Annotated in this window: 60 protein-coding genes; 33 read left to right on the top strand and 27 right to left on the bottom strand. The window is 40.6% G+C overall.

Going from position 1 to position 57,671, the window contains the following annotated elements; genetic code table 11:
• Nucleotides 1–14: 14 nt before the first annotated feature.
• Nucleotides 15–1,346 carry a hemolysin family protein gene (locus BA70_RS10195; protein WP_034321584.1) on the bottom strand — a complete coding sequence of 444 codons (1,332 nt, stop codon included), beginning with the start codon at nt 1,344–1,346 and terminating at the stop codon, nt 15–17.
• A gap of 59 nt (nt 1,347–1,405) precedes the next feature.
• The gene (locus tag BA70_RS19510) at nt 1,406–1,846 is read right to left on the bottom strand and encodes a MerR family transcriptional regulator (RefSeq protein ID WP_078061701.1); all 441 of its coding nucleotides are present in this window, start codon (nt 1,844–1,846) and stop codon (nt 1,406–1,408) included.
• Nucleotides 1,847–2,182: 336 nt separating this feature from the next.
• On the opposite strand from BA70_RS19510, the gene BA70_RS10185 reads away from it, so the two are divergent.
• Together BA70_RS10185 and BA70_RS10180 are read left to right on the top strand one after the other, a co-directional pair.
• On the top strand, nt 2,183–3,565 hold the full coding sequence (locus tag BA70_RS10185) for a hemolysin family protein (RefSeq protein ID WP_034321580.1): 1,383 nt from the start codon (nt 2,183–2,185) through the stop codon (nt 3,563–3,565).
• A gap of 88 nt (nt 3,566–3,653) precedes the next feature.
• On the top strand, nt 3,654–4,046 hold the full coding sequence (locus BA70_RS10180) for a hypothetical protein (protein ID WP_034321577.1): 393 nt from the start codon (nt 3,654–3,656) through the stop codon (nt 4,044–4,046).
• Here BA70_RS10180 and crcB (BA70_RS10175) read toward each other — a convergent pair.
• From crcB (BA70_RS10175) to BA70_RS10165, 3 genes are read right to left on the bottom strand one after another with little or no spacing between them, the layout of a single operon-like run.
• On the bottom strand, nt 4,043–4,408 hold the full coding sequence (gene crcB, locus BA70_RS10175; protein WP_034321574.1) for a fluoride efflux transporter CrcB: 366 nt from the start codon (nt 4,406–4,408) through the stop codon (nt 4,043–4,045). The two genes, BA70_RS10180 and crcB (BA70_RS10175), sit on opposite strands and share 4 nt — an antisense overlap.
• Nucleotides 4,409–4,804 carry a fluoride efflux transporter CrcB gene (gene crcB, locus BA70_RS10170; RefSeq protein ID WP_034321571.1) on the bottom strand — a complete coding sequence of 132 codons (396 nt, stop codon included), beginning with the start codon at nt 4,802–4,804 and terminating at the stop codon, nt 4,409–4,411.
• Nucleotides 4,805–4,808: 4 nt separating this feature from the next.
• Nucleotides 4,809–5,525, bottom strand: coding sequence for a glycerophosphodiester phosphodiesterase (locus BA70_RS10165; protein ID WP_034321568.1), 717 nt, complete (start codon nt 5,523–5,525; stop codon nt 4,809–4,811).
• Between the two features lie 307 nt (nt 5,526–5,832).
• On the opposite strand from BA70_RS10165, the gene BA70_RS19960 reads away from it, so the two are divergent.
• From BA70_RS19960 to BA70_RS10155, 3 genes are all read left to right on the top strand, one after another.
• Complete coding sequence (locus BA70_RS19960; protein ID WP_008359843.1) at nt 5,833–5,934, top strand: YhdX family protein; 102 nt, start codon at nt 5,833–5,835, stop codon at nt 5,932–5,934.
• Between the two features lie 166 nt (nt 5,935–6,100).
• A complete protein-coding gene (locus tag BA70_RS10160; RefSeq protein WP_034321565.1) occupies nt 6,101–7,189 on the top strand; it encodes a mechanosensitive ion channel family protein in 1,089 nt (362 codons plus the stop codon).
• A gap of 14 nt (nt 7,190–7,203) precedes the next feature.
• A complete protein-coding gene (locus BA70_RS10155; protein WP_034321563.1) occupies nt 7,204–7,950 on the top strand; it encodes an NAD-dependent protein deacylase in 747 nt (248 codons plus the stop codon).
• Between the two features lie 39 nt (nt 7,951–7,989).
• Here BA70_RS10155 and BA70_RS10150 read toward each other — a convergent pair whose 3' ends face one another.
• The gene (locus BA70_RS10150; protein WP_034321561.1) at nt 7,990–8,844 is read right to left on the bottom strand and encodes a polysaccharide deacetylase family protein; all 855 of its coding nucleotides are present in this window, start codon (nt 8,842–8,844) and stop codon (nt 7,990–7,992) included.
• Nucleotides 8,845–9,140: 296 nt separating this feature from the next.
• Here BA70_RS10150 and dat point away from each other — a divergent pair, with 296 nt between their 5' ends.
• The gene (dat, locus tag BA70_RS10145) at nt 9,141–9,998 is read left to right on the top strand and encodes a D-amino-acid transaminase (protein ID WP_034321558.1); all 858 of its coding nucleotides are present in this window, start codon (nt 9,141–9,143) and stop codon (nt 9,996–9,998) included.
• A 44-nt stretch (nt 9,999–10,042) separates the two neighbouring features.
• Here the strand turns inward: dat and BA70_RS10140 are convergent, their stop codons facing one another.
• A complete protein-coding gene (locus BA70_RS10140; protein ID WP_034321555.1) occupies nt 10,043–10,549 on the bottom strand; it encodes a universal stress protein in 507 nt (168 codons plus the stop codon).
• 557 nt (nt 10,550–11,106) lie between these two features.
• Here BA70_RS10140 and bmrC point away from each other — a divergent pair.
• Together bmrC and BA70_RS10130 are read left to right on the top strand one after the other, a co-directional pair.
• Complete coding sequence (gene bmrC / locus BA70_RS10135; protein ID WP_034321552.1) at nt 11,107–12,864, top strand: multidrug ABC transporter ATP-binding protein BmrC; 1,758 nt, start codon at nt 11,107–11,109, stop codon at nt 12,862–12,864.
• The gene (locus BA70_RS10130) at nt 12,861–14,876 is read left to right on the top strand and encodes an ABC transporter ATP-binding protein (protein ID WP_034321549.1); all 2,016 of its coding nucleotides are present in this window, start codon (nt 12,861–12,863) and stop codon (nt 14,874–14,876) included. Before bmrC ends, BA70_RS10130 begins: the two co-directional genes overlap by 4 nt.
• Nucleotides 14,877–15,012: 136 nt before the next feature.
• On the opposite strand, the gene BA70_RS10125 is transcribed toward BA70_RS10130, so the two are convergent.
• The 7 genes from BA70_RS10125 to BA70_RS10095 all read right to left on the bottom strand — a co-directional run bounded on the left by BA70_RS10125 (nt 15,013) and on the right by BA70_RS10095 (nt 21,277).
• A complete protein-coding gene (locus tag BA70_RS10125) occupies nt 15,013–15,630 on the bottom strand; it encodes an NAD(P)-dependent oxidoreductase (protein ID WP_034321545.1) in 618 nt (205 codons plus the stop codon).
• 284 nt (nt 15,631–15,914) lie between these two features.
• Nucleotides 15,915–16,118, bottom strand: coding sequence for an alpha/beta-type small acid-soluble spore protein (locus tag BA70_RS10120; RefSeq protein WP_008348940.1), 204 nt, complete (start codon nt 16,116–16,118; stop codon nt 15,915–15,917).
• Nucleotides 16,119–16,350: 232 nt separating this feature from the next.
• The gene (locus BA70_RS10115) at nt 16,351–17,457 is read right to left on the bottom strand and encodes an ABC transporter ATP-binding protein (protein WP_034321543.1); all 1,107 of its coding nucleotides are present in this window, start codon (nt 17,455–17,457) and stop codon (nt 16,351–16,353) included.
• Between the two features lie 138 nt (nt 17,458–17,595).
• A complete protein-coding gene (locus BA70_RS10110; RefSeq protein WP_034321540.1) occupies nt 17,596–18,471 on the bottom strand; it encodes a helix-turn-helix domain-containing protein in 876 nt (291 codons plus the stop codon).
• Nucleotides 18,472–18,491: 20 nt separating this feature from the next.
• Nucleotides 18,492–18,701, bottom strand: a complete 210-nt coding sequence (locus BA70_RS10105) for a YheE family protein (protein ID WP_003211787.1) — start codon at nt 18,699–18,701, stop codon at nt 18,492–18,494.
• Between the two features lie 154 nt (nt 18,702–18,855).
• Nucleotides 18,856–20,214 (bottom strand): YheC/YheD family endospore coat-associated protein, encoded by a 1,359-nt coding sequence (locus BA70_RS10100; protein WP_034321537.1) that lies wholly within the window; start codon nt 20,212–20,214, stop codon nt 18,856–18,858.
• The gene (locus BA70_RS10095) at nt 20,171–21,277 is read right to left on the bottom strand and encodes a YheC/YheD family protein (protein ID WP_034321535.1); all 1,107 of its coding nucleotides are present in this window, start codon (nt 21,275–21,277) and stop codon (nt 20,171–20,173) included. The genes BA70_RS10100 and BA70_RS10095 overlap by 44 nt, the downstream gene beginning before the upstream one ends.
• 214 nt (nt 21,278–21,491) lie before the next feature.
• Between BA70_RS10095 and BA70_RS10090 the strand changes: the two genes are divergently transcribed.
• The 5 genes from BA70_RS10090 (at nt 21,492) to BA70_RS10070 (ending at nt 27,380) form a co-directional block, all read left to right on the top strand.
• The gene (locus BA70_RS10090; RefSeq protein WP_034321533.1) at nt 21,492–22,625 is read left to right on the top strand and encodes a DUF445 domain-containing protein; all 1,134 of its coding nucleotides are present in this window, start codon (nt 21,492–21,494) and stop codon (nt 22,623–22,625) included.
• A 121-nt stretch (nt 22,626–22,746) separates the two neighbouring features.
• Complete coding sequence (locus tag BA70_RS10085; protein ID WP_034321530.1) at nt 22,747–23,103, top strand: YlbF/YmcA family competence regulator; 357 nt, start codon at nt 22,747–22,749, stop codon at nt 23,101–23,103.
• Between the two features lie 447 nt (nt 23,104–23,550).
• Nucleotides 23,551–24,417: a Cof-type HAD-IIB family hydrolase gene (locus BA70_RS10080; RefSeq protein ID WP_034321528.1), complete on the top strand. Its 867-nt coding sequence runs from the start codon at nt 23,551–23,553 to the stop codon at nt 24,415–24,417.
• Nucleotides 24,418–24,530: 113 nt separating this feature from the next.
• Nucleotides 24,531–26,030, top strand: a complete 1,500-nt coding sequence (locus tag BA70_RS10075; RefSeq protein WP_034321525.1) for a coproporphyrinogen III oxidase — start codon at nt 24,531–24,533, stop codon at nt 26,028–26,030.
• Between the two features lie 75 nt (nt 26,031–26,105).
• Nucleotides 26,106–27,380, top strand: coding sequence for a lysine N(6)-hydroxylase/L-ornithine N(5)-oxygenase family protein (locus BA70_RS10070; protein ID WP_034321524.1), 1,275 nt, complete (start codon nt 26,106–26,108; stop codon nt 27,378–27,380).
• 38 nt (nt 27,381–27,418) lie between these two features.
• On the opposite strand, the gene BA70_RS10065 is transcribed toward BA70_RS10070, so the two are convergent.
• Complete coding sequence (locus BA70_RS10065; RefSeq protein WP_034321521.1) at nt 27,419–28,642, bottom strand: cation:proton antiporter; 1,224 nt, start codon at nt 28,640–28,642, stop codon at nt 27,419–27,421.
• Nucleotides 28,643–28,645: 3 nt separating this feature from the next.
• A complete protein-coding gene (locus BA70_RS10060) occupies nt 28,646–29,143 on the bottom strand; it encodes a cation:proton antiporter regulatory subunit (protein WP_034321519.1) in 498 nt (165 codons plus the stop codon).
• A gap of 353 nt (nt 29,144–29,496) precedes the next feature.
• Here BA70_RS10060 and BA70_RS20180 point away from each other — a divergent pair, with 353 nt between their 5' ends.
• The gene (locus BA70_RS20180; RefSeq protein ID WP_078061699.1) at nt 29,497–29,691 is read left to right on the top strand and encodes a hypothetical protein; all 195 of its coding nucleotides are present in this window, start codon (nt 29,497–29,499) and stop codon (nt 29,689–29,691) included.
• Nucleotides 29,692–29,714: 23 nt separating this feature from the next.
• Nucleotides 29,715–30,488: an enoyl-CoA hydratase gene (locus BA70_RS10045; RefSeq protein ID WP_051691138.1), complete on the top strand. Its 774-nt coding sequence runs from the start codon at nt 29,715–29,717 to the stop codon at nt 30,486–30,488.
• Nucleotides 30,489–30,519: 31 nt separating this feature from the next.
• Here the strand turns inward: BA70_RS10045 and BA70_RS10040 are convergent, their stop codons facing one another.
• Nucleotides 30,520–30,708, bottom strand: coding sequence for a YhzD family protein (locus BA70_RS10040; RefSeq protein ID WP_034321511.1), 189 nt, complete (start codon nt 30,706–30,708; stop codon nt 30,520–30,522).
• A gap of 171 nt (nt 30,709–30,879) precedes the next feature.
• On the opposite strand from BA70_RS10040, the gene BA70_RS10035 reads away from it, so the two are divergent.
• The 4 genes from BA70_RS10035 to BA70_RS10020 all read left to right on the top strand — a co-directional run bounded on the left by BA70_RS10035 (nt 30,880) and on the right by BA70_RS10020 (nt 36,254).
• Nucleotides 30,880–32,094, top strand: coding sequence for a metallophosphoesterase family protein (locus BA70_RS10035; protein ID WP_034321508.1), 1,215 nt, complete (start codon nt 30,880–30,882; stop codon nt 32,092–32,094).
• Nucleotides 32,095–32,110: 16 nt separating this feature from the next.
• Nucleotides 32,111–34,897, top strand: coding sequence for an ATP-binding protein (locus tag BA70_RS10030; RefSeq protein WP_034321505.1), 2,787 nt, complete (start codon nt 32,111–32,113; stop codon nt 34,895–34,897).
• A 62-nt stretch (nt 34,898–34,959) separates the two neighbouring features.
• Complete coding sequence (yhaM, locus tag BA70_RS10025; RefSeq protein WP_034321502.1) at nt 34,960–35,907, top strand: 3'-5' exoribonuclease YhaM; 948 nt, start codon at nt 34,960–34,962, stop codon at nt 35,905–35,907.
• A gap of 116 nt (nt 35,908–36,023) precedes the next feature.
• A complete protein-coding gene (locus BA70_RS10020) occupies nt 36,024–36,254 on the top strand; it encodes a sporulation YhaL family protein (RefSeq protein WP_034321499.1) in 231 nt (76 codons plus the stop codon).
• A 58-nt stretch (nt 36,255–36,312) separates the two neighbouring features.
• Here BA70_RS10020 and BA70_RS10015 read toward each other — a convergent pair whose 3' ends face one another.
• Nucleotides 36,313–37,185, bottom strand: a complete 873-nt coding sequence (locus tag BA70_RS10015; RefSeq protein WP_034321496.1) for a peptidylprolyl isomerase — start codon at nt 37,183–37,185, stop codon at nt 36,313–36,315.
• Nucleotides 37,186–37,346: 161 nt separating this feature from the next.
• On the opposite strand from BA70_RS10015, the gene BA70_RS19500 reads away from it, so the two are divergent.
• Together BA70_RS19500 and BA70_RS10005 are read left to right on the top strand one after the other, a co-directional pair.
• Nucleotides 37,347–37,433 (top strand): YjcZ family sporulation protein, encoded by an 87-nt coding sequence (locus BA70_RS19500; protein ID WP_008361129.1) that lies wholly within the window; start codon nt 37,347–37,349, stop codon nt 37,431–37,433.
• Nucleotides 37,434–37,578: 145 nt separating this feature from the next.
• Nucleotides 37,579–37,668: a YjcZ family sporulation protein gene (locus BA70_RS10005; protein WP_017360317.1), complete on the top strand. Its 90-nt coding sequence runs from the start codon at nt 37,579–37,581 to the stop codon at nt 37,666–37,668.
• Nucleotides 37,669–37,721: 53 nt separating this feature from the next.
• On the opposite strand, the gene BA70_RS20565 is transcribed toward BA70_RS10005, so the two are convergent.
• Together BA70_RS20565 and BA70_RS10000 are read right to left on the bottom strand one after the other, a co-directional pair.
• Nucleotides 37,722–37,907: a hypothetical protein gene (locus tag BA70_RS20565; RefSeq protein WP_072368131.1), complete on the bottom strand. Its 186-nt coding sequence runs from the start codon at nt 37,905–37,907 to the stop codon at nt 37,722–37,724.
• 81 nt (nt 37,908–37,988) lie between these two features.
• Nucleotides 37,989–38,507: a DUF3267 domain-containing protein gene (locus tag BA70_RS10000; RefSeq protein ID WP_034321494.1), complete on the bottom strand. Its 519-nt coding sequence runs from the start codon at nt 38,505–38,507 to the stop codon at nt 37,989–37,991.
• A 230-nt stretch (nt 38,508–38,737) separates the two neighbouring features.
• Between BA70_RS10000 and BA70_RS09995 the strand changes: the two genes are divergently transcribed.
• Nucleotides 38,738–39,082, top strand: a complete 345-nt coding sequence (locus BA70_RS09995) for a YhaI family protein (protein WP_007497157.1) — start codon at nt 38,738–38,740, stop codon at nt 39,080–39,082.
• Here BA70_RS09995 and BA70_RS09990 read toward each other — a convergent pair.
• On the bottom strand, nt 39,060–39,680 hold the full coding sequence (locus BA70_RS09990; protein ID WP_034321487.1) for an HTH-type transcriptional regulator Hpr: 621 nt from the start codon (nt 39,678–39,680) through the stop codon (nt 39,060–39,062). The genes BA70_RS09995 and BA70_RS09990 overlap by 23 nt on opposite strands.
• A gap of 187 nt (nt 39,681–39,867) precedes the next feature.
• Complete coding sequence (locus BA70_RS09985; protein ID WP_034321484.1) at nt 39,868–40,224, bottom strand: YtxH domain-containing protein; 357 nt, start codon at nt 40,222–40,224, stop codon at nt 39,868–39,870.
• A gap of 128 nt (nt 40,225–40,352) precedes the next feature.
• On the opposite strand from BA70_RS09985, the gene yhzF reads away from it, so the two are divergent.
• Entirely contained in the window at nt 40,353–40,544 is a 192-nt protein-coding gene (gene yhzF / locus BA70_RS09980) for a membrane protein YhzF (RefSeq protein ID WP_034321482.1), read from the top strand.
• Between the two features lie 48 nt (nt 40,545–40,592).
• Here yhzF and BA70_RS09975 read toward each other — a convergent pair whose 3' ends face one another.
• The 3 genes from BA70_RS09975 to BA70_RS09965 form a co-directional block, all read right to left on the bottom strand.
• Nucleotides 40,593–41,111 (bottom strand): tryptophan transporter, encoded by a 519-nt coding sequence (locus tag BA70_RS09975; protein ID WP_034321480.1) that lies wholly within the window; start codon nt 41,109–41,111, stop codon nt 40,593–40,595.
• Between the two features lie 127 nt (nt 41,112–41,238).
• On the bottom strand, nt 41,239–42,318 hold the full coding sequence (gene serC, locus BA70_RS09970) for a 3-phosphoserine/phosphohydroxythreonine transaminase (protein WP_034321477.1): 1,080 nt from the start codon (nt 42,316–42,318) through the stop codon (nt 41,239–41,241).
• Between the two features lie 161 nt (nt 42,319–42,479).
• Nucleotides 42,480–42,908: an HIT family protein gene (locus tag BA70_RS09965; RefSeq protein WP_008348883.1), complete on the bottom strand. Its 429-nt coding sequence runs from the start codon at nt 42,906–42,908 to the stop codon at nt 42,480–42,482.
• A 467-nt stretch (nt 42,909–43,375) separates the two neighbouring features.
• On the opposite strand from BA70_RS09965, the gene BA70_RS09960 reads away from it, so the two are divergent.
• The 3 genes from BA70_RS09960 to BA70_RS09950 are packed head-to-tail and all read left to right on the top strand — an operon-like array spanning nt 43,376 to nt 46,090.
• Nucleotides 43,376–44,116: an ABC transporter ATP-binding protein gene (locus BA70_RS09960; protein ID WP_008361146.1), complete on the top strand. Its 741-nt coding sequence runs from the start codon at nt 43,376–43,378 to the stop codon at nt 44,114–44,116.
• Complete coding sequence (locus tag BA70_RS09955; RefSeq protein WP_034321476.1) at nt 44,109–45,329, top strand: ABC transporter permease; 1,221 nt, start codon at nt 44,109–44,111, stop codon at nt 45,327–45,329. The genes BA70_RS09960 and BA70_RS09955 overlap by 8 nt, the downstream gene beginning before the upstream one ends.
• 53 nt (nt 45,330–45,382) lie before the next feature.
• A complete protein-coding gene (locus BA70_RS09950; RefSeq protein WP_034321475.1) occupies nt 45,383–46,090 on the top strand; it encodes an EcsC family protein in 708 nt (235 codons plus the stop codon).
• Between the two features lie 28 nt (nt 46,091–46,118).
• Here the strand turns inward: BA70_RS09950 and BA70_RS09945 are convergent, their stop codons facing one another.
• Complete coding sequence (locus BA70_RS09945) at nt 46,119–47,306, bottom strand: M20 family metallopeptidase (protein ID WP_034321473.1); 1,188 nt, start codon at nt 47,304–47,306, stop codon at nt 46,119–46,121.
• A gap of 122 nt (nt 47,307–47,428) precedes the next feature.
• Between BA70_RS09945 and BA70_RS09940 the strand changes: the two genes are divergently transcribed.
• Nucleotides 47,429–47,779, top strand: coding sequence for a hypothetical protein (locus tag BA70_RS09940; protein ID WP_034321470.1), 351 nt, complete (start codon nt 47,429–47,431; stop codon nt 47,777–47,779).
• A 27-nt stretch (nt 47,780–47,806) separates the two neighbouring features.
• Here BA70_RS09940 and BA70_RS09935 read toward each other — a convergent pair whose 3' ends face one another.
• Nucleotides 47,807–48,292 carry an antibiotic biosynthesis monooxygenase family protein gene (locus BA70_RS09935; protein ID WP_034321467.1) on the bottom strand — a complete coding sequence of 162 codons (486 nt, stop codon included), beginning with the start codon at nt 48,290–48,292 and terminating at the stop codon, nt 47,807–47,809.
• A 127-nt stretch (nt 48,293–48,419) separates the two neighbouring features.
• On the opposite strand from BA70_RS09935, the gene BA70_RS09930 reads away from it, so the two are divergent.
• From BA70_RS09930 to BA70_RS09905, 6 genes are all read left to right on the top strand, one after another.
• Nucleotides 48,420–50,555, top strand: coding sequence for a transglycosylase domain-containing protein (locus BA70_RS09930; protein ID WP_034321463.1), 2,136 nt, complete (start codon nt 48,420–48,422; stop codon nt 50,553–50,555).
• Between the two features lie 124 nt (nt 50,556–50,679).
• Nucleotides 50,680–51,738: a uroporphyrinogen decarboxylase gene (gene hemE, locus BA70_RS09925; RefSeq protein ID WP_034321460.1), complete on the top strand. Its 1,059-nt coding sequence runs from the start codon at nt 50,680–50,682 to the stop codon at nt 51,736–51,738.
• Between the two features lie 32 nt (nt 51,739–51,770).
• A complete protein-coding gene (hemH, locus tag BA70_RS09920; protein ID WP_034321457.1) occupies nt 51,771–52,709 on the top strand; it encodes a ferrochelatase in 939 nt (312 codons plus the stop codon).
• Nucleotides 52,710–52,731: 22 nt separating this feature from the next.
• Complete coding sequence (gene hemY / locus BA70_RS09915; protein WP_034321454.1) at nt 52,732–54,144, top strand: protoporphyrinogen oxidase; 1,413 nt, start codon at nt 52,732–52,734, stop codon at nt 54,142–54,144.
• A 174-nt stretch (nt 54,145–54,318) separates the two neighbouring features.
• Entirely contained in the window at nt 54,319–54,897 is a 579-nt protein-coding gene (locus BA70_RS09910) for a TetR/AcrR family transcriptional regulator (RefSeq protein ID WP_034321451.1), read from the top strand.
• A 65-nt stretch (nt 54,898–54,962) separates the two neighbouring features.
• Nucleotides 54,963–57,272, top strand: a complete 2,310-nt coding sequence (locus tag BA70_RS09905) for a YhgE/Pip domain-containing protein (RefSeq protein WP_034321449.1) — start codon at nt 54,963–54,965, stop codon at nt 57,270–57,272.
• Nucleotides 57,273–57,671 lie beyond the last annotated feature (399 nt).

The following is a 57,671-nucleotide window of genomic DNA, read 5'->3' as shown; positions in this document are numbered from 1 at the left end:
AGGGTCGTTTTTTCTTACGAAGCGCCTTCTTCGGCTGCTTCTAATAGTTGTTCATTTACCTTTTTGACTTCGATGTATACCACGTGGTGTCCATCGACTTCATTAATAATAAATTCATAGCCTTGTTCACGAATGGAGTCATTTTTCTCTACTTCATACTTCTGCGTGAGGAACCAGCCGCCAATCGTGTCAACTTCTTCATTATCAAGTGTAATCCCTAACAGTAGGTTGACTTGATCCACAAGGACTTTCCCATCAAAGATGTAATGGTCTTCGCCTAGCTTACGCACTTCGTTGATTTCATCTATATCGAATTCATCACGAATTTCACCGACGATTTCTTCAAGGATGTCTTCAACAGTCACAAGACCTGCTGTACCACCATATTCATCTGATAAGATCGCCATGTGTACACGTTCACGCTGCATTTTTAGCAGTAAATCATGAACAGGAAGCGTTTCAATCACATGAATAATCGGATTCACAAATTTTTCGATCGTATCACTTGTAGAACATTCACCGCTAATGCACGCAGTGAGAACCTCTTTAATATTCACAACACCGATCATATTGTCTTTATCGCCATCTTCAATTGGATAACGTGTATATTTCTCTACCTTGGTGACTTTCAGCATTTCCTCAATGGTAATATCATGAGGGAAGCTGACAACTTCGGTACGAGGAATCATAATTTCTTTCGCCAGACGGTCATCAAATTCGAAAATTTTATTGACATATTTGAATTCAGACTGGTTAATCTCGCCGCTTTTATAGCTTTCTGATAAAATAATCCGCAATTCTTCTTCAGAGTGTGCCATGTCATGCTCAGATACTTGCTGAAGACCAAACGCTTTCGTTAGTAAACGAGCAGATCCATTTAATACCCAAATGAACGGGAACATCACTTTGTAAAAGATCATCAGTGGTCTAGCAAAAAGAAGGGATACTTGCTCAGCCTTTTGAATGGCGAGTGTTTTTGGTGCAAGCTCTCCAACCACAACGTGTAAGAACGTCATGATACTAAACGCAATAATAAAAGTGATGATGTGACTAGCTGATTGAGGAATTGACAGCTCTACAAAAAGTGGAGCAAGCATATGCGCAATCGTTTCTTCCCCTAACCAACCTATTCCAAGGGCGGTAATGGTAATACCAAGCTGACAGGCAGATAAGTACTCATCAAGGTGAGTCGTCACATGCTTGACAGCAACTGCTGTTTTATTACCTTCTGCGATTAATTGATCAATTCTTGAGCTTCTTAAGCGAATGATTGCAAACTCTGATGCAACGAAAAATGCGGTTAAAGCTATAAGCAAAGCAACTATAAGTAAATTAACTATGTCCAATTAAGGCCTTCGTTCTGACTGTTGAGAACGAAGGTAACACCTCCTGTTTAGTAAAAATTTTAACTTAACAGCAGTAAAAATGATTGGACAGCCGTCATTTTTTCAGGAGTAAGCTGCTCTTTTAGTTTTTCACGTTGTTCTGGTTGAAGCTGCTTACAACGTGTCAAAATGCGGTCCATATGCTCATTCATCTGATCGATATCAGAGGTTAAATGGACAAGTTCGTCATGATTCTCTTTTTGAGAAGGGAATTGTTCATCTAATCTGGATTTGATGTCAGAAAGAGCCAATCTCTGCTGTTTGCAAAGAACGATTAATTGTAATCGTTTTAAAGCACGTTCATCGTAATAACGATAATTTGAGCAAGATCTAACAGGCGCAAGCAATCCTAGATTTGTATAATAATCTACTGTTCGTTTCGTCACCTGTGCAATCTGTGCTAGCTCACCAATACGGTACTTTTTCTCAGCCCCATCTGAACATCTCCTCCTAACCGTCACGTTATAGTTTATGAAAATAGTTTAATATAATTCTAGGCTGAAATACAAGTTAATTGTTCATATTTCCTGCCAATATGAAGAAACAGAGGGGGCATTTCCTCAATCTAGGTTGTCATGTCAAAAATAACATGACGACACAGGAATTTTCAGATTATTTATGGTAAGATAAAATGAATACCGTTTCATATATATGTAGAGAGGCGGATTTTACGTGAACCGGAGGTGGTTAAGTGGGGCCCTCAAAGTCGTCTTATTTAATCAGTTAACCGTTTTGCAAAAGACAACATCATCAATCAGGAGGTGACTCCTTGTTCTTCTAAGAAAGAGCAAGGTTAAATGGACGATATTGTTAATCTGAGTATAGTCGGTGTTTTGATTGCTTTAACAGCTTTCTTTGTTGCATCTGAATTTGCCATTGTGAAGGTGAGAAGTTCCAGAATTAATCAACTTGTTGCCGAAGGGTCCAAAAAGGCCATCATGGCGAAAAAGGTGACATCAAGGCTAGATGAATATTTGTCAGCCTGTCAGCTTGGTATTACAGTGACATCACTCGGTTTAGGGTGGATCGGTAAACCGGCAGTGAAAGAACTTTTGGTTCGAGGTTTCGGTTTGACAAACATTCCTGATTCAGCAATCAGCCTGATCTCAGCAACACTTGCGTTCTCTATTATTACTTTTTTGCATGTAGTCGTAGGTGAGCTTGCTCCAAAAACGCTCGCCATTCAAAAGGCAGAAAAAATGACGCTTTGGCTGTCAGGCCCGCTGCATGCATTTTATATCCTCATGTACCCTTTCATTTATGTGTTAAACGGGTCAGCCCGAATGTTAACCAAAATGATGGGCATCGATATGGGTGCTGAAAAAGAACATTCCCATTCTGAAGAGGAATTGAAGATTTTATTATCTGAGAGCTTGAAAAATGGGGAAATCAACCCATCAGAATATAACTATATGAACAAAATTTTCGATTTCGATAATCGAATTGCCAGAGAGATCATGATACCCCGAAGAGAAATTTGCGCAATCCCAGAAGATATGCCATTAGACGATATACTGGCCGTTATGACAAAGGAAAAGTATACACGTTTTCCAGTGTTTTCAGGGGATAAAGACCATGTCATTGGCATGTTGAACAAAAAGCAGCTCTTTGCAGATATTGTGTATCAGGAAGAAAAAGATCAACTGAAGATTCAAGATTATATATATCCTGTGATAGAAGTGATTGACACAATTCCAATTCAGCAGCTTCTCGTTAAGATGCAGCGCGATAGAATGCATATGGCGATTTTAACTGATGAATATGGCGGAACGTCTGGACTTGTCACAACGGAAGATATTTTAGAGGAGATTGTCGGAGACATTCGAGATGAATTCGATGAAGATGAGCAGCCTGTCATTCAAAAAAGAGCCGATCATCATTATGTATTAGATGGCAAAGTGAGATTAGATGAAGTTCAAGATTTGATCGAGCTTCCCTATAATGATGAAGAAATTGATACAATAGGCGGGTTAATCTTAAAAGAAAATATCGATATCCAAGAAGGACAGTCTATTTATCTCGATGACATTCGGATAAAGGTGCTGGAAATGGATGGGCGCTATATTAAAAAGATCGACCTGAAGAAAGGCGTCATGTCATCGGATAAAGATAACACACGCACTGGGCTTGATATAAAAGAGCCACTGTTAGTAAATGAAATGACCTTGAGCGAAAAATAAGCTCAAGGTTTTTTTAGGTATTTAGTCTCTTTTTAACGAATATATGTTCGTATATAATGAGAACAAACGTTCGTTAAGGGGGATGGTCATGCTTTGGTATGAAACAGCAAGTATCACGGAGAAAAAAACCTCAATGAAACGAATTGAGTTTCATTTGAAGAATTTCAAAAATTATCAGGCAGCAATCTTAAATATTGAAAGGAAGCTTGAAAAAAGAAGTACGCATCATCAAGATCACATGACACGAAAAAAGCTAGAAGAGCAGAAAAGCCAGTATGAACTAATCGTTGCTTGTATTGAAACCGCACTAAAAGAATTGGATGACATAGAGCAGAAGCTGATCGATTACAAATATTTTCGAGATTGGCGGATGGCAAAATGTGCAATTGAAATTGGCTATAGTGAAAAAACACTTTTTTTAATGAAGCGTCAGTTAATGGATCAACTGCTCATTAGCTTAGCCGCCATCACGAATATTTAAAAAAGGTGTTGTCCTATTTGATAAAACGCAGTAAAGAGACATAAAGACCCGATGATCGTCACAAATAAATAGGCAGCAAGCTGCCGTATTTGACGCTGCATTAGCATAGTCGCAGACTCTACACTAAAAGTAGAGAATGTTGTAAAGCCACCGAAAAATCCGGTTCCAATAATCACAAGCAGCGGATGATTGGCAGTCACTGCACCTGTCAGTAAACCTAAACCGGCAGCACCTAATAAATTGATAAGAATGATACTGTATGGGAAACGAGCATGGGAATGAGTTTTCTGAATCGATTGGCTGATGAAAAAACGAAGAGCACTGCCAATCCCGCCGGCAACAGCTGTATAAAAAACAATCATTTATCTGCTCCCTTTCTGCTGCTCATTTTGATGAAAAAGCCGCTGAGCAATCATAAGCCCAGTTAAGGCAGCGGCCACTCCTGCAATCACTGAAAGCAGGATGTACATCAAACTTGAAGTGAACTGTCCAGCCTGTAATAGGAAAACAGTCTCTTTAGAAAAAGTGGACATTGTCGTAAAACCACCGCAAAATCCTGTTCCGATTAAAGCGGCAAGATATTTTTTTCCCTTCCGGAACATAAAGTATCCTGTCGAAATACCAAGAAGTAGACTGCCTACAACGTTTTCGATCAGTGTTGCATAGGGAAAGGTTTGGCTGACAAAGGACTGGCTTAGCTCATATCTGCAAAGTGTACCAATCAGTCCACCGATAAAAACGGCGAGATAAGCTTTCATTTAGTCATTTCTCCTTTTGAAAAAATGGTGGATGATCTGTCACCACTCCATCAATGGGGTATTTTTTTATCCGATTGGCTGTTTTTTGATCTTTCACGGTCCATATAAATACATCCATCCCGAATGAGTGGATGCGGTCTATCCACCACCTGTTGATCATCGTTTTCTTCATATTAAGACAATCCGCAAAGGAACTGTACACTGCCAACTTTCTTTTCGTCAGTTTTAAGGCGGAAGGTTTTATGATAAAAGCTGTTCGAAGAGAAGGGGCATAAGCTTTGACTCTTTGGAGTGCATTGTCATCAAAAGATTGGATCATGATATGACGGGAATAGGTAAACCGGTTGATGATGTCGACAACTGCCTTTTCAATCCCAATCTGTCGTTTTGGATGCTTGATCTCAATGAGTATCCCGATGCGTTGGCTGTATCTTTCAAGAATTTCTTGTAATGTGGGGATTCTTTCGTTGGCGAACCGTTCATCAAACCAGCTTCCTGCATCCAGCTTCTTCAGTTGATCAAGTGTATAACTTTTCACTAAGCCGCTTCCATCTGTCGTTCGATCAATGGTGTCATCGTGGATCACGGCTACGTGCTGATCCAATGTCAGCTGTACGTCTAACTCAATATAATCTGCACCCTGCTGAACTGCTAAATCAAATGCAGCGATTGTATTTTCTGGGGCAGCGCTTGATGACCCTCTATGCGCGATAATATACACATGCTCCAGCTCCCTGACATTCGTTCTGGTCTTATCATATCAAATGCTTTGCCGGTTTTCCTTCTTTACTATATGGAGAGGGGGAGAGCTGTATGTAATAATGAAATAGCTTGTGCCTAGAAATTATGTTGTATCAATATAAAAAGTTGTAGGTATATCCCAAGCTTTTATTGAGTAAATCTGAATAACATCAATTTTTCTTCGATCAATTTTGTCCAAATCGTCAGCGTTCGTCAAAATATTAGTGCTTTCGTCATGTTGACTGAAAATTCTGATGTTTTATAATGATGAAAAGGAGGCGAGATGATTGGGTAAAGGGAGAATTAGAGTGGAAGAACGTATTAAGGTCGAAACGGATGCTGAAATGTTTAAAGCGACTCTCCTTGATCAGGCTCAGAAGAAAAAGTAGTTTGCTGCCCGTCGAAATGTCTCAATGCCAAAATTTCATAATTGAACATCATGCCTCGGGATCAGTCCCGAGGCTTTTTTATATAGAGGTCAGACATTTAAGAGAGGACATGAGCGAAGATTATATTATAAACTAGAGAGGATTGTTTTAAAGGAGAGAGACAGACATGTTTACACAAAAATGGATGGATACATATTTCACAGTAGATATTGCGATCCAAATCGGTATTAGCCTTTGTATTTTATTGCTTTTTTTATTGCTTCGGAAAGTATTTACGAAGTACTTATTTCATCTTCTCTTTAGGCTGACGAATCGGTCTAAAACCGAGGTGATTAATCAAATTGTTGTAGCATTCGAAAAACCTGCCAGACTGTTTTTTGTGGCACTTGGTTTATATTTTGCATTAAGACAGGCACCATATTTTGAGCATCATATGGATGTCATCATCAAATTGTATAGATCCTCCATTATACTGATGCTGACATGGGGGCTTTGTAATTTAACCGCTGCGTCTTCATTCTTGTTTCAAAAGGTGAATTCGAAGTTTGAATTAGAAATGGATGATATTTTAGCGCCTTTTTTATCAAAGGTTCTTCGTTTCATTATTATTGCATTAAGTATTAGTGTCATTGCACAAGAATTTAATTATGATGTGAACGGGCTTGTGGCAGGGCTCGGTCTAGGTGGTCTAGCCTTTGCGCTCGCTGCGCAGGATACAGTGGCGAACTTTTTTGGAGGGATTGTCATCATTACAGAGAAGCCTTTTACGATGGGCGATTTTGTGGAGACGCCAAGTGTACTTGGGACTGTAGAGGACATTACATTTAGAAGCACAAAGTTTAGAACACCTGCTGAAGCGGTGGTGACAGTTCCGAATTCCACACTTTCAAAAGAGCCAATCACAAACTGGACGAGAATGAATAAACGTCAGATTACGTTCTCCATACGTGTGTCCTACAATACACCGAATGAAAACATTGATAAGTGTATCAAACGGCTCAAACAAATGCTTCATGAGCATGATGGTGTTCATAAGGAAACCATTATGGTGAATCTTGATGTGCTGGCAGACAGCTATTTGAACTTATTTTTCAACTTTTACACGAACACAACAGCTTGGTCTGAAAACCTCGATATTAAGCAAGACATTAACTATCGCATCATTGATATCTTCCATCAAGAAGGTGTAGAATTTGCTTTCCCTGGACAGACCATTTATATGAAACAAAAGGGTGAGAAACAGCTGGGGGAATAAAGGAGGAATTGTGAGTGGGTCAAACAAAGGTTGCAGCGCTAAGAGAGAGATTAACGCAGGCTTCACATATTACAGTACTTTCAGGTGCTGGTATGAGCACAGAATCGGGTATTCCCGATTTTAGATCAACAGGTGGTTTGTGGACAGAAGATACCGCTCGCATGGAGGCGATGAGCCGGTCCTACTTTTTATCACACCCTCATCAATTCTGGCCGAAATTCAAGGAATTGTTTCAGATGAAAATGAGTGGAGACTACGAGCCAAATAGAGGACATGCCTTTTTAGCCAACCTTGAGAAGCAAGGAAAGCACGTGGATATTTTCACTCAAAATATAGATGGCCTGCATAAAAAGGCGGGAAGCCAGCATGTCTATGAACTGCATGGTTCCATTCAAACAGCTACTTGTCCATCGTGCCGGACGACATATGAACTGCCTTATTTATTAAAAGAAGAGGTGCCGGTTTGTCAAAGGGTTTCCTCGGGTGGCCGCACGTGTGGACGTGTGCTGAAAACAGATGTTGTCCTTTTTGGTGACATGGTGAAGCATTTTGATCAAGTGGAGAGATCACTTCAGCAAACGGACATGCTGCTGGTCATGGGAACTTCCCTAGAAGTGGCGCCAGCACGATATATTCCAGAAGATGCAGCTCAGCATCCTTCCATCTTCAAGGTGATGATGAATTTGAGTGAAACAGAATACGATTCTCTGTTTGATCTTGTCTTCCACGAACGGATTGGCGATCTCGTGAAAACTCTATAAATCATCAAAAAACCCGCATCCAAAAGGTGCGGGTTTTCTTTATTGCTGCAGCGGCTTCATTGTTTCATCAAGGACTTCAAATGTATAGCCCTTTGCTTTTAGCTGTGTGATCAAACTGTTTAAGTATTTTGCAGTAGCTGGCTGATCATGCATTAAAATAATTTTTGGTTCTTTCGGGTGTTTTGTCTCTAGCACTTGCAGCTGATTCAATACCTCTGGTACATATTTTGAGCTTTTATATTTCCAGTCAAGGCTATCAATTGTCCAATCCCAGTATATAAAGCCTTTTTGTTTTAAACGTGCTTTTTGTTGATCTGTTAAATTGGGGGAACTGCCATAAGGTGTTCTCACAAGATGTGTATACTCACCTGTGACAGAAGCCAAAATGCGCTGGTCTTCTTTCATCTCGTTTACGGGAGAATCACTTTTTTGATAAAAGCGTTTCACATCATGCGTGATGCCATGAAGCCCTAATTGATGACCTTCTTGATGAAGCCTTTTAACAGCTGCTGGGTGTTCTTTGATCTGGGGTCCGAGCATAAAGAATGTGGCCTTCACTTGATGCGCTTTTAGCACATCTAATAGCTGATTTGATGTAGCAGAAGGACCATCATCAAAGGTTAAAAAGATCGTTTGATCCGTTACATGTTTGTTTGGATTGATCTTAAAATGTGCATCTAGTGTTTTCGAAGAATCATCTTTTGCTTTCAGACTTGTGCTTGTGTCTCGGAATTGACTGCTCGCAGACATTTGAGCCGGCTGGTCTGCTGCCTGCATATTGGTTTTAGACATATCCCAAATGAAAAAGAGGATCAGTGATAGAATCACTAAACCAATAGCCTTTGAGAGCAGCATCGTGTTTGAAGGTGTCTGTTTTTTCGTAACCCGTTGCATTACAATCGCTCCAATAAATCAAAAATTTGTGTCGAATCATGTAGTGGATTCTGTCTTTTTTCGCTGTTTTATGTCGTGCTCATATGGAGTAAGTATACAGGAAAAAAGAGCCTATGAATATAGAAGATGCTAAAAAATTGGAATCTTTTTGGTTATAAATCTATATTTGTTACAATGAGAGGTTATCCATTTATGTTCGTATGAAATAATTCTGATTAATCATTGAAACGTTTACATTTATCCGCTAAGATAGCATCAGACTCAACCATTAAAGCAAAGCGAAGGGGAGATTCCATATGAAAGTATTGTACAATGGAGATTTCATTGAAAAAAAAGATGCACATGTTGATATTGAGGACAGAGGCTATCAATTTGGGGACGGAGTCTATGAGGTCATCCGTGTATACAATGGTACTTTATTTACATTAAAAGAGCATACAGAGCGTCTCTTCAAAAGTGCAAAAGAAATCGGCATTCATCTGCAAGGTACAGTATCAGATATGGAAGAAAAATTAAAACAGTTAGTCGCTCACAATCAATTAACAGATGGCGGTGTGTATATTCAAGTGACACGAGGAGTCGCACCTCGTAAACATCAATATGGTGATTCTCTCACTCCTCAAATCACGGCATATACGTTCCAGGTGAAAAAACCTGTTCAAGAACAGACAGCTGGTGCAAAAGCCTTATTATCTGTGGATCTTCGCTGGTTAAGGTGTGATATTAAAAGTTTAAACCTCTTATATAACGTCATGGAAAAGCAGAAAGCGTCCGAAGCCGGTGCGTTTGAAGCGATTCTCATTAGAGACGGTTTTGTGACCGAGGGAACCTCCTCGAATGTGTATGCTGTCATTGATGGCGTAATTCGTACTCACCCAGCAAACAACCTCATTTTAAACGGCATTACCCGTAGAAAGCTGCTAGAGGTATGTGAGGAAGAAGGATGCAGTGTCGAAGAAACCCGTATAAGCAAAGAAGAGCTACTGCACGCGCAGGAAATTTTCATCAGTTCGACGACTGCTGAAGTCATTCCAATTGTTGAGATAGATGGTCAGCGAGTTGGGGAAGGCATTCCAGGAGAGATCACGAAGCGTGTTCAGGAAGGTTTCCAAAATAAAATTAAACATGAAAGTGAAGCTTCCATTTCTTCATAAAGAAAAAGGCTGTAAACCAATGTTTACAGCCTTTTGTGATGCATTTATTTCACAATAAGCACAGGTATATCTGATTTTGATGATAATTTTTCGCTCACACTGCCAAATAGCATCTTTTTCAATCTGCTTTGGTCACGTGCTCCCATGACGATGAGGTCTGCTGATATCTTTTCAGCATATTCGATAATCGCTTCTGCAGGCTCTCCCTCAACAATTTCAATGGCAGCTTCAAACCGCTCCTCGTTTAATAGCATTCTCGCTTCCGCAACGACCTCTTCTGTATGGTCTTCAAAAATCAAGGGACTTTGCTGTTCGTCATGAGGTACATACACAGGGGGTGTTTGAAGGTCTGCCATGCCGCCCCCGATATAAGCACCGCCAGTCATTGGGCGTGGTGCATCAAACACCTGTCTGCTTGATTTGCCATCATGTGCATAGGCAACGGTCAGCTTGGCATTCAAGGTTTTGGCTAAAGCGATTGCCTTCTTTAATGCTTTCTTACTGTCTTCATGTCCATCAAACGCAACGACCATCCGATCAGCTTGAAACAATGTCCTCATTCCTTTCAAAAGGAGTCTTTACATTCATGGTATACCCGTTATCAGGAAAAGATACACATGAAGGCGATTGTATTTTTGTTAGAAAATTTCATTTATTGAAAAATATTTATTGACAAAATGGTGACAGCCACTATAAGATAAAAAAAGATTCAAGAGCCAAAAGGAGGAAATGTCATGTGCAACATTAGAAGAATGAAATCAAACTGCATGAATGGGTTGATTCACGTGACAAATACACCTTCATTGGTCATTGAAAAGGAACCAGTATGTTCCAATTGATCGGATGAATCAAGGCGTATGTTGCGTATTTGTCAACATGCGCCTTTTTATCATGTATAAAAGAGGCGTACCAGTCAGCTGGTTGCCTCTTTTTTTGTTGTATTCATTTCGTATCCCGAAATAAAAAATGGATATCAACAATAAAATGAAGAGGAGTGAAAGCATGTGAACATGCCAAAAGCAAGACAAATGACAAAAGCTCAAAAAACGAAACAAGGTGACAGCCAGGAAAATATAGAAAGCGGCTAGCTTTAAAAGGAGAGACAAACATGTTTTCAGTATTTGCAAAATTAGGCTGGTTCTTTAAACAAGAGTGGAGGCGATATACGATCGCCATTACGCTGCTGCTCATTGTGAATGTTTTTGAAATGCTGCCGCCAAGGTATCTCGGGCAGGCAGTTGATGACATTCGTTCTGGTCAATTTACAACATCCAGTATTGTGTTTTATGTGACTATTTTTTGTTTACTTGGTGTCATCGTCTATACGCTGACGTATTTTTGGATGTATCAGTTATTTGGCGGCGCGAATGTCATGGAGCGTGTGATGCGCGGAAAACTGATGCGCCACTTACTTAAGATGACACCAACCTTTTATGAAAAGAAAAAAACCGGCAACTTAATGGCCTTAGGTACAAACGATTTGAATGCTGTGGCCTTAACGACAGGTTTTGGCGTTTTGACATTGGTTGATTCCACTGCTTATATGCTCATGATCTTTTTTACGATGGGGCTGACGATTAGCTGGAAATTAACCTTAATGGCGATTATCCCCATGCCGCTGATGGCGATCTTGATTGCGTTTTATGGCAGCAAGATTCATGAGCGCTTTACAGTCGCTCAAGATGCTTTTGGTGATATGAACGATCGTGTACTGGAATCAGTGGCCGGCGTTCGGGTCATCCGGTCTTTTGTACAGGAGAAACAAGATGTCGAGCGCTTTCGCCAAATGACAGATGATGTATTCCAAAAAAATATGCGAGTGGCGATCATTGATTCATTGTTTGAACCGACAGTGAAATTGCTTGTGGGCATCAGTTACTTAATCGGAATTGGCTATGGAGCATATCTTGTGTTTCAAAGTGATTTAACGATTGGTGAGCTTGTCGCATTTAACGTCTATCTTGGGATGATGATCTGGCCAATGTTTGCGATCGGTGAGTTGATTAACATCATGCAAAGAGGAAATGCGTCGTTAGATCGGTTGAATCATACCCTCAGCTACAAGCCGGATGTAACAGACACAGCTCAGCCAAAAACATTACAAGAGCCTGGAGATATTCAATTTGATCAAGTGACGTTCAGATATCCAACTTCGTCTAAAGATAATTTAGTCGATGTGTCCTTTACTGTGCGAAAAGGCCAGACGATTGGCATTACAGGAAAAACAGGTAGCGGCAAAACAACAATCGTGAAACAGCTTCTGCGGCAGTACCCACCAGGTGATGGACAAATATTCTTATCAGGTGTTCCGATCCAGGAGATTGAATTGGATCAACTATTTCAATGGATCGGTTATGTACCACAGGATCATATCCTTTTCTCAAAAAGTGTAGAAGAGAATATGCGCTTTGGTCATATGGAAGCGAAACAAAACGAATTAGCACAAGCAATCAAAGACGCTTACTTTGAAAAGGATTTACGCCTGTTGCCAGAAGGCTTGGAAACCATGGTTGGGGAAAAAGGCGTGGCGCTGTCAGGCGGTCAAAAGCAGCGAATTTCCATTGCACGTGCTTTATTAATTGATCCCGACATTTTGATTTTGGATGACTCTCTATCTGCAGTTGATGCGAAAACAGAAACCGCTATTTTAGAAAATTTAAGACAAAACCGTCATGGGAAAACGACGTTTATTACAACCCATCGTCTATCAGCTGTTGAGCATGCGGATCTCATTCTTGTCATGGAAGAGGGACGCATCGTCCAAAAGGGAACCCACCAAGAGCTCATTCAGCAAGATGGATGGTACAAAGAACAATTTCTGCGTCAGCAGCTGACAAATCAGCTGGAAGGAGGGGATGAGGCATGACAACAGGAAGAAGACTCCTTGCCTATGCACTCCTATATAAGAAAGTACTGTCTGTTGCCTTGATCTTTCTGATCATCGCGGTTGGTGCTGAGCTGACAGGACCATTTATTGGGAAGAAAATGATTGATGATCATATTTTAGGTGTCGAAAAACCGTATGTCGAGGTAAACGAAAAAACAGATGAAACGGTTTATTACCAGGGAAATAACTATATACGAAGCGATCGATTAAAGAATGAAAATGAAGCCGGAAAACAAATCAATGTGGTGCAAGTCGGATTCGGTTACTACTTTGTGAATGAGCCAGTTCGTTTTGATGGAAACCGGACGATATCGGGAAATCAGCTCACCATTGAAAATGGGAACGAGCACAAAACCTATGATGTACAGCGTTTATCAAAAGAGGAAATTTTCGCTTTTTATCAGCCTGAAATCAGTGGTTTGATGCAGCTTGTTCTATTTTATCTAGGGCTGCTCGTCATTGCGATCTTCTTTCAGTATGGGCAGCATTATTTGCTCCAGCGGATTGCAAACCGTATTATCCAAAAAATGAGGGTAGACGTATTTGAGCATATTCAAACGTTGCCCATCCAGTATTTTGATAATTTACCGGCTGGAAAAGTAGTAGCACGGATCACCAATGACACGGAAACCATCCGTGATCTATATGTGACTGTTCTCGCAAATTTCGTGACAAGTGCCATTTACATGATTGGAATTTATATCGCCATGTTTTTATTAAATGTGAAGCTGGCACTCATTTGTTTGGTAGCTGTACCGATTATTTTCCTATGGTCGATGACTTACCGGAAATTTGCATCAGTATACAATCACCGCATTCGTTCTATTATCAGTGAAATCAATGCGAAGCTAAATGAAGCAATTCAAGGGATGACGATTATTCAAGCGTTTCGCCATGAAAAAGCGACGAAAGAAGAATTCGATGAACTGAATAACAATCACTTTCGGTATCAGCGAAAGATGCTTCATTTAAATTCACTCCTTTCACATAACTTGGTTAACCTGCTGCGTAATTTAGCGTATGTTGCGCTCATTTGGTACTTTGGCGGCGCGTCATTAAGTGCGTCTGGCATTGTGTCTATCGGCGTACTCTATGCATTTGTCGATTATTTAAATCGATTGTTCCAGCCGATTACAGGCATTGTGAACCAATTTTCTAGATTGGAATTAGCAAGGGTTTCATCTGAAAGGGTCTTCCGATTATTAGATGAGCCAGGAACAAAAGTCGAAGAACCTGATCAGAAAAAAATGGAGGGGTACGTTCAGTTTCAAGATGTTACCTTCGCTTATAATGAAGGGAATAACGTACTAAAGAACATTACGTTTGAAGCAAAAAAGGGCCAAACAGTTGCACTTGTGGGGCATACGGGTTCAGGAAAAAGCTCGATTATGAACTTGCTGCTGCGTTTTTATGACATCCAGCAGGGAGATATTCTCATTGATGGAGAAAGTATTTATCATCAGTCGCGCCAAACTTTGCGTAAACAAATGGGCATTGTTCTGCAAGATCCGTATTTATTTTCTGGAACAATTGCATCCAATGTCAGCTTAGGGAATGAAGACATCAAAAGAGAAACCATTGAATCCTCATTAAAGCAAGTAGGCGCAACAGAGTTATTGAAGCATCTGCCACAAGGCTTTGATGAACCAGTGGTTGAAAAGGGAAGTACCCTCTCTTCAGGGGAACGCCAGTTGATTTCATTTGCTCGCGCACTGGCGTACGATCCAGCGATCTTAATTTTAGATGAAGCAACCGCCAACATCGATACAGAAACAGAAGCCATCATTCAGCGAGCGCTTGATGTAGTCAAAGAAGGACGAACCACCTTTGTCATTGCTCACCGATTATCCACCATTAAGAAAGCCGATATGATTTTGGTGTTAGAAAAAGGTGAAATTGTCGAGCGAGGCAACCATGAACAACTCATGGAGCAAGGTGGGCTGTATGCGCAAATGTACGAACTGCAAAAAGGTGCACTTGCAAGCAGCTAAATTGAATAGCCGAAGGAAGTAAAAAAGGCCTCTTTCACGCGAAAGGGGCTCTTTTGATTGGCATGAAAAAAGTCGAGGATTTATTTCATCACCTCGACTTTTTACCGGTTGTATATGGTTTGCACGGGCTACATGATCAATAAGCGATGCCGACGCGTTGATGCACAAATTCCTTTGAATTTAACTGTTGATACAAAAAATGTGCGGTATCTTCAACTGAAATTTTCTTTCCATCGATAGGGAGAAAATCTTTCTCATAGCGATATGACCGTGTCACTTCTCCATCTGGTAAATAGGTTGGACAAATAATGGTCCAATCTAGGTCAGTTGATTGAAGGATTTCAAACGCTTTGGCATGCTCTTTAGCTGCTCGGGAAGTGGTTCGCCTTGATTCATTTGTTTCAAAGCGATAAAGCTTTGGCTGCTGCCTTGCTTTTAAAATACCCGCCGTGCCAATCGTAATAATTCTTGATGTATTTGTTTGCTTCATGGCTTGTACGATATGCTCCATTGAAACAGATAATGTGTCATCTCCATCTGTAGATAGACAGCTCACAACAATATCTGCTCCTTTGATCGTTTCAAGTACATCTTCTTGATTTCTTGAATTACCGGTGACTTGAAACATACCCGCAAGCATTCCTTCCCGGTTTGTCCGAATCAATGAACGAACCATGTAACGATCATCTACTTGAACGAAACGAAGAAATGCTTGTCCTACACGTCCATGAGCACCTAAAAGAGCTATTTTCATCTGTTCGATCCCTCCACTACATACTATAAGTGAAAAGAACCCAAAATGGTACAATTTTTATGTCATGCTTTTTTTGTAAAGGTGAAAGGACCGAATACTATGAGCATATTCGCATAATAGAGAGATACCTACAAATTGTAGAAGTTCAAAGTTCATACCGGAAATAATGTCCATGAAGATCCGCTCCTTTCTACTACATGATATGAGCTGGAAGGGAATTGGTGAGAATAAATGCAAAAAAAGAAGACACCTTAAAAGGTGCCTTCTATGATCCAGATATGAAATTAAGCTTTTGTTCCGCCAAGGTTTTGTTGAGCGTAAGACACAAGACGTTTTGTGATTTCTCCACCAACTGATCCGTTAGCACGAGCTGTTGTTTCTGCTCCAAGGTTTACACCAAATTCAGAAGCGATTTCGTATTTCATTTGATCGATTGCTTGTGCAGCTCCTGGAACTAGTAATTGATTTGAACTATTAGAATTTGCCATGATGTGAATCTCCTTTATATATATGATTTGGTTTTGGTTGGGTTTGCTGGAATCGCACCAGCGAAATGATCAAGTCATTTGCCACTTGGCGAAACCCAATGCAGTAACTGCTTTGTACTAAGTATTATGGTTATTTGTGAAGAAAACATACGAGAAAAGAACATGGTAAATGTTGTGTCAACATACAAAAAACCACCACTCAATAGTGAGTGATGGTGTTGCGTATGTCTCCTTATTCAGCTGATCGAATGCGCAGCTCAGTATCAATATCGAAGAAGTGCGCTTTATTCATGTCAATGGCAAGCGGTATAGACTGACCTGCCTGAATATCCGTACGAGAATCAACACGTGCAATAAACGTTTGACCATCGAGAGAAGAATAAAGCATTGTTTCTGCTCCCATTAATTCAGCCACTTCTACAATTCCATCAATTTTTGTTCCTTCAGACGCCTCAATAAACACAGGCTCATCATGGAAATCTTCCGGCCTAATGCCAAGAATGACATTCTTTCCGATATAGCCTTGACTACGTAATATCTTCATCTTTCCTTCGGGTACACGAATGTGAGTTTTTCCAACTGCGATGGCGCCGTCAGAAAGTTTCCCTGTAAAAAAGTTCATCGCAGGAGAGCCAATGAATCCGCCAACAAACACATTCTCTGGGTTCTCATAGACATCCTTCGGCGCGCCCACCTGCTGGATAAAGCCATCTTTCATAACAACAAGGCGAGTAGCCATTGTCATGGCTTCAGTCTGATCATGTGTGACATAGATAAATGTCGTTTGCAGGCGCTGGTGAAGTTTAGAAATTTCAGCACGCATCTGAACACGGAGTTTTGCATCTAAATTTGAGAGCGGCTCATCTAGAAGAAAGACTTTTGCATCGCGCACAATCGCTCTGCCAAGTGCAACACGCTGTCTTTGACCGCCAGACAGTGCTTTTGGTTTTCTCTCTAAATATTGTTCAAGCCCTAATATTTTAGCCGCATTTCGAACCCGCTCATCAATTTCAGATTTAGGAAACTTCCGAAGCTTTAATCCAAAAGCCATATTATCGTACACATTCATGTGAGGATATAATGCATAGTTTTGGAAAACCATCGCAATATCCCGGTCTTTTGGTGCTACGTCATTCATCCGTTTACCGTCTAACAGAAAGTCCCCTTGTGAAATTTCCTCAAGACCTGCAATCATGCGAAGGGTTGTTGATTTACCACAGCCCGATGGACCAACAAACACAATAAATTCTTTATCCTGTATATGTAGATTAAAGTTGTCTACTGCTGTTACTTTGTTATCGTACACTTTATAAATTTGATTGAGCATCATTTCAGCCATGGATAATAGCCTCCCATTCCCTTTTTGAAAGCGCTTTACTTATAAATAAAGTGTATAAAATAGGGGGGAGTCTGTAAATGGACAACGTGCACAACATCTTATTTTCATTTTTGGGCAGGGTGCTCATGTCACCATGATTTATGAAAGGTCGAGAAGACTCATCATAAAGTAAGCAGCCGATGCTTCCGAAAAATGTCGTATATCTAGACCTGTGCGCTCAATAAATTTATCGATCCGATATTGAAGGCTGTTTCGGTGAACATATAAAGCTTTTGCTGCCTGCGATGCATTTAAATTACATTGCATATAGGTCATAAGGGTGCGGTAAACATCCCGATCAAAGACCGTTTCTTTAAAAGCATCAGAAATAGCGTCAAAAACCACAGAGGCATCATAACGAATGAGAGATGGCAGACATTGATAAAATGTGGCAACCCCTGACCTAAGCTTACCTCGCTGCATATGCCACATAAAGAGCTGATGTTCATTTAACAATCTCATTTGCAAATGGTTATTTGGCAAATGCAGCTGTCCTTGTAAAAAGAAAGAGTCTGTTAAAAAATCACTTGTGATGGCCTGAGACAAATCATTTAACTGATCTAATTGACCATTTTCTGACGTAGCGTTTGTTTGAATCAGCATAGCTGTTTCAGCGCCTGTCCATATGAATTGGGTGCATTCGAGGCTGCTATTCACAGCCTCTTTTATTTGCTGTCTTTGTTCGGCTTGATGGTCCATTTTAAAATAATGAACACGGACGGGATGGTGGACGGTTAATGGTTTGTTTTCAAAAAGATAGCTGTACCATTTCTGTTCATCCTCAGTCTGCTGTGTATGAGATAGATCAATTGGTGTAAGGAAAGAATTGAGAAGAAGTGTTTCTCTTGCTGTAAGCTCCGTTTTGTCTACTCCAAATATTTCGCCTTTGTCCGTTTGATACCAAAGAATCTGTTTGTCATTTGTTGGTGAACTGATGATATGGTGTCCGTAAACAAGCTTTAACTTTTCTAACATGGCGAGGCTCCTTAAACAGTTTAATCATAGACATGGAATAGCATTAATTCGTGGATTTCTTCTTTTAGGGTTGGTTCGACTTCATGAGGCGGAAGCTGGGAGCCCCATTCAATATCACCCGTTTTGTGGTAGATACCTTCATAGTGCGCACCATTGTGAAAAAAGGATATTTTCCATCCTGGCAATTGCGCTTTCTTAAAGAGGGGTTTCCATTGAAAATGAGAAATCATATCATCATTGCCTCCTTGCTTTTATTGATGAAACAATAAATAAACACGACAATACGGAAACAACCTTGAACTTGATTTTATTGTATCTCATCTGATGAAAAGAGCATAGGAAAAGCATAGATTTCAGAATACTGACACGCGAGACGAAAAACAATCAGTTGACGTTCGCGTGATCTGTAGTCGTGAGTGCCGTTTGTGAAAGGTAAGACGCGTAATCCACAATTCTTTTCCCGATCAGCCATTCTGATTTTTTCAAGGACACATGCTGGAAAATCTCACGGCCTGGGCGAGAATTGGCTTCAAACATCCAGATTGCGCCTGTGTGATCAATGCCTAAGTCAAAACCGATTTCACCAATATGACCAGGCATTTTTTCATCTATCACCTGACTAAGTGTGATGGCAGTATGAGAAAGCTGTTGTAAAATCTGCAAACGTTTCTTCTCTTCAGGAAAGACATCATAGAGTGTTTTGACCGATCCTCCATGTAACTGATGGGTCGTGACTGTGTGATTTCCTGAAACTTTTGCCGCTGCTGCCGTGACTGTCCAATGACCATACTTATTTTTATTCGTATGAACTCTGAAATCCATCGGTTGATTGTCTATATGCAGAAGTTCAATGCCTTGTTGGGCAATAATTTCATGAATGACGCAATCTTTTCGCAGCTGTTTGACGAAATGGTCTACTGAATCATATGAAATGGACTTCCCTTTATTCGAACGTACAATGATCTCGTTATGCACTGATTTTAATTGATAAATACCGTCTCCGTGACTCCCGTTTGTCGGTTTTAAGTAAATGACATGATGCAGATGGAGGAGTGTTTCTATTTTACTTAGAGTGTCCAAAGGATCTAATTGTATGGAATGTGGCAGAAAGGACAATGTTCGTTCATCTGTTAATAGTTGCTCATGTATATGCCATTTATTAAAAAAATAAGGGTTGAACCAAGGGATCTCGTAATCTTGAGTGAGTTTGCGCTTTGTTTCTTGAATGAAAGCCGACTGAGCAGCCTTTCTATTTGGAAGCCGGTCATAAACGACTGACGGCAGAGGGAGTTGTTTTTTAACCCATCTGTTCCCTTGATAGAGCAGTCCTTCTACTATCCCTTTTTCCCAATCAATAGAATGAGTACCAAAAACATATGCAAAACCAGCATGTTGCTTGCAAGATTGCAGCAGCTTGATAAAAAAATCTGATCTTGATCCTAATGGCTGCGTACTTTGCTCAAAACCTGCGGTGAAAATGCCGATCAGTGGCCCTATAAAGAGTGTATCGTTAACGATGATGACTTCAACTTTTGATTGGTAAGGAATCAGTAAATCGATGTATAGGTCTTTCGATAATAAAATTTTATGTGTTTGTTGATGGTAGGAAATGGTGAAGTCGTCTACTAAACGAGACCCTAAAGCAAGAGAATCGATTGCATTCTGCTGTTTAAAATGGATGGGAAGATGAATTGTTTTTTCACTTGTTAGATGAGGGACGATGATGCAACGATTTCTGTACATAAGAAGCCTCCTTCGGTTGAGACATCATAGATTGTGCATGTTCAAGAATGAATCGAATCAATTGATTTTCCTTTTCAGGGTAAGCTTTTAAAAAAGCGGATCGTCCTGGTTTAGATCTTATATTTGATATGAAAAGTCTGCCTTCACTTGTATGAAGTAATTCTACAGCGAACTCAAAGCATGGAGAGTAGGTTTTATCTACATATGCTGGGAGAGATGACTGAATGGATGCAATATCATCTAATAGTAGCTCTTTGATGTGTGGCTGCAATGAATGTAAGTAGTGGTCAAAGCCTACCACATGATTTGAATTTTGTGCATTGCTTAAAAGGCTATTTTCCAAAGGTGATTTTGTGTGAATCCCCATGCTATTCCATTGATTTTGTGAATCTTTCATAAGAAAAATCCTTATTTCATTGAATAAAAAATCTTTTTGGTCATTCGTGTTAAAAAATTGAAGGAAATATCGACCTACAAACTTTTTGCACCATCGTTCAACCTCTGATGGACGAGAAAATGTGATGACCTGCATGGGACTTAGCTGAACAGTGAATGTTGTTTTGTCATTTAAGGAAATGAAGTAAGTAGATGATGCATGCTGTTGAGAGAGCGGTTGCATCTTACAATATCCACCCTTCCTTACCATGTTGAGCAGGTCCGAGGGCTCTTTCAATAATGAGCATACAGGTAAATATGGCTGCAAAGAAGGAAGGAGACGGAGCCGCTCGAATAGCACCATTTTATTTGGGATTCCAGTATTCAAAAAAGCTGTTTTTGGATACTTTTTTAGCCATTCCATGATTGGTTTTGCTTTTTTAGATTGTGCGCCATGCTGGTAAAGACATCGATCGTAAATCAAGTCTGGAATTTGAAATTCTGCGGCTGCAAAACCTTTGTCATTCGTATATTTTTGACCTTGTATCAAATTCGAAGCAGGCTTTAAATCAAGAGGTGTAAAACGAACAACCTCTAAATCAAAAGAAGAGGCAGCTTTGGCGAGCTGACGTGTGAATACCTCTTCATGCTGCGGAGAAAGGGTCACAATACCTAACGTTGACGTCATTAAAAAACACCTTCTTTTCAACTTCATTTTTTACCACCAGAAAAACACTTTTTCATGATTTTACAGAAACCTTGCGCTCCTTTATCATTACGACAGATTACTTTATCATATGTCTCATTGCATGCTTCATTTGCTTGGGATCATGACAACAACTATAATACGTATAGATCAAAACAATAAACATCGGGTGTAGTTTGAAAGGTAGATGACGACTTTGAATATATTCACAACGTTTATCTTTATGATTGTTATAGGAGCAGTCATAGGAGCAGCGACAAACCATCTTGCAATTAAAATGCTTTTTCGTCCTTATAAGCCATATTACTTATTTGGAAAACAGCTCCCATTTACACCAGGGCTCATTCCTAAAAGAAGAGATGAAGTAGCCAAGCAGGTTGGTGTCATGGTTATGGAGCATTTACTCACGCCAGAAGGTATTCAAAAACGATTTGAATCATCGGAGGCAAGGCAAGAGATCTTGCATACAGTCCATCAATATATTGACAAGGGTGCTGATATGGAGATAACAGTGCTCTCCTTGTTAGAAAGATTTGGCGTTCCGCAGGCTGATGTAAAAGCAGATGAATGGCTCCATCAGTGGTCTGATCAGAAGCTCAGTTCACTGCTTGAAAAATATGATCAGCAAATTTTATCTGAATTGCTTCCTCCAGAAGTGGAAAATAAAATCTCTTCAAACATTCCAGTTGCAGCAGATTATATTTTAAAGAGGGGCATTCATTACTTTGAAAGTGAAGAAGGAAAAGCAAGACTTGGCAATATGATTGATGATTTCTTAAAGGAACGAGGAATGCTTGGCAGTATGGTCCAAATGTTTCTTGGGAATTCAAGCTTAATTGACCGTGTACATCCTGAAATCATCAAGTTTTTAAGAAATGCAGAAACAAAAAGGTTTTTATCGGATTTGCTTGTTCAAGAATGGGACAAGGTAAAGCAGTTTTCTCTTCATGAGCTTGATGAAAAATGGAATGTGAAGGAGCTTGTATTTAGTGTGAAAAGACAATTGCTTTCCCATTTCTCTACAAAGCTGATATTAGACAGACCAGTTGGAGCTTATGTCAGTGCTGTAGCGGATGATCTCAAAACACAATTTGCGCCAGTGCTGATTGATAAGGGGATCGAAGCGGCATCGAATGCTTTAGAGGGTCTGCTCGCTAAGCTTCAATTTGAAGAAATCATTCGGGAGCAAATTGAACTTTTCCCACTTGAAAAAATGGAAGAGCTTGTGGTCAGCATTTCCAGTAAAGAGCTCAAGATGATTACCTTTCTAGGTGGTCTTTTAGGCGGGATGATTGGCGCTATCCAAGCTATTTTTGTCACGCTATTCTAAGACCGGCTAGAGAAATTTTGATGAATTTATTGTATATATGTGAAACGAAAGCCATAGTTTGTTATAGTGGAGTGGTGTCCGCCGATCATATCGGTGATAACGGATAGAAAGGAGACATAACATGTCTGTAAATCTTTATGATGTTGCATATGACCTTGAAAAAGCACTGCGTCATAGCGAAGAATATTCAACTTTAAGAAATCTTTATGATGAGGTAAATGAGGATGAGTCCTCTAAAAGAATGTTTGAGAACTTTCGTGACATTCAAGTAAACCTTCAACAAAAACAAATGACTGGCCAAGAGATTACACAAGAAGAAGTGGAGCAAGCTCAAAAAACGGTGGCACTTGTTCAGCAGCACGATAAAATCTCTCAATTGATGGAAGCAGAACAACGCGTGAGTGTTCTCATCGGTGAATTAAATAAAATTATCATGAAGCCTCTTGAAGAGCTTTATGGAAATACAGAAGAAAATTAATTGAAAGGGCGATAAAATTCGCCCTTTTTTTAATTAGCATCTCCTCTGTATATCTTTTAAAAAAAGGTTGATGAAGCTCAAAAATTCTGCGATAATACTTATTGAAAGTGCTTTCAAAAAAGCGCTCTCGTGATTAATTGGGTGCGTTTCACTTGGGATTTATGGCGATGAGCCGAATGAGAGAGAAGCGCTTCTGGGAGAAACGCAAAGCATAAGGGGATCGAATATAAGCAATGCTTTGGTGTGTGAAAGATAAGGGGATTATGGGGAGCTTCATCACTCCATTGTTACGCATCCAAACCATACATAAAAAAAAGCCTAGGGGTAGGCTTTTTTTATTTACCGTTGATTCATAAAGCTAGGGGTTGTTTCAACTGTATGTTCTAAAGCACCAAGCTAGGGCATATCCTCATCTTAAGTACAGTCATCAAGAAGGGGGATGCCTCAGTGTCAAAAAAACTACTTGCACTCAATATAGATGGAACGTTACTTCGTTCCAATGGGAAAATTCACTCCGCTACAAAAGAAGCTGTAGAATATGTAAAGAAAAAAGGGGTTTACGTGACGATTGTCACCAATCGGCATTTTCGGGCAGCACAAAAAATCGCCAAGGCGTTGAAGATTCCAAATTCAACTCTTGTGACGCATAGTGGTGCTTTTATCGCTGATAAACTCGATGAGCCGCTTCATGTGAAGAAATTAACGGAAGAAAAAACATTTAATCTTGTGCAAATTCTTGAAAGCTTTGATTGTAATGTCCGCTTGCTGCATGAAAAATTCTCTATCGGCAATCGAAAAAAAACACAGTCTCAATTGATGGGAAAGACGTTGATTCATCCGTCTGATCCGATTTTTTATCCCGTTCAATTTGTAGAATCGTTAAGTGATATGCTGATGGATGAACCGGTCAGCACACCAGTGATTGAAGTATATTCGACCGCAGAGCTTCAGCCTGAGATTCACAAGACCATTCAACAAGCATTCCCTTCTGTCGATCTCATTAAGATCAGTGATGAGAAAATGAATATCGTATGCAAAGGGGTTTCAAAAGAAGCAGGACTCTCTCTTTTAACCTCGGCGCTAGGTTTAACTTTAGAAGATACGGTCGTCATCGGCCACGGGCCAGATGACATTCCAATGCTTGAGTTAGCTGGCTTAGGCGTCGCTATGGGAAATGCACCTCATTCGGTCAAGCGTAAAGCCGATTGGGTGACACGGTCTCATGATGAACAGGGCGTCGCTTATATGATCAAAGAATACTTTAGAATGCAGCAAAGGGAAGGATTTTTACATCAATTCGATATTAAACGATAATACGGTGAAGACCCTGTCCATTAAGAAATGACAGGGTCTTCATCTGTTCCCTTCATTGCTTTTCCTAGATGAATTTTGTAAAATGAAACAAGTTTGAAGATAAAGGTGATACGATGCGAATTTTAATTAAAGGGCTGTCAGATGAACGATTTCATCGCCCGCTTGTCAATATAGCAAACTTATTTGAAGAAGATAGTGAAGTGCTGTTTGATCCAGACGAACAGGATGATGGTTTAGTGATCGTGTTTAGCTGGAAAGAAGAACGTGGAATGATTGAAGCATCTGGCCATATCGCTGGATCAGAAATAAACAGTCGTTTTACAAGAGATGTGCCAGAGGGCTTAAACGATAAAGAGCGCTGGAAGCAAATCAAAAACACAGTGCTCTCTGTTTATTTACACCTGCTTCAGGAGCATACAGGCATGACGCAAAAATGGGGGATTCTCACCGGGATACGTCCTACGAAATTACTTCACAAGATGCTAAGAGAAGGCATGACAAAGGAAGAAGCACATGCGGCGTTAAAGCGTGATTACTTGATTCATGATGAAAAAATCGATTTGATGCAGGAGATTGTCGACCGTCAGCTTCAAGCGATTCCAGATCTGTATGATCTTCAGCAGGAAGTGAGTATTTATATTGGTATTCCTTTCTGCCCAACAAAATGTGCTTATTGCACGTTCCCTGCTTATGCCATTAAAGGACAAGCTGGCAGAGTGGGAACGTTTCTCTTTGGACTGCATTATGAGATGCAGAAAATGGGCGAATGGTTAAAAGAACACGGGATCAAAGTGACGACCGTTTATTTTGGCGGAGGTACGCCAACGAGTATCACAGCGGAAGAAATGGATTTACTGTATGAAGAAATGCATCGCTCTTTCCCTGATGTGAAACATATTCGAGAAGTTACTGTAGAAGCAGGACGTCCTGATACGATTTCGCCTGATAAGCTAGAGGTGCTAAACCGCTACAATATTGACCGGATTAGCATCAACCCGCAATCATATGAGAATGAAACACTGAAAGCCATTGGCCGGCACCATAGTGTGGAAGAAACGATTGAAAAGTATCATTTATCAAGACAGTACGGCATGAATAATATTAACATGGACTTAATCATTGGTTTGCCGGGTGAAGGACTAAAGGAATTTCAGCACTCCTTGCAGCAGACTGAAGAACTAAGGCCTGAATCTTTAACCGTGCATACACTCTCCTTTAAAAGAGCGTCTGAGATGACGCGCAATAAAGAGAAATATCAAGTGGCAGACCGAGAAGAAATCACACGTATGATGGATGAAGCGGTCGCTTGGACGAAAGAACATGAATATTATCCATATTATTTATATAGACAAAAAAACATCTTAGGGAATCTCGAAAATGTCGGGTATTCATTAGATGGACAGGAAAGTTTGTATAATATCATCATTATGGAAGAAGTTCAGACGATCATTGGCATTGGATGCGGCGCAGCCAGTAAATTTATTGATCCGCGATCAGGAAAAATTACGCAGTATGCCAATCCAAAAGATCCAAAATCGTATAATGATCGCTATGAGCACTATACGGAAGAGAAAATTCAATTCCTTGAGTCATTATTTGTTTCTCACGTTTAAACACTGCGGTGACGCAGTGTTTTTTTCATTTGTAAAAGGGTATATAAGTGATAAAAAGTTAAAGCAGGTGTACATATGATTGATGTGATCGGAATTGGGATTGGGCCCGCAAATTTAGGATTGGCAGCTTTATTAGAGGAGTATGAAGACGTCACATGCTGTTTTTTTGAACAAGAGGCTCATTTTGCCTGGCATCCTGGTATGCTGATCAAAGGAACGGATTTGCAGGTTTCCTTTCTAGCAGACCTTGTGACGATGGCGAATCCAAGGAGCAGGTATACATTTTTGAATTATTTACATGAATCAAACAGACTTCATCGATTTTATACATTTGAACAATTTGATATACCTCGGAGAGAATTCAACGAGTACTTATCATGGGTCGCAGGTGAATTAGATAGCTGTCAGTTTGGGATGAAGGTAGAAGAAGTGACGGACTGTCAAGAAGGTTATCTAGTAAAAGTTCGGCAAATGAAAGACGGATCGCTTTCTGAATATCATGCAAAGCATGTCGTACTTGGGACAGGAAGCAAGCCGATGATTCCAGTCGATGTGCCAGAAGCTGCATTGCCACATGTGACGCATAGCAGCCGCTACTTAGATCAACAAAAAGAACTTCACGAAGCTGAATCGGTGACAGTAATCGGTTCCGGGCAAAGTGCAGCCGAGATTTTCTTAGACCTCCTTCAGCATCAAAAGAAAGGGCAGCAGCTTTCATGGTTTACACGTTCTAGTGAATTTAGAGAGCTGGAGAAGGCAGAGCTTGGCCAGGAGCTATTTACGCCAAAGTATGTTGAATATTTTCATTCGCTTCCTTATGAAGAACGTATGAATACATTGCCTAGACTGACTGGATTAAGGAATGGCATAGATGCATCGACGCTTTCTCGCATTTATCAGGAATTGTACCATCGCTCTGTTTCAGGAGAAGAGCCGTCTGTTCTCATTCAGCCGATGACCGAGCTTGAAGCGATTCAGATGGAGGAGCATCGGCCCTTGGAACTGCACCTAAGGCAGTGGAAGCTGAAGAAAGAAAAGAAAATAACAGCGGATCATGTGGTATTGGCTACAGGATACACGCCGAATATTCCCGCATGGTTTAGTGCGTACGAATCTTTGATTGAATGGGAAAGTGATGAACATTTTAAAGTGACAGGCGACTTCAGGCTTGTATTCAAAGACAAGCGCTCACATCATTTCTTTACATTTACTCATCTTGATCACTCTCATGGAACAGCGGCGACCAATTTAAAGCTATCCATCTACCGCAACCAGAAAGTGATACAAACCATTCGCGGGGTAAAGGAAACACCAGTGAAGCAAGAAACAGCATTTCAGCAATTTGATTAAGAAATGAAAAAGGGCCCTTTATTCGGGGCCCTTTTTGGTTAAATGGTTGTTTCTTTTTTCACTTTTGGTTTTTCTGTTTTCCACTTAAAGATTTTATTGAGTATGTGATAGATTCGCTTAGATTCTTTCGTCACAAGGGGTCCTAAAATCGCAAGGATTAAGACATATAATGCAGCAAATGGCTTCAATGTAGCGGCAAGCCCACCTGCAATGCCAAGCTCGGCTACGATGATTGAAAACTCTCCTCTTGAGACGATGGTTAATCCAATATTAGAAGAGACTTTATGAGAAAAACCAGCTCTTCTTCCAGCGAACATACCGGCAATGAAGTTCCCAATTAAGGTGAGAATCACAGCGCCAATCGCAAGCCAGAAGGCGTCTCCTAATGTAAATGGATCAATACTCAGACCGAAGCTGAAGAAGAACATCGCCCCAAAGAAATCTCTAAATGGAACAACGAGATGTTCGATGCGGTCAGAATGCTCTGTTTCTGAGAAAACAAGGCCAAGTAAGAGAGCACCGATTGCCTCTGCTACATGAATTGTCTCTGAGAAACCAGCGACAAAGAACAAAGCGGCAAAAATCACAATGATGAACACTTCGTTCGAACGGATATCGAAAAGCTTGTTTAATAGTTTTGGCAGCTTACGTGCGATGATAAAGAAAAGCATCATATAACCAAAAGCGATTAAAATAGATAATAAGGCACCGCCAACGGATGTGGCATCTCCAAGGACAAGACCTGATACGACGGATAAATAAACGGCGAGGAAAATATCCTCGAACATAATAATCCCAAGAATTAACTCTGTTTCAGGGTTCGCTGTCCGTTTCAAATCAACAAGGACTTTGGCAACGATGGCACTAGATGAAATGGTGATAACCCCTGCCATAATGAGAACCTCGAGGAATCCAAATCCTGTCATGAAACCATAAAGCAGTCCTAAGCTAAAGTTGATCAAAATATAAATAGATCCGCCGACTGCAATGGATTTGCCCGATTTAATGAGCTTTCCGACAGAGAACTCAAGTCCAAGGTAGAAAAGAAGGAACAAGACACCCATTCTACCAAAAAACGAAATAATTTCAGTGCTTTCGATAAATTTCAAATCAATGATCCCGATGGTCGGAGCGTGCGGCCCAACAACCATTCCGAGGACGATGAGAAAAGGAATGATAGAGAATTTAATTTTATTGGCAATTAAGCTGGCAATGGCGATGAGAATCAGCGCCGTCCCAATTTCAAAGACTAAATGATCCATTCATCACGCTCCCCCTCTAGAAAGAAAATCACGTATCAATCGCTTCAAGTGTTTTCTTTCCCCTGAAATGACCATCGTATCATTTGCTTGAATAATCGAATCAGCACCTGGGTTGAGTAATTTTTCATTTGTATGTTTAATGATCGCAATCACGGTTACTTCATAATTTTGTCTCACATCTAAATCACCGAGTGTATGTCCAACCGCTTTTGCGCCTTTTTCCACCTTAAACCATTCAATGATCAAGTCATTGAAGGCCATTTCAATGGTTTCAAGTGCCTGCGGCTTATACACCATCCCGCCGATAATAGCAGCAATTTGCCGGGATTCAGCATCATCGAGAGAAATGGTGGACAGAACTTCATCTGGATCATCATCGTCAAAACGATAAATCTCCCGTCTGCCATCATCATGAATCACAATCGTCATCTTTTCTCTATTTCTCGTTTCAATTTCAAATTTCTTTCCGATCCCTGGAAGATCATTTTCTTTAATGTTCATTTTATCCCTCCGAATATGATAGGTTGTGTTTTTCATATAGTGATTACGGATGAAATAAAATGAATCAGTAGAGGTAATTTGATTGACACATAATGGGGATCGCACACTTCATTTCCAAAAAACATAGATCAATGGATAATGCTGTTGATGGAACACGCTTTAAAAGAAAAGCTTTTGAACCAACCATTGATAATCTGTGCTTTAACAGAATGGATGAGGCATGTTTTTTTGAAAATGGAGGTGTCTTCACTGCGTTTATTTCTTCATCATAGATGGATGGAGAAATACAATTGGGTGTGCTCGCTTCTGCCTGTGAAGCAAAAACGACATTTGAAAAGGGAGAAAACATGACGATGAAGCTAATCAATATGAGTATGGAACACCTTATCAATCATCCTCCTCCTTTCAAATCATTTTTCTTTCTTATTTTACTATATAAAAATATATTTCTTGTTTCAACAATTATGCTTATTTTAGTATCAATTGATCTTGAAATTTTTTATTCAGAGGAAAAGGAATTACTCGATGGAAAGGGAAGTAAGTCATAAGCTGTTAAGAAAGAGGGGAATGGATGATGACATATATCAATGGTCAGTTAGATGGGGATATTTTTGAAATCGTTTTCAATAGACCGAAAGCTTATAATTCATTTCATGTTGACATGTTTGCTGAATTCAAGGAGGCGTGTGATACAGCGGAGGAAAGCAGTGCGAAAATCGTTGTGATTAAGGGAATGGGAAAAGGGTTTTCGGCTGGCGGAGATATTGGAATGATGCTTAAGCAGGATCGTGAAGAGGATTTTCATCGTGTGATGGATTTGATCGAGGGAATTACACTTTCTCTTGCCCGTATGAAAAAAGTGACGATTGCGCTTGTTCACGGGGCAGCGGCGGGCCTTGCTTTTAGCTTTGCTCTAAGCTGTGATTATTTGTTTATGCATCAGGATGCAAAACTCGCCATGAATTTTAACGGAATAGGGTTAATTCCAGATGGGGGAGGGCATTTTTTCCTCACAAAAAGAGTCAGTGAACAAACTGCCAAACAATTGATTTGGAGCGGACAAAAGCTGTCGGCTGAAGAAGCGCTCGAGCTTCGTCTCGCAGATGGTGTGTTTCAGGAAGAGGTCGATCTGTATCAAAAAGTGTGTGTGAAGCCGTTTATAAACATGCCGCTTCAGGCTTTTATTGAAACAAAGATGATCTATTTCCAGCAGTCAGAATCACAGCTGTTAGCCGTTCTTCAAAAGGAACGGGCAGCACAGGCAAGATTGAGGCAAAGTTATGATCACAAGGAAGGCATTCAGGCCTTTTTAGAAAAAAGGCCTCCTGTGTTTCAAAAAGTATAAACGAATGTGAGGCCGGCGAATGCCGGCTTTTTTAACGTTCAAATAAAAGAAGCTTGCCTGCATTATCAACGAGCCGATGAGAATGCTTCGTATATTGCTGTTCGGTTAAGCGATGACGTCCTAATTCCTTCGCCTTTTCATCACTATCCGTTGTGATTTTTTCATTTAATAAGGTCTCACCTGACCGATCAAATACGGTTAAAAAGTATGTTTTTTCCATCCGTCATCTTCCTTTCCTCTGTTTTTTAATGTAATTAAACAAGGGGTAAGACAAAACCTCTTTTTTGCTTTTAAAAATGTGTTTTTTAGAATGAGAGTGATAGAACGTGCATTCGCAAAAATGGCGTGATAAAATATGGACAACTACAGTACCGGACAAGGAGATAGACGTTTGACTAAGCTTACCTTTATTCATGCCGCAGATCTTCATTTAGATAGTCCATTTGCGGGAATGTCGAATATACCAAGCCAAATATTTAAGCGGCTCAAAGAAAGTACATTTCAAAGTGCCAAGAACATGTTTGATCTCGCCATTGAACGAGCAGTAGACTTTGTGCTGCTGAGCGGAGATTTATTTGATGAATCAAATCGCAGTCTGAAAGCACAGCTTTTTTTAAGACATCAGTTTCTAAGGCTGCAAACACACGGGATTGAAGTCTTTATTATTTACGGTAACCATGATCATTTAGGCGGTGAATGGACACCAATTGAGTGGCCAGAGAATGTTCACGTTTTCTCGAGTCATACGCCAAGTGAGCAATCTTTTTATAGAGGGGATCAGCTTGTCGCAAGTATTTATGGGTTTAGCTACAAGGAGCGAGCTGTCTATGAAAATATGACCTCTCATTACGTAAAAACGACTGATGCTGCTTATCACATTGCGATGCTTCACGGCACATTAGCGGGTCAAGAAGGACATGATGCGTATGCGCCATTTCAGCTACAGCAGCTCCTCTCGCGGGATCTCGATTATTGGGCGCTTGGACATATTCATAAGAGAGCCCTTCTCCATGAAGATCCATTTATTATTTACCCTGGCAACATCCAGGGCAGACATATAAAAGAAACGGGAGAGAAAGGCTGTTACTTTGTTCACCTCTCCGAAGATTCTGAGACAGCGGAGTTTATTGGGTGTGCAGATGTCTTCTTTGAGACATTGGGAATAGACATCACAGAAACGGTTCATATGACGGACCTCGTGACGCTTGTAGAAAGAAATATCGGTGAACTGAAAGAGCAGGGCGTTCCACATTTTGTGAAAATTGAATTGACTGGTGATGCGCCTGATTATTTTGAGCGCACGCAGCTTGAGGTGCTCGAGGAGCTGATGGCAGTTCTTCATGAGCAAGAAGAAGATGAAGACGTGTTCGTTTGGGTGATGTCTATTGACTGCCGAACAAACGAGGATATCGTCTATCCAGAAGATTCCTTTTTGAAAGAACTCACATCAGAAATTGCACAGTTTGAGGCATATGAAGAGCTGCTCTCACCGATTAAGCGTCACCCAACCTACAGGAAGTCAGGGAAAGCTCTCACAAAAGAGGATGAAGTGGACATAAAAGAAGAAGCACAAAGATTGCTGACAGAACAGCTGAAGCAATTATGAGTAAAGGAGAGGCATGATGAAAATACGTTCACTCCATATTGCGAATTTCGGGAAATTTTCAAATCGAACCTTTCACTTTTCTGATGACGGTTTTCAGCTAGTTTATGGCCTGAATGAATCGGGGAAAACGACTTTGAAGGCGTTTATTGAATCGATGTTATTTGGTTTTTCAAAAAGCAAGATGTATAAGCCGAAGCAGGGGTCTTTTTATGGCGGATCTCTCACTTGTGTAGATGAGACGTTAGGTATCATTCATATTGAGAGAACGTCCGATCAAGGCGGTCAAGCTCAGGTGTTATTACCAAATGGTGAAGTGAAAGACGAAGCTTTTCTAAGGACTCTTTTAAAGGGAACGGATCGCAGATTATTCCAATCAATCTATTCATTTGATGTGTTTGGATTGCAAAATGTCCAAGCCTTAAACCAAGATCAAATCGGTGAATTTTTACTTTTCTCAAGTTTATTTGGTTCAGATGCGGCCTCCAAGATGGATAGCAGGTTGCTAAAGCTGCAGGAGCAGCTTTTTAAACCAAATGGACGCAAGCCGGAATTAAACCAGCAGCTTGATCGTTTAAAAGAGCTGACAGGCCAGCTGAAACAAGCCAAATTGGTAGAAGGCCGTTATGCCGAAAAGAAACGGGAGCAATCTGAATTAACGGAGAGTATAGAAAAGCTTCAAAATGAAATGAAACAGGTAGAAGAAAATATTCATCAACTGACTGAACACATTCGACTGTACCCTATGATAGAGAACAAGGTGGAGCTAAAAAAAGAATTGGCGCATTATCCAGAACGAGTCAAGCGGTTTAAACAAGAAACAGAGCATGAACTTGATAAACTAGAATCACACCTTCACCCGAAAAAAGCGCAATTGACGGCACTGAAGTCGAAATTAGATCACTTGCAAACCTCGCTTGCACAAGTGCAACCACTCTATGAAAAAGATACGTTAATGGAGATGAATCGTGTCGTCGATGAGTCGTCTGAGGCTGAGCTTGTGATGAAGCGCTTAGCAGAAGGAAAAGCAGAGCGTGATTCATTGAAACAAAAAATAGAAGAAGCGACAGCGAAGCTGAAATGGCAGCGTCCAATTAAGCTGGATCAGATCGATGACTCACTTGATTTTGAGTGGGAATTAAAGGAGGCTGTCAGCCAATATGTTCGTTTAATGGATAGAAAAGCCCAGCTGGATGATCGATTTGATCACGCAAGACATGAGCTAGAAGAAGCGGAAACCGCTCTAAAAGGATTAAAGGATCAGCAGGTCAAGCAGCAGGGCGCAGAGGATGCCAGGGGAACAAGAACGAAAGAGAAACAGGTTCATTCCAGGGCGTGGTTATTCCCGGTCATGTTTATGTTTGATGCTGTGATCCTGTTCGTACTATTCTTTTTAACAGAGTGGTGGGTGACATTACTCTTTGCAGTGTTTTCTGTTCTTGTCTTCATTGCTATGTATCCATTCATTAAACATGCTCAAATAAGGCAAGGAAACAGTGGAGAGACATCTGATTCCTTTCAGGTTCAAGCAGCTTCAGCTGAAACGGTTGTGAGGCAAAAGGAGCTTCTATACGAAAGAATCATCCGGCAATATGAAGACTGGGAACGAGAGATAGAACCAGTCCAGCAGCAAGTAGAGGAAATGAAAAGACAGCTGGGCTTGTCCTCAGAGCTTTCTTTCCTCGTAGAAGCCTTTCATATTCTGAAACAATTAAAAACGAATACAGCGGCATATAAGGTGCTTACTCGGGAAATAGACGTGCTTGTCGACCAGGAATCACTCTACGAGCGTAGAGTCTTAGCGTTAAGCAGCATACTTCAAAGAAATGAAGGGACCATTCAAGAGAACATCTCAGCCTTTCAAGAGATATTGAAAGATGAGGCGAAAAGAGAAAAAGAACGTCAGGCATTGAATGTATCCATTCAACATGTGGAGCAGCAGCTGACAACGCTAGAAGGAGAAATTCAATATTACGAAAAACAAATTGGCGAGCTTTTTCGTCAAGTAGAAGCGGAGTCAATAGAAGATTACCAAGTACTTTCCCATCTATCTAAAGAATACCGGGAGCGGCTGTACAATTTGCAGCAGCTGAACCAAGAGTTGCATAGAAGCGGTTGTTTTGATGAGGAAGAATGGATTGTCCAGAAAGGATTACGCCTCCTCGAGGAGGAATGCGCAGAAGCGAAGAAGCATCTACATGACATTCAACTGAACTCGAGGAATATGGAAAAGCGCTTAGCAGAACTAGCCGTGGACATCCGGCAAATAGAAGCTTCAGGTACGGTGTCTGATCTGACTCATCAGCTTGCAGCCGAGCAGGAACATGCGAAGCATCTTGCGAAAAAATGGGCAGCTATTCAGCTTGTCCGCTCCGTCATTAGAGAAAAGTTGAATGAACATAAAGAAACAAGGCTGCCAGCGCTCCTTCAAACAGCTTCCAGCTTTATTCAGCCGTTAACAAATGATCGATATGAAGCCATTTTATTTTCAACCGAAGATGACCGGCTGATTGTAAAAAGGATGGATGGACGAATATTCCGCCCAGAGGAGCTTTCGCAGGCAACATGTGAACAGATCTATCTGGCGATTCGTTTTGCGCTCGCTTTGTCTCATCAGCAAGATTGTCAGCTCCCATTTATGATGGATGACAGCTTCGTTCATTTTGATCATGTTCGTCTAGGAAGAGTGCTGGAGATGATGAATGAAATGACTCGTTTTGAGACACAGCTGTTTTATTTCACCTGTCATCATCATATGAAGCAAGCAGCAGAAGAGAGCCAGATTACGAGTTTAGCAGTTGAATGATTTACAAATAATGACTTATGTTATACTTATATGAGCAGAAATATGGAAGGAGCTTTTATTGAATGGCTAAAGGGATCATGACCTATGATGTCGGCGAACAAGTTGACCTGCATTTATTAATTAAATCATCTACTAAAGGTATTGCGAGTAATGGCAAACCATTTTTAACATTAATTCTTCAAGATCAAAGTGGAGATATTGAGGCGAAGCTATGGGATGCAAAGCAGAATGATGAACTCACATATGCACCACAAACCATCGTGAAGGTAGTAGGTGACATTCATCATTATCGCGGGAGGAACCAGCTGAAGCTTAGGAATATACGCCCTGTTGCTGAAAACGAACAAATTCGAATTGATGATTTTCTCGAAACAGCTCCTATTCCAAAACACGATATGATGGATACGGTTATGCAATATATCTTTGATATGAAAAACCCTAATATTCAGCGTGTCACAAGACATTTGCTGAAGAAATACGGACAGGAATTTGCTGATTATCCAGCAGCGACCAAAAATCATCACGAATTTGTCTCAGGTCTCGCCTATCATGTGGTGTCCATGCTGCATTTAGCGAAATCAATTGTTGACCTATACCCATCACTAGATCGAGATCTTTTATATTCTGGCATCATTCTTCATGATTTAGGGAAAGTAAAAGAGCTTTCGGGTCCAGTCTCAACCACATATACGGTTGAAGGGAACTTAATTGGTCATATTTCCATTATGGTGACAGAAATTGCGAAAGCCGCAGAAGAGCTTGGTATTGATTCAGAAGAAATTTTGATTTTACAGCATTTAGTGCTGAGTCATCACGGAAAGGGAGAGTGGGGAAGTCCTAAACCACCAATGGTGAAGGAAGCAGAAATTCTCCACTATATTGATAATCTAGATGCGAAAATGAACATGATGGATCGTGCGCTTGAGCATGTGAAGCCTGGAGAATATACAGAACGTATTTTTGCACTAGAGAATCGTTCATTTTATAAACCAACCTTTCATGATCAATAACAATGTCAAAACGTCCGTTTCATGCGGGCGTTTTTTTCATAACTTGTCTTCTTTTCGCATAAGCATATAACACAAAGGAAGAGAGAGAAGTCCTGAAAAAAGGAGGCGATGAAAAGATGTTGTTTTTTCCATGGTGGGTGTATGCATGTATCATTGGCATTATTTTCTGTGCATATAAATTAATGACGACAGCCAAAGAGGAGCAAGAGATTGATCAATCCTTTATTGAAAAGGAAGGAGAAATTTTTATCGAGCGAATGGAACAGGAAAGAGAGCGCAGACGTCAGGATCAGCAAGTGAAAAGATCACAGGAAACAGTGAAACATGAGGATCATTCGATTGCTTAAATATCATTTCATACAAAACCCCCTCTGCTTGTTGAATGCAGAGGGGGTTTTTTAGTGATTATTGATTTTGAGTTTCTGTTGTTTGTTGAGATTTTTCTTTGAACGTGTTTTGAAGTTCTTTGTCTTTTACTTTCACATCAGCGTCTTTTACCAATTTGTTTAAGATGGTTTGGACTTCATTTGTGTCAGCTTGTTTTTGATCGAGCAGTTCTTTTTTCAAGTCCGCTTTCATGTCATCGTATTTACCACGTTCTTCGGTCTTTTTGATGATATGGTAGCCGAATTGTGATTTCACTGGTTTACTGATTTCATTTACTTTTAGTTTGAAGGCAGCTTTACTGAAGTTCTCATCCATTTGGCCTTCTTTTGCAAACCAGCCTACATCGCCACCTTGGGCTGCTGAAGCCGTGTCAGTTGAATATTCAGACACAAGGGCATCCCATTTTTCACCTTTATCTAATTTCTTTTCCACTTCTTCAGCTGTTTTCTTATCAGCTACTAAAATGTGGCTTGCGCGGATTTTCCCTTTTAGGTCATCGTAATACGCTTTTACTTCTTTATCAGTGATTTTGATGTTAGCTTTGGCAGCCTTTTGAGTCAGCAGCTCATATTTCACTTGATCTTTGATGTAATCTTTTCCGAATTCATCTTGAAGTTGTTTTAAACGATCTTCACCAAGTGTCTTTTTATATTCTTCCATTTTCTTATCAATTTCTTTATCTGATACTTTGTATTTGTCAGCAAGAACCTTTTGTTGAACAAGTAGGTTTAAAGCATCTCCACCTGCTTGTTTCTTAAGAGTTGTATAAAGCTCTTCTTTCGTGACATCTCCTGATTTTGTTGTTGCGATTACTTCTTTATCACCGCTACTGCATGCGCCAAGAGTTAAAACACTTACTGCTGTTACAGCTGCTAAAGCCATTTTTTTCATTCAAAAAACACTCCTAATCTTTCCAATTTATTTATCGTTGTTTGTATCATAACATATTGTGACACGCAGTAAAAAGAATTGCAAATGGAAGGGCATTCGTCTAGTCAAAAATTTGCACGTCACATACACATATAGTGATCACAAAAAGGAGGCTGAATTATATGGGAGCAGGATATTCTAATGGGTTTGCTTTATTGGTCGTGCTATTCATTTTGCTGATCATTGTTGGTGCAGCATATCTTTATTAATTAAATCGCTGTTACAGAAAGGAGCCGTCCTGCCATGCGTGCGGGCGGTTCTTTTTTCAAACGATGACAGGTGCCTAAACGTTTTCAATTTTTCTGCATACACTGAGCTTAGAACAGAGGAAGACCTGGCAGGAGGTGTTTTCACATGGGAGGAGAAGTCTTTGCTGGCGGTTTTGCACTAGTCGTCGTGTTATTTATCTTATTGATCATTATCGGTGCTTCTTGGATTTGCTAATAGATCATAGAACACAAAAAGCTGCCCTCAAACCGGCAGCTTTTGCTTTGATCTTAAATAGAAATGGTAATTTCAACAAATGATGAGATAAGTAAAATCAGTATTGATACATTGATAAAGCGAAACACCTTATCTTGCCGTTCTTCAGGAATCTCTCTGACAAGGCATAATGTATTAGTAAGCCTGTTTATTGAATACACAATAAACGCGGCAAAGACGATGAAGTAAAATAAAACTATCGGAGATCCCCCCTCTCTCTACTATTCCATACTACATTACCAAATTTTTTATGAAAAAGATAGAAGTTGGCTTTAAAAACCTCATGATGAGGAGGTTTGGTCAACTAAAATATCAAACTCGTCTTGGGCTTGATCGATGATACAGGATTTTGGTGCTTTTAGCAGTTTCCATGCAAATAAAAAATCAGGCAAACAATAGCCTGCATGAATACTTGCGATGATGATAAAATAGTGTGCGTACATTGGAAACGCTATGCCTAAAACAAAGTAAACAGGGGAGATGACACAAAACGGGCTGAGCAGTGAGAAAAGCATCACTCTCTTTGGCACGCGCTGCCAGCAATTTCGTTTAAATAACGTCATTTTTTTCTTGTTTTTCATCACTGGTATCAAGTGAACCACACGGTGGACAAGCAATGTCGCGAGTAAAAGCACAGCAAAAAGCGGTGCATTGTGACTGCTTAGTCTCGTTTCAGGATGAGTCAGTTGAAAACATAAAAAAGCCATAATGAAAAAAAGTATAGAAAGACTTATGGCTGAAATCATCATTCTCGTATAACCATAATCCTTTTCGAGATTAATGGTCTTCCAACAATTCATTTTTCATCCTTCCAATCTAAAATCTAATTGAATATCTCAAGATAATTTACTCTTCCTGAAGATAAAAATCAATGGTTTTCATGAAAAAAAATAAAATGTTGCATTCATATGGAATAAAGAGAGGAAACTTTGGATTTTTCAAGAAAAAAAGACATAAGGGGAGGTTCGTCTCTTTCGTCAATGAGTAATTTCGGCTAAAATAGAAAGACTAAGAGAAAGAGGGAACGTACATGAGTATTGAGGAACGAATGAGCCAGCTCGAATATTATATGGAACTTTTACTGACGGCGACAGATATGAGCCGTTATCCATATTATGCGCTATTGATCCGGCAGCGTGTATCGAAAGAAGAAGCAAAGGACATTGAGCGTATTTGTGCTGAGCTTTCAGATGAAATGGACAAGCAAAAAGCACAAGGCTATGTCATGTTTGACGATCTCCTTGCGCTTTTTGCGGGACAGTTAATTGAGAAGCTGGATGTTCATGAGACGATTTTTGCTCTGCATGATCAAGGGCTGTTTCAGCCTTTAATGAATGAATTTATAAAGATCATTAAACAATTTGATTTGCTTTAGCCGCTTTTTCTGCTGCCTCAGCTGAGTCTTCAAGTTCCTCAGACTTTTTCGTGATTTTTCCACGCTCATTCAAAAAGTCCTTCTCAATGTTTGAAAACGATTTCTCAAAAATCTCCATGAAGTCCTCACCATAAATGTTTCGGATAATACACATCATTTCTAAAATTTCAGGGAACTTTCCGTAAATGTCATGAAGCGGCTGTGCGCCTTTGACAATACCATTTCTGGCCGGGTCATAATCTTCGAGTAGTTGATGGAATGTCTCTTCGCCTTTTGGCGTTAGCTCAATATACGTATTGCGTTTATCGTTTAACTTTTTAGAAAATTTTAAAAATCCTCTTTCCTCCAGTTTTTTGGAGAAGTTAAACGCAGTTGATACATGCATGACGCCAAACTTTGCAATTTCTGATATTGAAGCTCCTTTTAATTGGTACGCAATCCACAAAATATGATGTTCATTAATATTCAGGTTATACGGTTTGATCCACTGCTGCCAGTCTTTCTCAATGGATTTCCAAAGAGCTTTGCTCAATTGGGCCATTCTTTGACTGAATAAAAGTGCTTCTTTTACATCGAAAGGCTTTTCCGAATGATTCATCCATTTCACCTACTTCTCTTTTTCTTGTAATTCTATTATGCCAATAAAATAAAGATTAATAAAGCTGAAAATTCAAGAATTTTAAAATGTCATGAAAAACATTGACAAAATAACCTTTTTTCAACAAAAAAAATGCGGGATACGCACCCCGCACACTTTTGTAAACGAATATTTATTTGGGAGTATATTAGTTTTGTAAGGTTTTCTCCAGTTGTTTGAGCTTTTCCTCAATTTCCTGAATTTCCTTTTGTAAGTCCTGTTGATGAGGTTTGATGTCTTCGCGCCATTGCTGAATAGATGTTTGCAATTCAGCCCCAACCTCTTTAATGACTTCTGCACTTTCTTTTGCTGTTTCAACAATTTGCTCTTTTAAAGCTTGTCCATCTCTTTTTAATCTTGTCAGCGTATCTTCGAATTTGTCATAGCTGTCTTTCATCTTTCCGCGTACATCTCTGCCAGAAGAGGGAGTCGTCAGGAGCACTGCCGCACCTCCGAGGAGACCGCCTACAAATAATCCTGTTAATAAAGAACGTCCACTAGCCATTCAAATCACCTCTAGTCAAATTTTACACATTCGCATGTTCTCTCTGAGCTGATGATCAGCTTCATTGAACTTCCATACATAGCTTGCTTTATTTTAGCATACTTTTGAAGAAAAGGGAGGGGAGAAGGTTGTCTGTCTTTCTGTTCGTTTTTACGTGTATCGGTGTCGTTTTCACAGGTGGTTCCATTCATTATGCAAGACAGCTTGGATATGCAGGGTCTTATCCGCCAAAACATGTATTAAAGCAAAAAGCACTTGTGTGTGCGGCAGGTGCAGGGATTTCGCTTCTCGTTTTGCTGCTTACCCTTTTTCTTTTATAAAAGCATGAAAAAAACCTCTTCATCTGACATGAAGAGGTTCGTTATTCGTTAAGCGACTTCTATCATTCTTGCACGCTTTAGAATGGACTGAGCAATCGGGAAGACAAATACCATGGCAATGGTATTAATCACGACTGCTGGTAGGACAACACCCACAAGAAGTGCCGGTAATGCAGCTGGCAGTCCGGTGATCAGTAAAGCGGCAGATAGGAAAATGACGCCGGATACGATGGTTCCAATAGCAGTTAATACAGCGGTCAGCACAACTTTGTTCTTCATCTTCTGGCAAGACAAGAAAAGGGCTAGGAAGATAAAGGCTGTCACTGGTTTATCAATCATATTTGGAATTTGTCCGCCTGGGAAACCCGTTGTCAAAGCGGAAATGACCCCCGTCACGAGGGCAATCACGACTACATGCTGTACCTTAGGGAAAAGGATGATGCTTAAAAACATCATGACCAGCATCATATCAGGTTTCATTCCGAAAAAGATGGGCGGGAAAATCGTATGCAAAACAGCTCCCATTGCTGCAAGCAATGACATAATCACTAATTCTTTTGTTTTCATTTCTATGCTCTCCTCTGCTAAGCTCTTATAGGACTCTCCAATAATATGGCTCATCATTTATTGCAAGAGTCATCACTTTATATTTCTCGTTATTATAACAAATTTATTTCAAGATAGAAAAGCCTTTTTACTCATTTTCTTGCTGGAACTTTTTCATAAAGTCCGCAAGCTTTTGGCAGTTTTCAATCGAAACCGCATTGTAAATAGATGCTCTGCATCCACCGACAGAACGATGTCCTGCAAGTCCAACCATTTGTTCTTGTTTGGCTTTCTCCACAAATGATGCGGTAAGTGCGTCATCACGAAGGGTAAACGTGACATTCATATGAGAACGGCTGTCAGCGCGTGCATGCCCTTTGTAAAAGCCGCCACTTTGATCAATCGTCTCATAGAGAATGGCCGCTTTTTGTTCATTGCGTTTTTCCGCTGCTTCTACGCCGCCAGCGTTTTTGACATGCTCAAGGACAAGAGACAGCATATAAATCGCAAAAGTCGGTGGTGTGTGGTAAAGAGAGTTGGCTTTTGCGTGTGTTGAATATTTTAATATTTTTGGCGTGCCGTTTTTTTCTTTCTCTAAAAAACGTTTGCGCGCGATCACAATCGTGATACCAGAAGGTCCTAAGTTTTTTTGTGCCCCTGCATAAATGAAATCAAATGAAGAAACGTCTATTTGTTTGCTGAGAATATCACTGGACATGTCCGCAATGAGCGGAAGTGAAGTGTCTGGGAACGTTTTCCACTGTGTGCCGAAGATCGTATTGTTTGATGTGATGTGCAAGTAAGCACCGTCTGTTAAACCGGAAGCATCTACATCTGGAATATACGAATAATTGTCATCTTTACTTGAGGCAAACACAGACGTTTCACCAAATCCTTTTGCTTCAGACAATGCTTTTTCTGACCAAGCGCCTGTTTGAATGAAATGAGCCGTTTCGCCTTCATGTAAGAAGTTCATAGGAATCATCGCAAATTGAAGACTAGCTCCACCTTGTAAAAAGAGGATCTCATAATCTTCTGGAATGTCCATCAGCTCGGTCAAAAGCGCTTTTGCTTTATTGTGGACTTCTTCATATTCACCGCTGCGATGAGAAAGCTCCATCACAGACATCCCAGTTTGTTTAAAATCAACAAGTTCTTCTTGTGCTTTTTGAAGCACTTCTAGCGGCAGTGCCGCCGGACCAGCATTAAAATTCGTCGTTCGCTTCATCACAATCTCTCCCTATTTCTCGCGTTAATGGATCAAAAGATAAAACCATCCTATCACAAATTTGAAGCATTTGGACAAAAAATTTGAATCGTTCTAAAAATCTTACTATTAGGAGATGTAAGCCTTAAAAAGGTGGCAGAAATAAGAAAAACCTCATCCCTTTAAGATGAGGTAAGCCGCGTGTGAATGGCAGAAGAAATGTCTTTTAAATCCTCTGACGTATATTGATCTTGATGTGACTTCCATACGGCGCCAAAGCCATCTCCTTTGCCGTAGCGCGGAATGATATGCATATGATAATGGAACACAGATTGTCCGGCTTTTTCACCGTTGTTGTTCAGGAGGTTTAAACCAATTGGTTCAAATTCCTGTTTGATTGCCCTTGCAATTTTCGGAATCGCTTGGAAGTAGTGATTAGACACTTCTGGTGTCATGTCATAGATGTTTTCTTTATGTATTTTCGGGATTACAAGGGTATGCCCTTTTGTTACTTGGCTAATATCAAGAAAAGCCAATACATGCTCGTCTTCATATACTTTTGCACATGGAATGTCTCCATCAATGATCTTGCAAAAAATGCAGTCGCTCACGCCATGTCACTCCTCATTATTTTTCCTTTATCGTATCACAAAAAGAAGCAAAAAAGAAAACAGGATAAGCGAACTCCTTTGGTCGCTCATCCTGCTCCTGCAGAAGAAATGCTGATGCTTTCATTCGATATGCCTTTTGAATTCTCTATTTACTGAAATAAAGAATTCATATGCCTGCTATTTCTGCCGTAAACACCTCATTTGACGATTGTATAGGACACAAAAATCAAGAATCAGTGAAGCAAAACAGAAGCTAAGGTTTTTAGATGAAAAACCAACTTGTCATGCGGTTCTTTGCCTTTAACAAACACCTCATTTACTTATTGGTCATCAAGTTCATTTCTTCTACATACATTATGATGACCAATGCGCCTATTTTTTATTCAGGGCTCGTCTATAGGTAAACATTTCAAATTACCCTTCGTTTTTGGTACTATAAAGGAAAAAAGAAAGAAAGGAACGAACTCATGTCCCTTTTAACTGTAAAAGATGTAACGGGTGGATATACGAAGAATCCCGTTCTAAAAAATATTTCATTTGAATTAGAAAGAAATCAAATTGTCGGTCTCATTGGCTTAAATGGAGCGGGGAAAAGCACAACCATTCGTCATATCATCGGTTTGATGAAACCACATAAAGGTGTCATTGAACTGAATGGACGAACACTACAAGAAGATCAAGAGGCGTATCGTTCGCAATTCACCTTTATTCCAGAAACACCTGTTTTATATGAAGAGTTAACACTAAAAGAGCATTTAGAGCTGACAGCGATGGCTTACGGTCTTTCAAAGGAACAACTCGAAGAACGTCTACCATCATTGCTGAAAGAATTTCGAATGGAGAAACGGCTGAAATGGTTCCCTGCTCATTTTTCTAAGGGTATGAAGCAGAAGGTCATGATTATGTGTGCGTTTCTTGTTGAACCAGAGCTGTATATCATCGATGAACCGTTTTTAGGGCTTGATCCTCTTGCGATAAATGCACTATTGGAACGAATGAATGCTGCAAAGAAAAACGGCGCTAGTGTTCTGATGTCAACGCATATTTTGGCGACAGCTGAACGTTATTGTGACTCCTTTATTATTTTGCATGAAGGTGAAATCAGAGCGAAAGGAACACTGACAGAGCTAAGAGAACAGTTCAACATGAGAGATGCGACACTTGATGATCTTTATTTGGAATTAACAAAGGAAGAAAGCTATGAGTAAAACAACGCAAACCATTTGGAAATCACGATTAGAGGAACACGTACAAGACACAAGAAAATATTTAAAATACATGTTCAATGATCATCTTGTCATTGTGCTTATTTTTTTCCTTGCAGGCGGGGCGAGCTGGTATAGCGGCTGGCTTAAACATATTCCAACTCACTTCCCTTCGTACTGGGTCATGGCAGTTGTTTTCTCACTGGTGCTGACAAGCTCTTACGTACGTACGTTGATCAAAGAGGCAGATCTCGTGTTTTTGCTTCCTCTGGAAGCGAAGATGGAGCCTTATTTAAAAAACGCCTTTAATTTTAGCTTCCTTTCGCAGCTGTTTCCTTTGATTGCCGTATCGATTATCGCACTCCCGCTTTATTCGGCTGTATCTTCAGGAGATTTCATGCTTTATGTGCTGATCTTGGCGCAAATGATCTTGATAAAGGGCCTGAATACAGCGATTCAGTGGAGAATCACTTATTTTCAAGGAAAGCATGTCAGATGGCTTGATGCAGTGTTTCGTTTTCTATTGAATACGTTTCTGATGTATACCGTTTTACAGGCAGCCTATGCGATTGCAATTGTTTTTTATCTTATATATGCTGTCTATCTTATTTACTTAACAAATGCAGTGAAAAAACAGCCTTTTCAATGGGAATTGCATATTTCTGATGAATTAAAACGGAAACAGCGCTTCTATCGCTTGGCAAACTTATTTACAGATGTGCCTCATTTAAAGAAACAGGTGAAAAGAAGAGCGTACATGGACTGGATTTTGCAGTTTGTTCCTTACGAGCAGCGTAAAACTTTTTCTTACATGTATGTGAGGGCGTTTTTACGTTCAAATGACTATTTTGGTCTTGCGTTTAGATTAACGGTCGTGTTTGTGCTGATTATTCTGTATACAGGCGCAGCAGATTGGGTGGGTGCGTTACTTGTCTTGTTCACAGTATTTATCACAGGTGTACAGCTTGTTCCTTTAACGAAGCACTTCGCTCATCTTTCATTACAGACACTATATCCAGTTTCTCAGCAAGAAAAGGATCGTAGCTTCTTTGTTCTCGTCCGTAATGTACTCATCATCCAATCGATCTTGCTGAGCTGCGCGGTACTCCCAGCAGGAGGATGGAAGGGAAGTGGACTTGCTCTTCTCATGTCATTGGTATTTGTGCTTGTTTTATTCAAGCCTTACGTCCAAAGTCGATTAAAAAAGATGAGATAAGTGAAAATCTATTTTTTACAGCGAGCGTATGATGACATCAAGGAGGGAACCGGATGAATGCAGCTGAACGGGAGTTGTATGAAGAAGCTATTCTTTTTCAAACGCGATTTTTAAGAAAACCATCAAAGATCGAACGGTTTTCAAAAGGAGTTCAGCAGCAAGTGAATCGCCGAATCCCTGCTAGGTTTCATCAAGTCATCACAAGTGCGGTTAAATCAATGGTCGAATCCACCGTAGCAGGGACGCACTTCACTTCATTTTCAGTGATCGATGAACAATTAACGATCGTAGAGAGAAATGAGGTGGCAAAGGATAAAGTGAAGTATTATCAAAAGGCGGCGGCGATCGAAGGGATTGGAACAGGGGCAGGCGGTTTATTCCTCGGAATGGCGGACTTCCCGTTGCTGCTGAGCATTAAGATGAAATGTCTTTATGAGCTAGCATGTATTTATGGCTTTGATTTGTCTCAAAAAGAGGAAAGACTCTTTTTGCTTTGTATTTTTCAGCTCGCCTTTTCAAGCAGTGCACATCGTCAAAAGATGATGAAGGTCATTGATGATTGGGAAACAAGCCGGGAGGAAATGGATTGGTACAGCTTTCAGCAGGAGTATCGAGATTACATTGATCTTGTGAAGCTGTTTCAATTAATGCCAGTCGTCGGTGCGGCTGTTGGCGGTGTGGCCAATCATCAGCTGACAGGACAGCTCGGGGAAGTCGCACGCCATGTGTTTCATTTACGAGTGTTGAAAGAAATGAAGTGAAAAAGCCGCTGTCGTCAGCGGCTTTTTGTTATTCATCGTAGGATAGGACGGCGTGAGCGAGTACCTTTGCTGCGACAGGCATTGCTTTTTCGTTGATATCGAATTTCGGATGATGATGTGGATACACATCCTGACTGTTTTCTGGCATAGCTCCTGTGTAGAAGAATGTGCCAGGAACATGGTGTAGGTAGTAAGCAAAATCTTCTCCGCCCATTTGGGTTTCCGCTTCTTTTACTTCTATGACACCTTCTGTTTGCCTTGCTATTTCAGCCATATATTCAGTTGGCTTTGGGTGATTTTTGACAGCAGGATATCCTCTCACATATTCATATGTGTACGATGCATCATGCATGTGGCAAACCCCTTTCACCACCTGTTCAATTTCACGTTCAATGATATGTCGTGCGCTTTCTTCAAAGGATCGTGCAGTACCGGTTAAAACGGCTGAATCGGCAATGACGTTAAAGGCATTCTCAGCCACAAAACCTCCAACAGACACAACAGCTGAATCAATTGGATTGACTTTACGGGCGACAACTTGCTGCAAGTTTGCGACAATTTGTGAACCGATGAGTACGGCATCTTTTGTTAGATGAGGCTGGGCGCCGTGTCCGCCTTTACCTTGGACTTGAATAGAGAAACGGTCGGCGGCTGCCATAAAGTTCCCGCTTTTATAAAGAACGGTGCCACAAGGTTCTGATGACCAAAGGTGAGTACCGAATATGATATCGACTCCGTCTAAACAGCCGTCTTCAATCATCGGTTTAGCGCCGCCTGGAGCATATTCTTCAGCGTGCTGATGAATGAGGACGATTTTCCCTTTTAATTGATCCCGATGGGCATGTAAGATCTTTGCTAATACAAGAAGGGTCGCTGTGTGCCCGTCGTGACCGCATGCGTGCATCACACCTGGTTTTGTCGATCGATAAGGCACATCCTTTTCATCGTGGATAGGCAGTGCATCAAAATCAGCTCTGAGGGCAATCGTCGGCCCCGGGGAAGCTCCTTCAATAAAAGCAAGAACGCCATGACCACCCACCTGAGTACGTGTTGGTATATGTAATGTGTCATAGTAGTTAGCGATGAAAGCGGCTGTTTCTTCTTCCTGAAAAGAAAGTTCAGGATTCATATGGAGATGGCGTCTAATTTCAACCATTTCCTCATAATGTTCATCAAGACGTTCATTGATGCTTTTTTGTAAAGTGGATATTGTCATTGATTCGATTACCTCCTTCATGCTCTTTTACTGATTGTATGGTAATTGTTAGAATCTTTCAACAGAAGAGGATTTCGTGTTCAACATCAAAAGGTCATTTTACATAAAAGTCGAAGGTTGATATGAAGCTGGCAAAAGGGGGAAGTGGCATTGGGAAACTGTCCAAATTGTTCAAAAGTATTTTCTTTCGTCGAAAAGTTTCATTTATCTCACACGAGAATGATGATGTGTCCAAGCTGTCGGCACCCAATCAAAGAAACGTTTGTCTCAAAGATGAGTTTTTTCATGATCTGCTTGATTCCGTTATTGGTGCTGCTTATTCAGTTGAAAGGCGCTTCACCTATGTTGAAGTGGCCGATCTTATTAGGGTGGATATTGCTGAATTTCTATGTGCTTCAGCCTATCATTCATCGGTACGAGCTAAAATGAAGTTGTTGAAAAGAAAAGCCCAGCTAAAGGGCTTTTTTTCATGAAAAAAGAAGTGCTAAAGCAGCACTTCCTTAATTGTCTATGACGGCATGGTAGGATGTGAGATAGGCAGGACGAGAGAAGATGGAGCCTGTATCCTCGTGAGGCTGAAAGAATGCTTCTGATTCTTGAAAGTCTTGAAATAAATCCTCTGATTCCCAAAGTGTCAAAATCAGATAGACCTCTTCATCTTTTTGTGGTCTTAAGACACGCAGAGCCTTGAAGCCGCGCTGATGCTCTGAAATGTTTGTTTTCTTTTGAAAGGTGGATTCAAAAAGTGCTCTGCTTTCAAGCTTAACAGGGATATGATTCAAGGTGACGAAGCCAGATTGGACAAGCTCGCCTTTCGCATAAATCACATCATAGGCATGAGGGGCTTTAAATACGGTCTCTCCCTCGGTTTCATGAAAAAGAGCTGCTTGTTCTTTTCCAACCATATAAAGTAGATTTTCCAGATGGTGTTTCTTTGCGATTCTATGCAAAAAATCTGCTGTTCCATATGTAATATAGAAGTTCATCTAAACCGCCTCCTGCTTGATAGTATAACAAAAGAATGATATATAATTCTTTGGTAGTCAATCCATAAAACATATTATGAAGCAATACATCCCATACTATCCGTATAAAGGAATGAGGTGACCTAATGTGAAGAAAAAGAAGATAATCATTCCGTTAGTCATTGCAGGAAGTACACTCGTGCTTTCATTTATTGGCTATCTGACCATTTTATTTTTAGGACATTATGTCATAGATGAGAAGAAGCTTGTTTTTCACGCTTCCTCAAAAATCATTGATCAAAATGGAAAAGAACTCACAAGTATGTATTCAGAAAATCGGGACCCTGTGTCATTAAAGGAGGTACCTGATAAAGTAGCGAAAGCTTTTGTTGCTGTCGAGGACAAGCGTTTTTATGAGCATCATGGAATTGATGCACAATCTATTTCAAGAGCGGTTTATCGAGATATATTAGCAGGAGGAAAGGTAGAGGGCGGGAGTACGATTACCCAGCAGCTCGCAAAAAATATTTTTCTCACAAACGATAAAACCTTTCTTCGAAAAACAAAAGAAGTCATTATTGCTATTAATTTAGAAAGAGATTATTCAAAGGATAAACTGCTTGAGATGTATTTGAATCAGCTTTACTTTGGCCATGGCGTCTATGGGATTCAGGCGGCAGCCAATTATTATTTTAGTAAAGATGTCAAAGACTTAACTGTCAGCGAAGGTGCTACACTTGCTGCTATGCCAAAGGCACCGTCTTCTTACTCGCCTGTTTTACATCCTGATAAAAATAAAAAAAGGCGAGATACCATCCTGAATTTAATGAATGAACAAGGATATTTGTCATCCACAGAAACAGTAGAAGCAAAAGGGAGAACACTCGGCATCCATTTGAAAAAGAAATCAGAAACGCCTTGGGTGGACAGCTATGTCGATCTCATCATTAAAGAAGCAGAATCAGAGTATGCCATTTCACATGAGCAATTGCTTCAAGGTGGCTATACCATTACCGTCCCGATCAATATGAAGTTACAAAAAGTCGCCTATGATGCGATGAAGAACAACCGTTATTTCCCGGGAAAAAGCGGTTCTCCGGAAAGCAGCGCCGTGTTTATTGATAACGAGTCTGGTGGAGTAAAAGCAGCCATTGGAGGACGAGAATATCAAGCAAGGGGCTATAACAGGGTAACGGCTGTTAGACAGCCTGGATCTGTTTTCAAGCCGATCGCGGTGTATGGTCCGGCGATGCAGGAGAAAAAATTCAGGCCTTATTCACTGCTTGAAGACAAAGAAAAAAGCTATGACGGCTATTCACCAAAGAATTACGATGGGCAGTATGAAGGCAGGGTCACGATGGTGGATGCCCTGATGAAGAGTAAAAATACAGCTGCTGTGTGGACGTTAAGTCAGCTTGGCATTGACACCTCTAAATCTTATCTTGAAAAAATGGGAATAGAGATTTCAGATAAAGGACTTGCCATGGCACTTGGCGGCTTAGAAAAAGGGGTTTCTCCATTGCAGATCGCTGGAGCCTTCCATACATTTGCAAATGAAGGCGTGTATAAAAAGCCTTTCTTTATTCAGAAAATCACAAATGATGAAGGGGAAACAGTTGAGAAGAATCGAAACAAGCAAGAGCGAGTGTTTAGTGTGCAAAACGCATGGAATATGACAAGAATGCTTCAGCAAGTCGTCAAAGGCGGGACAGCTCAGAGCGGTTCATATGCTGGAGACTTAGCAGGTAAAACAGGAACAACCACCTATTCAGGTGTGAAAGGTGCAACGAAAGATGCTTGGTTTGCTGGTTACACACCTAGTACAACGGGTGCGATTTGGATGGGATATGACAAAACCGATAACAGCCACTATTTAACTGGCGGCAGTCAGTATCCAGTGCAGCTGTTTAAAGATATTTTAACGACAGCCCAAATCACCAATGAAACATTCAAAAAGCCAGAGGGGATTAAAGAACTTCAATCACCGATCCATTTAGAAGGGCTATCAGAATTTGAAGCCCGCTATGCCTTTAAAATCAAAGGATTGTTTACATTGGAGCTGTCTTGGGACGAACAAGAGGATAAACGGGTTGAATATCGCATCTATGAAAAGAGAAATGGAAGCGAGACGCTGATCGACTCAGTGACAGGCGTGGGCAGCTACACAATGCCGTATGCCAATGTGTTTTCAGATGCGCAGTATAAGGTTGTTCCATACAATACCCAAACAAAAGAAGAAGGCGAAGGCAGTTCTTATATCAAGCCAGAGACTTTTGGACGTTAATATTCGGCGATTTTTTGAACATTGAGCCGCTTTAGTATACCGTGCCTTGAAAAAGCGGTATAGTAAAAGCAGTGTTTGAGCCTTATACAAAGAGAGTGTGGGGCGAAAGGTGGAATGAAAGGTAATGGGAAAAACGAAAGCTTTTAATGACACGTTCTTAAAGGCGTGCAAAGGGGAAAAAACAGACCATGTACCTGTTTGGTACATGAGACAGGCAGGACGCTCCCAGCCTGAATATCGTGCCCTCAAAGAAAAATACGGGCTATTTGAAATTACGCATCAGCCAGAGCTATGTGCTTATGTAACAAGACTTCCTGTAGAACAATATGGTGTAGATGCCGCTATTTTATATAAAGATATTATGACCCCGCTTCCGGCTATTGGAGTGGACGTTGAAATTAAAAATGGAATTGGACCTGTGATTGATTCACCCATTCGGACAAAAGCAGATATAGAACGTCTTGGGGAACTTCATCCTGAAGAAGACCTGCCATATGTGCTTGATACAATCAAGCTATTGACGAAGGAGCAGCTAAATGTTCCGCTCATTGGTTTTGCTGGTGCACCATTTACGATGGCAAGCTACATGATTGAAGGCGGTCCATCTAAAAATTATCATAAAACGAAGGCACTCATGTACAGTGAGCCTGAGACGTGGATGCTGCTCATGAACAAATTAGCTGATATGACGATCACGTACATACGCGCCCAGGTAAAAGCAGGTATCAGTGCATTTCAAATCTTCGACTCATGGGTTGGCGCTTTAAATGCAGCAGATTACCGGACATTCATTAAGCCTGTCATGCAGCGGATCTTCACAGAGCTGAAGTCTGAAAACGTACCAATGATCATGTACGGAGTTGGTGCAAGCCATCTGGCAAAAGATTGGCATGACCTGCCGCTTGATGTCGTTGGGCTTGATTGGCGTATGAGTGTAGACGAAGCGCGGAAAGAAGGACTCACAAAAACGTTACAAGGGAATCTTGATCCAACCATCTTACTTTCTCCTTGGGAAGTGATTGAAGAAAGAGCAAAAGATATTTTAGATCAAGGGATGAAATCAGATCACTTCATCTTTAACTTAGGTCATGGGGTATTTCCTGATGTTTCACCAGATACGTTAAAGAAGCTGACAGATTTTATTCACGACTATTCGGCTAAACATAAAAAAACATCCATCTAAATGATTTCAAATGATCTGAAGGAGTGTTGGTTGTGGAGAAAAAGAAAATGGGGCTTCTTGTCATGGCATATGGCACCCCATATAAAGAAGAAGACATTGAGCGTTACTATACACATATCCGTAGAGGCAGAAAGCCTGAGCCAGAGATGCTGCAAGATTTAAAGGATCGCTACAAGGCAATCGGCGGTATTTCTCCTTTATCTAAAATTACAGAACAGCAGGCAAATGGTTTGTGTGATCATTTGAATGACATCCAAGATGATATTGAATTTCATGTCTACATTGGCTTAAAACATATCGAGCCTTTCATTGAGGATGCGGTTGCTGAAATGCATCGAGACGGCATCACAGAAGCTGTGAGTATCGTCCTTGCGCCGCACTTCTCAACCTTTAGTGTGAAATCGTATAACCAACGTGCGCAAGATGAGGCAGATAAGCTTGGTAATCTGAAGATCACTTCTGTTGAAAGCTGGTATGATGAACCGAAGTTTGTGGACTATTGGGTGAAACAAGTGAAAAATACGTATGCATCCATGAGTCAAGAAGAAAGAGAATCAGCGGTGCTCATTGTGTCTGCACACAGCCTTCCTGAAAAAATTATTGCAGCAGGAGATCCATACCCTGATCAGCTCGCACAATCTGCCAAAATGATTGCGGGCGGTGCAGGAATTGAACATTATGAAATTGGCTGGCAAAGTGAAGGTAATACGCCTGATCCGTGGCTTGGACCAGACGTGCAAGACTTAACGCGGGACTTATTCGAACAAAAAGGCTATAAAACGTTCGTGTATGTGCCTGTTGGTTTTGTCGCTGATCATCTTGAAGTGTTATACGATAATGATTATGAATGTAAAGTCGTGACAGATGAAATCGGTGCAGCCTACTATCGTCCAGAAATGCCAAATGCGAAACCAGCATTTATTGATGCGCTGGCGACAGTCGTATTAAAGAAGCTTGACGAAAGCAAGTAATCATATAAAAGAAGGCGATCCTATGCATGACAATCAAAAACACCTTGTCATCATTGGCGGTGGCATTACTGGTTTAGCCGCCGCCTTCTATTTGGAAAAGGAAATCGAAGAAAAAGGTCTCCCTATTCAAATATCTCTTATTGAAGCGAGTCCTAGGCTAGGTGGAAAAATACAAACATTATATAAAGATGGCTACATCATTGAACGTGGACCTGATTCATTTCTAGAAAGAAAGGTCAGTGGACCGCAACTGGCAAAGGATGTCGGTCTGTCCGATCAGCTCGTCAATAATGAAACAGGGCAAGCGTATGTATTAGTCAATGAAACCCTTCACCCGATGCCAAAGGGTGCTGTCATGGGTATTCCAACTCAAATCAGCCCATTCATCACAACAGGTCTTTTTTCAGTTGCAGGAAAAGCGAGAGCGGCGATGGATTTCGTTTTACCAAAGAGCAAGCAGACAGAAGATCAGTCACTGGGTGAATTTTTTAGAAGACGTGTGGGCGATGAAGTCGTTGAGAATTTAATCGAGCCTCTTCTATCAGGTATTTATGCAGGTGACATTGATCGCCTTAGCCTAATGTCTACCTTTCCGCAGTTTTATCAAACGGAACAAAAGCATCGCAGTTTGATTCTTGGGATGAAAAAATCACAGCAGCATGCGAAAGCGCAGCAAGTGACAGCAAAAAAACAAGGACAGTTCCAAACAATCAATCAAGGACTGCAAGCCCTTGTTGAAGCGGTAGAAAGTAAGCTCAAGCAGACGACGATTTATAAAGGGACAAAAGTGAAGCAGATTGAAAAAACAGATGGAGGCTATGGTGTACAATTAGATAGCGGTCAAACGCTTTTTGCAGATTCAGCCATTGTCACTACGCCGCATCAATCGATCTATTCCATGTTTCCAAAAGAAGCAGGGCTTGATTACTTGCATGACATGATATCCACTTCTGTAGCAACGGTTGCTCTTGGCTTTAAAGAAGAGGATGTTCATAATGAATATGATGGCACAGGTTTTGTCATCTCAAGAAACAGTGATTTCTCTATTACAGCCTGTACGTGGACGAATAAAAAATGGCCACATACAGCTCCTAAAGGAAAAACGCTATTGCGTGCGTATGTAGGGAAAGCTGGCGACGAATCGATTGTCGAGCAGTCTGATCATCAAATCGTCAGCATCGTGCTGGAAGATTTGAAGAAAATCATGGATATTAAAGCAGATCCAGAACTGACAACGGTGACTCGCTGGAAAACCAGTATGCCGCAATATCATGTTGGTCACCAACAGCAGATTTCGAAGATGCGTGAAACGTTTAAGCAATCATATCCTGGTGTTTATATCGCAGGTGCTGCTTTTGAAGGTGTCGGAATCCCTGATTGTATTGATCAAGGGAAAGCCGCCATCTCTGAGGCTGTTTCTTACCTATTTTCATAAAAACAAACTCCCTTTTCTGTCATGGAAAGGGAGTTTTTCATATTCGCATGATAAGAAAAAAGTTGTGAATAATAAAACTGAACAAAGTAGTTGCATCTTTAGAAAAGGATATGGTATATTACTTTCTGTACTTAATGACCAAAACGTTCAAATAGTCATTTCGGGAGTGAGATCATGAGTGTTGATAGGAGACAAATGATTTTAGATGGGGCCACGAAGGCATTTACTCAATTCGGGTATAAAGCGACGACAATGGACCTTGTGGCGAAACTTGCCAACGTCGGAAAAGGAACCATTTATACCTTTTTCAAAAACAAAGAAGAGCTGTTTGATGAAATTTTCACTTCCCTTTTAATGGAGATGAGAAAAATTGCTGACGAGGCAATTGATGAGAAGAATAGTTTCTCTGAAAACCTTCACTTAGCACTCTTTGCAATATTGGAATTTCGAAAAAACCATCAGCTCACAATTAAAATCTTTCAGGAAAATGCGGAGCTTGGCACGTCCGCGGTCAAGGAAATGATTGAAAAAATGGAGCAAATGATCATTCGCTATATTAAAACAAAAGTAAAAGAAGCGATTGAAAAAGGCGACATTAAGCCTTGTGATCCTGAATTGACTGCATTTGTGATGGTGAAACTATATATTGCACTTATTTTTGATTGGGAGAAGCGATACGAGCCTTTAACAAAAGAAGAAGTAGCCGAATCATTGGAGCTTTATGTACTAAAAGGGCTTTCTACAACAACGTAATTTTTTTTTGAGTTCAAATGACCAAATTATCAATTTAGTCATTCATCTATGGGAGGAAAACAGCAATGAATTTAATTCGGAATCAATGGAAAGACATTGTGACGAGCAAAAAACTACTGATCCCGATTTTAGCTGTCTTATTTATTCCGCTGATTTATAGTGGTGTATTTTTAAAGGCTTACTGGGATCCATATGGTACAGTTGATCAATTACCTGTAGCGGTTGTCAACTTGGATGAAGGCAGTCATTATGATGGCAAAACGCTTCAAGTCGGCGATGATTTAGTGAAGGAATTGAAGAAGAACGATAGTTTTAAATGGCACTTTGTTGATAGTGAAAAAAAGGCCCTCAAAGGATTAAATAACGAGGACTATTATCTCGTTGTAGAAATACCAAAAGATTTCTCTAAAAATGCAAGTACAGTGCTAGACAAACATCCGAAAAAATCGAATTTGAAATATTATACAAATCCAGGCGCAAACTACGCTGCGTCACAAATTGCAAATAATGCCATTATCAAATTAAAAGATTCGGTTTCAAAGGAAGTCACAGAAAATTATGCAGAGGTCATCTTTGATAACTTTAAAACCATTGCAAAAGGATTAGATCAAGCAAGCGATGGTGCGAAGAAAATTGATGACGGAACAAAAAGCGCAAAAGAAGGCAGTCAAAAGTTAAAAGACAATCTGGCGAAATTGGCTGAAGGAACGTTAACATATAGTGAAGGTGTTCATCAGTTCGCAGGGAAAATGGGTGAACTGAACACAGGGATTCAATCTCTTGACAGCGGGCTTGGCCAGCTATTAACTGGATATCAAACCATCGACCAGAAATTCGGAGAACTTGGCTCAGGAATTGATACATTGAGTGAAGGGCTAAATACAAGCCTTGAAGGACATCAGCAGCTTGCCTCTAAAATGCCGCAATTCACAGCTGGCATTGAGCAGCTAAACAATAAAGCACAGTCGTTTTCGGAAAAAATTGCAGCAGTAGAAAAAGTATTGTCTTCACCAGAATTAGCGAATCTTGAAAAGATGGCGCCTAAACTAGATCAGGTGAAAACTGATGCAAAAGCGTTCAATACAAAACTGGCTTCTTTAAAAGAAGCGCTCTCTAATCGAGATGCAAAAGTAAAAAGTATTATTCAAAACAGCTCAATGACAGATGAAGAGAAAAAGGCGGCAATGGATCAGCTCGAAAGCCTTCCTAAAATTGAACTGCCTGACCTGTCTGGACTTGAGCAAAGCTTAGCGGCCTTGCAGGAACTGCCCGATGCTAGTGAAGTTCAATCTGCGGTTGCTTCGGCAAAAGCACAATTGCAGCAAGTAAAGCAGCTGCCAAATAAAACAGAACAGCTATACACATCTACAGTTGCGATACAAAATGCCATTGATCAAATGACATCTGGTACGAATAAATTGTATCAAGGTGCACTTAAGCTTCAAACAGGTCAAGGGCAATTACAAGAAGGCCTGCAAACAGCAAATGGAAAGCTTGATACAGCGAAAAGTGGTGCGGATAAGCTTGCAAATGGTTCAAGCCAGCTTAGCGCAGCGTTAAATAAGCTAGAAAGTGGTTCAACGAGTATCCAAAGCAACTCATCTAAGCTTGCTGAAGGCTCAAAATCGCTTGATAAAGGATTAGGCGACTTAAAGAGCGGTACAGGGAAGCTGTCCAATAAATTGAAAAGCGCCGCAGATGAAACAGGTGCAATTGATGCGGATCAGGACAATTACAATATGATTGCGAGTCCAGTCAAAACAGAAAACGATACAGCGAAAAAGATTGATAATTACGGAACAGGGCTCACGCCTTATATCTTATCCATGGGACTCTTTGTAGGGGCTCTTATGCTCACCGTTGTATTCCCAATGAAAGACCCTGCTGGACGCCCTAGAAATGCGTTTGAATGGTTTGTCAGCAAATATAGTGTGCTCCTGCTTGTCGGTATCTTACAGGCTGTCATTGCAAGCACCATGCTTATCTTTGGACTTGGTCTTGAGGTGGAGAGTCTCTGGCGCTTCTATCTCTTTGCGATCGTCGTCAGTCTGACGTTCCTAGCGATCATTCAGCTGCTGGCGACAACAATGGGGAACCCAGGGCGCTTCATCGCTGTCATTATCTTGGTTCTTCAGCTTGCAGCAAGTGCGGGTACATTCCCGCTGGAGCTCGTACCAAAATTCTTCCAAGTCATTCATAGTCTGCTTCCAATGACGTATACAATCAACGGATTTAGAACGATCATTGCAAGCGGTGATGACAGCTATTTATGGCACCAAGCAGCGGTCCTTGGAACAGTTGCCATCATCATGATGGCAGCAACAACAGCATACTTTGCTTGGAACATAAGAAAAATGAGACAAGACGAAGCTTAATAAATGAATCCTTTCTCTTTCATAGAGAAAGGATTCAGCGTGTAGACAAACCCTCGCATTCTTTGTCAGTCCTGCGGTCCGGTGCTCACGAATCTCAAATTCGCTCCGCTCTGGTACTCGCCCTTTCTAGACTTCAAAGGTTTTCTATCACGCTGAACAGAAGACAAAAGGCTAAGATAAAGTTCATTTTAGCCCTTTGTCAACAATCTGATCCTTTCTCTTTCATAGAGAAAGGATTCAGCGCGTAGACAAACCCTCGCATTCTTTGTCAGTCCTGGGTGCCGGTGCTCACGAATCTCAAATTCGCTCCGCTCTGGTACTCGCCCATTCTAGACTTCAAAGGTTTTCTATCACGCTGAACAGAAGACAAAAGGCTAAAATACAGTTCATTTTAGACCT

This window comes from Bacillus zhangzhouensis (genome assembly GCF_000715205.1).
Lineage (GTDB): Bacteria > Bacillota > Bacilli > Bacillales > Bacillaceae > Bacillus > Bacillus zhangzhouensis.
Note: the sequence above shows the minus strand (reverse complement) of the source record. Positions and strands in the feature narration are given on the sequence as shown.

Bases quoted from the DNA above. Each gene is read 5' to 3' on its own strand.
- BA70_RS10185 (WP_034321580.1), top strand. From the start codon at position 2,183: ATGGACGATATTGTTAATCTGAGTATAGTCGGTGTTTTGATTGCTTTA.
- BA70_RS10180 (WP_034321577.1), top strand. From the start codon at position 3,654: ATGCTTTGGTATGAAACAGCAAGTATCACGGAGAAAAAAACCTCAATG.
- crcB (WP_034321574.1), bottom strand. From the start codon at position 4,408: ATGATTGTTTTTTATACAGCTGTTGCCGGCGGGATTGGCAGTGCTCTT.
- crcB (WP_034321571.1), bottom strand. From the start codon at position 4,804: ATGAAAGCTTATCTCGCCGTTTTTATCGGTGGACTGATTGGTACACTT.
- BA70_RS10160 (WP_034321565.1), top strand. From the start codon at position 6,101: ATGTTTACACAAAAATGGATGGATACATATTTCACAGTAGATATTGCG.
- BA70_RS10150 (WP_034321561.1), bottom strand. From the start codon at position 8,844: ATGCAACGGGTTACGAAAAAACAGACACCTTCAAACACGATGCTGCTC.
- dat (WP_034321558.1), top strand. From the start codon at position 9,141: ATGAAAGTATTGTACAATGGAGATTTCATTGAAAAAAAAGATGCACAT.
- bmrC (WP_034321552.1), top strand. From the start codon at position 11,107: ATGTTTTCAGTATTTGCAAAATTAGGCTGGTTCTTTAAACAAGAGTGG.
- BA70_RS10130 (WP_034321549.1), top strand. From the start codon at position 12,861: ATGACAACAGGAAGAAGACTCCTTGCCTATGCACTCCTATATAAGAAA.
- BA70_RS10125 (WP_034321545.1), bottom strand. From the start codon at position 15,630: ATGAAAATAGCTCTTTTAGGTGCTCATGGACGTGTAGGACAAGCATTT.
- BA70_RS10120 (WP_008348940.1), bottom strand. From the start codon at position 16,118: ATGGCAAATTCTAATAGTTCAAATCAATTACTAGTTCCAGGAGCTGCA.
- BA70_RS10115 (WP_034321543.1), bottom strand. From the start codon at position 17,457: ATGGCTGAAATGATGCTCAATCAAATTTATAAAGTGTACGATAACAAA.
- BA70_RS10110 (WP_034321540.1), bottom strand. From the start codon at position 18,471: ATGTTAGAAAAGTTAAAGCTTGTTTACGGACACCATATCATCAGTTCA.
- BA70_RS10105 (WP_003211787.1), bottom strand. From the start codon at position 18,701: ATGATTTCTCATTTTCAATGGAAACCCCTCTTTAAGAAAGCGCAATTG.
- BA70_RS10100 (WP_034321537.1), bottom strand. From the start codon at position 20,214: ATGTACAGAAATCGTTGCATCATCGTCCCTCATCTAACAAGTGAAAAA.
- BA70_RS10095 (WP_034321535.1), bottom strand. From the start codon at position 21,277: ATGACGTCAACGTTAGGTATTGTGACCCTTTCTCCGCAGCATGAAGAG.
- BA70_RS10085 (WP_034321530.1), top strand. From the start codon at position 22,747: ATGTCTGTAAATCTTTATGATGTTGCATATGACCTTGAAAAAGCACTG.
- BA70_RS10075 (WP_034321525.1), top strand. From the start codon at position 24,531: ATGCGAATTTTAATTAAAGGGCTGTCAGATGAACGATTTCATCGCCCG.
- BA70_RS10070 (WP_034321524.1), top strand. From the start codon at position 26,106: ATGATTGATGTGATCGGAATTGGGATTGGGCCCGCAAATTTAGGATTG.
- BA70_RS10065 (WP_034321521.1), bottom strand. From the start codon at position 28,642: ATGGATCATTTAGTCTTTGAAATTGGGACGGCGCTGATTCTCATCGCC.
- BA70_RS10060 (WP_034321519.1), bottom strand. From the start codon at position 29,143: ATGAACATTAAAGAAAATGATCTTCCAGGGATCGGAAAGAAATTTGAA.
- BA70_RS20180 (WP_078061699.1), top strand. From the start codon at position 29,497: ATGAAGCTAATCAATATGAGTATGGAACACCTTATCAATCATCCTCCT.
- BA70_RS10045 (WP_051691138.1), top strand. From the start codon at position 29,715: ATGATGACATATATCAATGGTCAGTTAGATGGGGATATTTTTGAAATC.
- BA70_RS10040 (WP_034321511.1), bottom strand. From the start codon at position 30,708: ATGGAAAAAACATACTTTTTAACCGTATTTGATCGGTCAGGTGAGACC.
- BA70_RS10030 (WP_034321505.1), top strand. From the start codon at position 32,111: ATGAAAATACGTTCACTCCATATTGCGAATTTCGGGAAATTTTCAAAT.
- yhaM (WP_034321502.1), top strand. From the start codon at position 34,960: ATGGCTAAAGGGATCATGACCTATGATGTCGGCGAACAAGTTGACCTG.
- BA70_RS10020 (WP_034321499.1), top strand. From the start codon at position 36,024: ATGTTGTTTTTTCCATGGTGGGTGTATGCATGTATCATTGGCATTATT.
- BA70_RS10015 (WP_034321496.1), bottom strand. From the start codon at position 37,185: ATGAAAAAAATGGCTTTAGCAGCTGTAACAGCAGTAAGTGTTTTAACT.
- BA70_RS19500 (WP_008361129.1), top strand. From the start codon at position 37,347: ATGGGAGCAGGATATTCTAATGGGTTTGCTTTATTGGTCGTGCTATTC.
- BA70_RS10005 (WP_017360317.1), top strand. From the start codon at position 37,579: ATGGGAGGAGAAGTCTTTGCTGGCGGTTTTGCACTAGTCGTCGTGTTA.
- BA70_RS10000 (WP_034321494.1), bottom strand. From the start codon at position 38,507: ATGAATTGTTGGAAGACCATTAATCTCGAAAAGGATTATGGTTATACG.
- BA70_RS09995 (WP_007497157.1), top strand. From the start codon at position 38,738: ATGAGTATTGAGGAACGAATGAGCCAGCTCGAATATTATATGGAACTT.
- BA70_RS09990 (WP_034321487.1), bottom strand. From the start codon at position 39,680: ATGAATCATTCGGAAAAGCCTTTCGATGTAAAAGAAGCACTTTTATTC.
- BA70_RS09985 (WP_034321484.1), bottom strand. From the start codon at position 40,224: ATGGCTAGTGGACGTTCTTTATTAACAGGATTATTTGTAGGCGGTCTC.
- BA70_RS09975 (WP_034321480.1), bottom strand. From the start codon at position 41,111: ATGAAAACAAAAGAATTAGTGATTATGTCATTGCTTGCAGCAATGGGA.
- serC (WP_034321477.1), bottom strand. From the start codon at position 42,318: ATGAAGCGAACGACGAATTTTAATGCTGGTCCGGCGGCACTGCCGCTA.
- BA70_RS09960 (WP_008361146.1), top strand. From the start codon at position 43,376: ATGTCCCTTTTAACTGTAAAAGATGTAACGGGTGGATATACGAAGAAT.
- BA70_RS09955 (WP_034321476.1), top strand. From the start codon at position 44,109: ATGAGTAAAACAACGCAAACCATTTGGAAATCACGATTAGAGGAACAC.
- BA70_RS09950 (WP_034321475.1), top strand. From the start codon at position 45,383: ATGAATGCAGCTGAACGGGAGTTGTATGAAGAAGCTATTCTTTTTCAA.
- BA70_RS09945 (WP_034321473.1), bottom strand. From the start codon at position 47,306: ATGACAATATCCACTTTACAAAAAAGCATCAATGAACGTCTTGATGAA.
- BA70_RS09940 (WP_034321470.1), top strand. From the start codon at position 47,429: ATGAAGCTGGCAAAAGGGGGAAGTGGCATTGGGAAACTGTCCAAATTG.
- BA70_RS09935 (WP_034321467.1), bottom strand. From the start codon at position 48,292: ATGAACTTCTATATTACATATGGAACAGCAGATTTTTTGCATAGAATC.
- hemE (WP_034321460.1), top strand. From the start codon at position 50,680: ATGGGAAAAACGAAAGCTTTTAATGACACGTTCTTAAAGGCGTGCAAA.
- hemY (WP_034321454.1), top strand. From the start codon at position 52,732: ATGCATGACAATCAAAAACACCTTGTCATCATTGGCGGTGGCATTACT.
- BA70_RS09910 (WP_034321451.1), top strand. From the start codon at position 54,319: ATGAGTGTTGATAGGAGACAAATGATTTTAGATGGGGCCACGAAGGCA.
- BA70_RS09905 (WP_034321449.1), top strand. From the start codon at position 54,963: ATGAATTTAATTCGGAATCAATGGAAAGACATTGTGACGAGCAAAAAA.